This is a genomic window from Bifidobacterium catulorum (assembly GCF_003129925.1).
Classification (GTDB): Bacteria; Actinomycetota; Actinomycetes; order Actinomycetales; family Bifidobacteriaceae; genus Galliscardovia; species Galliscardovia catulorum.
In genome coordinates this window covers 57,672-115,342 of the sequence record NZ_QFFN01000001.1, presented here as the reverse complement: position 1 = coordinate 115,342, position 57,671 = coordinate 57,672, and the positions used below count along the sequence as shown (strand labels likewise).

The following is a 57,671-nucleotide window of genomic DNA, read 5'->3' as shown; positions in this document are numbered from 1 at the left end:
AGAACAGCGCGTTGGCACCGTAGATGATCATGCCGTACGAGCCGGCCGCGTAGATCGCGAAGCAGACGAGGAAGGTGCCCGCGAACTCGGCGAGCGTGCGGATGACCGGGGACGGGCTCAACGCATACGGATGGCATGTCCGTTCCGGAATCGTTTGTGTCTCTGACATTATCGTCCTTCTGATTGGTTCTTGCAGTAGTTGGTCCTTGCAAACGTCTCACATAGTACCAGTCGTTCAGGCGTCCGGTTAGAATAACAACGTTATGATTCGCTGGGAATCCTCAGAGAGCGCAGCGGTCATATTCCAATTGAATATCAATCACCATCAATCGATACAGTCAACGATCAGTTGAGTACTAGTTATATGAAAGGCCACGTTGGGAGAACGATGCCAGAGCAGCATTCAACCATGAACACAGAAGACAACACCGCCTCCGAGGGAATCCGTCTGCAGAAGATACTTGCGCAGGCCGGTTACGGCTCACGCCGCAAGTGCGAGGAGATCATCACCGAAGGACGTGTCGAGGTCGACGGGGAGCTGGTGACCACGTTGGGCACCCGCGTCGATCCGAAGAGCCAGAAGATCCTGGTCGACGGTTCACGCGTCCACATCAACGACCATCACGTGACGCTTGCGCTGAACAAGCCCAAGCGTGTGCTGTCCACCATGAGCGATCCGAAGGGGCGCTGGACGCTCCGCGACATCATCGGCGACAAATACGAGCGCGTGTTCCACATGGGCCGTCTGGATTACGATTCGGAGGGCCTCATCCTCATGACAGACGACGGCGAACTGTCGCAGCACGTCATGCATCCCAAGTACGAGGTGGCGAAGACGTACATCGCCACGGTGGAGGGTCGTCTCGGCGGCAACGTGTGCCGTCGTCTCGTACGGACCGGCGTCAAGCTGGACGACGGCTGGGTGAAGCTCGACAAATGCTCGATCCTTGACCAGAACCGTGAATATACGATGGTGCGCGTGGTCCTGCATTCCGGCCGCAACCGCATCGTCCGCCGCATCTTCGGCTCCATCGGGTTCCCCGTGAAGCGTCTTGTGCGCACGCAGATTGGACCGATCAAGCTGGGCGAGCTCAAGCCGGGCTCATACCGTGTGCTGTCCCCGGTCGAGGTGAAGTCGCTGGAGAAGGAGGTCGGACTGTGATCCGAGTCGCCATTGACGGTCCCGCCGGCGTCGGCAAGTCGTCGACGTCGAAGGCCCTGGCCACGTATTTCGGTTTCGCCTATCTCGACACCGGCGCGATGTACCGCGCTGCCACATGGTGGTGCCTCAACCAGGGGATCGATCTCGATGCGGAGCAACCCGACGCCGACCGCATCGTCGACACCGTCGGACGGTTCTTCACCGAGGATCATTTCGACATCTCCGTCGATCCTGAGCATCCCGACGTGACGTCGGACGGTGAAAGCATCGGCGAGGCCATCCGTTCCCGCGAGGTCTCGTCGCATGTGTCCGTCGTGTCGTCCATCATGCCGGTGAGGAATCTGCTCATAGCCGCCCAGCGTGCCTACATCGCGCGCGAGGCGGACGGGAATTCGTTCTCTCGCGGGGCGGGAATCGTCGCGGAGGGACGTGACACCACCACCGTCGTGGAACCGGATGCCGAGGTGCGTATTCTGCTCACCGCCCGCGAGGACGTGCGTCAGGCGCGACGCACCGGCCAGAGCAACACCTCGCAGGTGGGCGCAGACAACGTGGCCGCCCGCGACAAGGCCGATTCCAAGGTGACGAGCTTCATGTCGGCGGCCGAGGGCGTAACTACGGTCGACAATTCCGATATGGACTTCTCCGAGACCCTCGACGTGCTGATCCGCATGGTCGAGGACGCCATGGAAACACAGGCCTACGAACAGTATGCGGCCAACCTCACCGAGTACGATCTCGACGCCGAGGACAAGCGTCTCGTGGACGGCGCCTTCGATACGCCGCAGAATGAATCGCAATCCAGGGCCGTTGGCGTGCTGGCCGTGGTGGGCCGGCCCAACGTGGGCAAATCCACGCTGGTGAACCGCATCCTCGGCCGACGCGCCGCCGTCGTCGAGGACACGCCGGGTGTCACCCGTGACCGTGTGAGCTATGACGCCGAATGGGCGGGAACCGATTTCAAGCTGGTCGACACCGGTGGATGGGAAGCCGATGTGGAAGGCATCGAGTCGTCCATCGCCAACCAGGCCGAGATAGCCGTGCAGCTCGCTGACGCCGTGGTGCTTGTGGTGGACGGTACGGTGGGGCTCACCGCCAGCGACGAACGCATCGTGAAGATGCTGCGTCAGTCCGGCAAGCCCGTCACGCTCGCCGTGAACAAGATCGACTCGCAGGCCGACGAATATCAGGCGGCCGAATTCTGGAAGCTCGGACTCGGCGAACCGTTCTCCATCTCCGCCATGCATGGCCGCGGCATCGGCGACCTGCTGGACGAGTCGTTGGACAAGCTCAGGAAGGCGGAGAAGACATCCGGTCTGCTTACGCCGACCGATCTGCGACGTATCGCCTTGGTGGGCCGGCCCAACGTGGGGAAGTCGTCGCTGCTGAACCAGATGGCGGGGGAGACCCGTGCCGTGGTCAACGATCTGGCCGGCACGACGCGCGACCCCGTGGACGAGGTGGTGACCATCGACGGGGAGGACTGGCTGTTCATCGATACGGCCGGCATCAAACGCCGTCTGCACAAGCTGTCCGGCGCCGAATACTATTCCTCTTTGCGCACTCAGGCTGCATTGGAGCGTTCGGAGCTGGCACTGGTCCTGTTCGACGTGTCCCAGCCCATCGCCGACCAGGATCTCAAGGTCATGAGTCAGGCGGTGGATGCTGGACGTGCCATCGTGCTGGTGTTCAACAAGTGGGATCTGCTTGACGATTTCGGCCGCCAGCGCATCGAACGTCTGTGGGCCACGGAGTTCAACCGGGTCACATGGGCCCAGCGAGTGAACCTCTCCGCGAAGACCGGCTGGCACACCAACCGTCTTGCGGGCGCGATGCGGTCCGCTCTGGCGTCCTGGGACAAGCGCATTCCCACCGGCAAGCTCAACGCCTTCCTCGGCCAGATCCAGGCGGCGCATCCGCATCCGTTGCGTGGCGGCAAACAGCCGCGTATCCTGTTCGCCACCCAGGCGTCGAATCGTCCACCGCGGTTCGTTATCTTCGCCACCGGGTTCCTTGAGCACGGCTACCGTCGTTTCATCGAACGCAGTCTGCGGGAGGAGTTCGGTTTCGAGGGAACACCGATCCAGATTTCGGTGAACATCCGAGAGAAGAAGCGGCGCAAGTAGGCGTCGCCCGTACGGCCTCCGGCTTGGAGGCGGGTTGATTGCCGCGGTGGCCGGTATCATGTTGATGCCGGCCACCGCTGTATGCGTCATATCCGGGCTGCTCCATATGATGAGTTCAGGAATGGTCCCCGGCATCGAAATCAAACGATCGAAAAGATACCTTCTGGGCGATTCCATTGTGGCCGGTGATGCGCCGTGGTGGTGTCATCGCTGCCGTTGCCGTCATGCCAGATGCGGCGGCGTCAGATAAGACACGCCGTAGAGCGTATTAATTTTGACAGGACTGGCTTAGATAGGTATATTATCTACTCGTTGCGCAAGCGACATCGGACCATAGCGCAGCTTGGTAGCGCACTTGACTGGGGGTCAAGGGGTCGCGGGTTCAAATCCCGCTGGTCCGACCAGAAAGCCCGGAATTTCAACGATTCCGGGCTTTTTCGTTATCGTCCGAACCCCCTCTTTTGGCCCTCCAGACACGATTCAGACACGATTTTCGGACACGACCAGACACGACGACCACGCGACACGCCTCAAATCAAGCCATTTTCAAGCGGTCGCCCGGCGACTTTCCCGGCTCTTCCAAGGCGACTTTTCACAACTTCTCCATAAAACGGCCCCGCTCTCCTATGATGGAGGACGGGGCCGTTTTCTTGTTTTTCACCGTGCCCGGTCACGTAGCAATGGCACGATGTCGCGCAGTGTGACATACCCGTGTGGGTCGGGCGTGAGGCGTTTTTGGTGGATCCATGTGCGGATGGTCGCGGCGGGCAGTCGTATGCCGGCCTTCGCGCATTGGTCGCTCAGCTGCTTGGGCGTACCCTTCCTGTCCGACTTGGCGAGCCGGTCGAGCAGCCGGTCGGGCACGTAGGTGCGGTTCACCTCGGCGCCGCAGGAGCGGCATGCGCCCATGTGGGCGCGTGGTTCGCCCCAGACGACGCCGTTCGTGCAGAACGGGCATGCGCCGAACGCCACCCGCGTCTGTGGCGGATCCACGGCGCGGTTGACCTTGCCGGCCATGTCAACGACGTCGCGCCACCATAAGCGGGCGTCCGGCGCGGCGAGCAGCGGCCGGTCGTCTTTGAGGATGCCGCGTGCGAGCTCCGGTATGCCGGCGGTGCGTCGGACTGCGGGCGGGCAGCCGCATTGCAGCGCCGCGAGCCGCACCAGCTGCTCCGCCCGGCAGTGCAGTTCCCACGCCTGCTCGTGCAGCAGCAACGGCGCGTGCGCCGACCTGCCGCGTATGCCGGTGTGGTCGTTTTCGCCGGTGCCGGCCTGCCGGTTGGCGATCAGCAGCAGCGCGGGCGTGTCCACCATGATCGAGGCGAGCGCTTCACGGAACCGTCTGGCGCAGGGAGCGCACACGTTGAGCTCTCCCGTATGGTTGCCGTCCCTGTTCGCACAGTACCGGGTCATGGTCGTGCCGCCTTCACGCCGTGATGCTGGTGGAGCTGCTGCCGGTCGTCGGTGTTCCAGCCGCATGAGCACCACCAGCGGAATCCCATGCCGGAGTATTCGGTGATGATCCGGTGTTGTTCACGCATGGTCGGCCTCCATCTTGTCGGCGTAGCGGACATGTTCCTGCATGAGGCCCAGCGACGTGTAGTCGTGGCCGCACGAGCAGATGAACACCGTGCCCTGTTTGGCGGTGTCCACGAGACGGTGCGTCATCGACGGTCGCGCGGGCCGGGGCGACTGGTATACGGCTACGGGCATGAGGGTGGCTTTCTCTTCTAGATGGGCGAGGAACTGTTGGGGGCTGCGGGTCTTGTAGCCGCAGGTGCATTCGCGCGTGGTGCCGGCCGCGGTGCCGAACCCGCTGACGGCCGCCGGCTGGCGCAGGAACTGGATGGCGGCCGGGTACGCGCGGCGTAGCCGGTGGTGCGTGGTCTCGGGAATATGGACGGCGCGGGAGTGGGGTCGGGTGTGGCGTTTGGGGTGGATGATGCTCATAATGGTCGTCTCCAGAGTTCGGTGAACAGTCGGACGTCCTCGTCCGACAAATGGATGCCGGGATCCCAGCGCGGGGCCGGTTGCCGTCTGACTGGTGTGAATGGTTTGAGGCTGATGGGCGTGCGGTGGCATTCATGGACGGCGAGGTATTGGCCGTCCGGGCTGATCTCCTCACCGGCGTCATCGGCGTCGCCCAAGCCGTCTACACGCTCGTCAACCAAGCGTTCAGCGGCAAGCTGAGCAAGGATCATGTCGCGGATTGATCGTTTTGCTGCCGGCACTCGTCGCCTTTTGTGGCGTCGGGTGCCGGCTTTTCTTGTATTTCCCGGAAACATCCCGTTTGGCCCGTAATATGGAATCCTAAGGAGGTTCCGTAGTGGCAGCACAGGTCAAGTCGAAACAGCGGGTCGAAGAGCACGGCGAGGTGTTCACCAACGAGCGTGAGGTCAACGCCATGCTGGACATGGTCAAGCAGGAGACCGAACGCATCGACAGCCGCTTCCTCGAACCCGCGTGCGGTGACGGCAACTTCCTGTCCGAAGTGCTGCGACGCAAGCTCGCCGTAGTCACCGAACGCTACGGCAAAAGCCAGCTCGAATACGAGCGGTACACGTTCGTGGCGGTCTCGTCGATTTACGGCGTGGACATCCTGCAGGACAACGTGGAGGAATGCCGCGAGCGCCTGTACGGCATCGTCAAGGACACGTACGAGCAGCAGTTCAAGGACGATTGCCGCCCCGAGGTGCTTGACTCGATTCGCTACCTGTTGTCGAAGAACATCCTGTGCGGCGACGCCCTGACGTTGACGACGAGCGACGGGAAGCCGATCGTGTTCCCCGAATGGTCGCTGGTGATGGGCAGCAAGGTCAAGCGCCGCGACTTCACGTTCGCCGCGTTGCTGAACGTCTCGACTGACATGCCAACGCTTGATATGGCGGCAGATGAAATCGATTTGGATGAAATGGGTAAGAGGATCCCGAAACCCATCAAGGAGTATCCGATGACGAGTTTCTTGGAGGTGGCCAAGTATGAGTAGCCAACTGAATTTCGGAAACAAGTCCTACAACCCGGACGTGTTGTCATGTCTGGCGAACCTGTCCAACGACGAGGTGTTCACTCCGCCGGAACTCGCCAACAAGGTGTTGGATCTGCTGCCTGAGGAGATCTGGTCGGATAGTTCGGTCACGTTCCTTGACCCGTTCACCAAGACCGGTGTGTTCCTGCGGGAGATTACAAGGCGTCTGCTGATCGGTTTGGAACCGGAGTTCCCGGACTTGCAGGATCGTATCAACCACATCCTGAACTATCAGGTGTGGGGTATCGCCATCACCGAACTGACCGCGCTGCTGTCCCGCCGAACCCTGTACTGCTCGAAGAAAGCCAACGGCAAGTACTCCATCGACTCGTTGTTCGACGATCCGGACGGCCACATCCGCTACAAGGCCATCGAACACACGTGGGACGGCAAGAACTGCGTGTACTGCGGGGCCAGCAAACAGCAGTATGACCGTGGCAGTGCGCTCGAAAGCTATACCTACGAATTTATCCACACGTACCATCCAGAGAGGATCTTCAAGAACATGCAGTTCGATGTCATCGTCGGCAATCCGCCCTACCAGCTCAGCGACGGTGGCTATGGCAAGAGCGCGGCTCCCGTCTATCAGAAGTTCGTGGAGCAGGCCGAGAAGATGAATCCCCGGTACATCACGATGATTATCCCGTCCCGCTGGTTCGGTGGCGGCAAGGGGCTGAACGATTTCCGCGCCTCCATGCTCTCTGATAAGAGGCTTCGTCGTATCGTCGATTTCGAGAACGCCAACGAATGCTTCCCCGGAGTGGATCTCGCCGGCGGCGTCTGCTACTTCCTCTGGGATCGCGACAATCCCGGACAGTGCGCCGTTACCAGTGTCATCAACGGCGAGAAGTATCGAAGCGTGCGAGATCTCGACGAGTTCAGCATCTTCGTCCGCAATAGCCGTGCCGTCCCGATCATCCGCAAGGTGCTCGCCAAGCATGAGCCGACGATGAACACTCAGGTGTCCAGCCGTAAGCCATTCGGTCTCGCGACCAATGTGCGCCCGCGTGAGAAAGGCGACATTATCCTTCATTGGCAAAAGGGTGAGGGCAAATTCCCCAGCACTGAAGTCACTAATGGTCGTCAATGGATCAACAAATACAAAGTCATTGCTGCTTATTCGGCTTACGATCATGCTGGCAGCCCGGACAAGAACGGCATGCGCAAGGTTTTCACTAAGATTCACGTGTTGCCGCCAAAAGTTGTCTGCAATGAGACTTATTTGGTTATCGGAGCCTTCGATACTGAAGAAGAGGCGCAACACTTGAAAGGGTACATGGAGACGAGGTTCTTCCGGTTCCTTGTATCTCAGTTCATGTTCTCACAGCACATTACTCGTGACGCTTATGCCTTCGTGCCCATTCAGGACTGCAAAGAGGAATGGACTGATGAGAAGCTGTACAAGAAGTATGGCATCACCCAAGAAGAGCAGGACTTCATCGCCAGCTGCATTCGTCCGATGAACGGAGCCGACAATGCCTGACAACTTCTTCCCGGAGCGTCCGGATCTCACTCCGACCATCTATGCATACTCTATCGCCGCTGACACTCATAAAGGACTGCTGAAGGTCGGCTATACGGATCGCGAGGCCGAAACCCGTGTCAAGGAGCAGGTGGGGACTTCCCATGTCAGTTATCGCATCGTCCTTGAAGAAAGCGCGATGCGTGATGACGGCTCGGCCTTCGACGACCACGCGGTGCATAAGCTGCTGTCGCAGCAGTTCGTCTGCGAATTTGGTGAGTGGTTCCGTTGCTCGGTCAAGGACGTGAAGAACGCCATCGAGGCGGTGCGCGAGCGTCGTGGATCCATCACCCAGCGCACGCAGAGCTTCGGCATGCGTCCGGAGCAGCAGCGTGCCGTGAGGAAGACGCAGGAGTACTTCGCGCAGTTCAAGAAGGACAATCCCGGCGAGGCGCCGCGTTTCCTGTGGAATGCGAAGATGCGTTTCGGCAAGACGTTCACCAGCTATGAGTTCGCCAAGGCGCAGGGCTATCAGCGTGTGCTGGTGCTGACGTTCAAGCCTGCCGTGGAGAACTCGTGGCGTGAGGACTTGGAATCGCATAAGGACTTCGAGGGGTGGCAGTTCATCTCCCGCGAGACGGCGCAGAACGGCGGCTTGGACTACGAGCACGCCGACAAGAATCGCCCGATCGTGTGCTTCGGCTCGTTCCAGGATTACTTGGGCAAGAACGAGGCCGGCGGCATCAAGGCACAGAACGAGTGGGTGCACGAGATCAATTGGGATCTCGTCATCTTCGACGAATACCATTTCGGCGCATGGCGCGACAGCGCGAGGGAGCTGTTCGAGCAGGAGGACAAGCGCGAACAGAACGACAACATGAACTCGGTCGCCCAGCTGATCGACGAGAGCTTCGAGCAGGGTGACACCGATTTCCTGCCGATCACCACGGGCGCGTACCTGTTCCTGTCGGGCACGCCGTTCCGCGCCATCGCCAACGGCGAGTTCATCGAGGAGCAGATCTTCAACTGGACGTATTCCGACGAACAACGGGCCAAGGAACGCTGGAAGCCGGCTCAGGGGAAGAACCCGTACGAGTCGCTGCCGCGCATGGTGCTGATGACGTATCAGATGCCCGATCAGATCCGCGAGATCGCATCCGGCGGCGAGTTCGACGAGTTCGACCTGAACGAATTTTTCGCCGCGAAGGGCGACGGCGCCCAGGCCGAGTTCAAGCATCCGAGCGAGGTGCAGAAGTGGCTTGACCTGCTGCGTGGAGGGTTCGCCGAGACCACGGTGGACATGCTGAAGATGGGTGCATCCAAACCTCCTATGCCGTACTCCGATAAGCGTTTGATGAGCATTCTGACGCACACGTTCTGGTTCCTGCCTTCGGTCGCGTCCTGCTATGCGATGGCGAACACACTCAGGCAGCGGCAGAACGTGTTCTACCACGATTACACGGTGAACGTGTGCGCGGGCGCGGAGGCCGGCATCGGTCTGGATGCGCTCGGCCCTGTACGCAGGTCTATGGCTGATCCGCTGGAGTCGAAGACCATCACCCTGTCGTGCGGCAAGTTGACCACGGACGTGACCGTCAAGCCGTGGACGGGCATCCTCATGCTACGTAACCTCAAGAGCCCGGAAACGTATTTCCAAGCGGCGTTCCGCGTGCAGTCGCCGTGGACGATCGACAACCCGGACGGTCTGCATCCCAACGAGACGCTGATCCTGAAACGCGAGTGCTACGTGTTCGACTTCGCGCCTACCCGAGCATTGCGGCAGATCGCGGACTACAGCTGCTCGCTGCATCCCGACGAGACGATCTCGCCGGAACAGAGCGTGGGCGAGTTCATCCACTTCCTGCCAGTGCTCGCCTACGACGGCAGCAGCATGAAGCGCGTCAACGCAACCGACGTACTCGACTGGGCCGCCTCAGGCACCTCGGCCACGCTGCTCGCCAAGCGCTGGGAGAGCGCGCTGCTCGTGAACGTCGACGACCTGACCCTGCGCAAGCTGATGAACAACCAGCGGGCCATGGACGCGCTGATGAGCATTGAGGGCTTCCGCAAGCTTAATGACGATCTGGAGAAGATCATCAACAAGTCCGAGCAAATCAAGGAGATGAAGAGCAAGGACGAGAAGCCTTCCAAGGAGGAGAAGAAAGAGCTGCGCGACGCGGAGAAGGAGACCAAGAGCCTTCGCAAGCAGGTGCAGGAGAAGCTCATCAAGTTCGCCACGCGCATCCCGATCTTCATGTATCTGACGGACTACCGCGAGCAGACCTTGAGGGACGTCATTACCAAGCTGGAGCCGGAACTGTTCAAGAAGGTCACCGGTCTGACCAAGGACGATTTCGAGCTGCTGCTCAGCCTCAACGTGTTCAACAGCGCCCGCATGAACGACGCCGTATACAAGTTCAAGCGCTACGAGGACGACAGCCTCACCTACACCGGTCTCAACAAGCACGAGAACGACGCGCAGGTTGGTCTGTTCGACACCGCCATCCCGGCGCAAGAGTTCGAGGAGATGTGATGAATCTGGGAACTTTCTTCTCCGATGTCGCATCTTGGTTCGGTAATTTGTCGGATGGACTTAAAACGGCTTTGATTGCTGCCGGAGTTTCCCTGATTGGTAATGTCGGACAATGGTGCATCGCCTCAGGTAATAGCAAGATAGCAAAACGAGCTGAGGAAAGGGCGGATAACGCAGAGGAACGCGCTAATGCAGCCGAGGACCGCGCTGCTGCCGCTGAGCGGCGTGAGGCTGAAGCAATTCGCAACAAAGAACTCTCTGACTTCGCCATGTTCTTCAAGTCATATACGGTTCTGGCAACAGAGGTATTCAATACAAACTTGCGGATTGGTGAGTATCTTGCGAAACAGCTCTCATATATGGATGCTTATGCGGAAGAAAAGGTTCCCTTTGACCAGCATTTTGTCGATGCTGTTTCTAGATTGAATGGGCCTGTTGAAACAATCAAAAACAGCTCTGCTGAAGCAGGACATAATCTTACGCAAAAACGGGATACTGGTCTTATCATGTATCGAATGTTTTCGAAAGAAATATGCGGAGTCTATAATTCCGCTAATTTCTTCCCTAATGAGGTGCCAGCTCATTTTGATTTCTTTGGCGCCGCAAGTGTCTCGCCATATGTGAAAGATTTCCTTACGGACTATGATGGTAATATTTGGCACGATGTTCTTGAACAAAGAACTGATAAACAAAACTGGGATAAATCCGAATTGCTTTGGAAGAATTTCATACAGGAGAATTTCAGTATTGAAGACATCGAAGTTGTAAGAGTTAAAGGCGAATTGGCAGAGCAATTTCATGCGTCGATAGCAGCATTGAGAGATTGCATAAAAGAGAAGGATTAGGATTGGTAAATAGAGATAATGATAGGCAGCTATATATCGGGGCTGTAGAGCCGTTCCGTGACGAGCTGTTGCATCAGGACAAGCCGCAGGCATTGAAGGTGCTCGAAGAGGCCGCCGAAGTGGTGGAGGCGTTCAAGGACTGGAACAAGCATGGACAGACCTCCGAACAGCGTCATGACCTGATTGACGAGTGCGCCGACGTAATCCAGGCCACGGTCAATCTCATGGCCGCAATGGAGTTCACCGACGAGGAGATCCGTCAGGCCATCGAAGACTGCCGTGCAAGGAACGACGCACGTGGTCGCATGACCCCACGTGTCGATGACTGAGGTAGCTGACTCACTGTTCCTCAGTCATCTGGTCGCTACAGCCGCTTGACGGCGCTCGTCATCGTGTCTGTGGCTCAGACACGATTCAGACACGATGACCCCTGAGAACAGCGAAATCGACGGCAATCAACGAATCTCGTGAGGGTCGCGAAAACGGCATCATTACAACGAAAACGAGACTAACGAAGCTCGCGTGAATCAGCGAAGCGACCTCTCGAACTGACAAGGGGTCGCAGGTTCAAATCCCGCTGGTCCGACCAGAAAGCCCGGAATTTCAACGATTCCGGGCTTCATTGTTTTTGCTTGAATCGTGTCTGGACACGATTGGACACAATGAAATACGCAACCTCGGACCGAAACTGCTCCCGGACGATGGACAAGTACCCGGTTCGACAAGACTTGCCATGATCAGAGGAGCGTAATGGCCATGTCTTGGCTCGTTCTCATTCTTTCCGGCATATGCGAATCCGTGTGGGCGATCGCGCTTGACCGTTCCGAGGGATTCTCCAGAATCATTCCCACGGTGGTGTTCGCAATCGGGCTTGCTGCCAGTATGGGAGGGCTCGCGTTCGCGATGAAGCACATTCCCATCGGCACATCGTATGCGATATGGGTCGGCATCGGGGCGGCGATCACCGCGGTATACGGTATGGTCAGTGGCGAGGAGACCGTCTCTCTGATGCGTGTCCTACTCATCGGCGGATTGGTGGCCTGCGTCATCGGGCTGAAGCTTATCGATTAACGAAGGTGGCAGCGAGTAGGAAAGCCACTGGCCACTGTTAATCCAAGGAAGTATGAAAAAATCCCCGGGGTTTCATGATGTTTCGCATGAGTGACGTTCCGGGGCATTCGCCAGTAGTATAACCTTCATGAGTTCTGAAAGTCAACCCGTCACACTCGCCGACCTGCAACGATGGTTCTCGACCGAGCGCATGAGCACGTACGTGTGCTCTGCTCAGACGACCGATTGTGACGTGATCGACCTGTACGTGTGGAACGGACGGATCTCCAAGGCGTTGCTCGAAGATGTCGCTCATGTGGAGGTGCTGCTGCGCAACTTCATGTCAAAGCGCCTCGCCAGGGCTTGCGAGCACGAGGACTGGTACAGGGACGATGCAAGGTTCCGATTCAACTCGTCCAAGACAAAACGGTTCGAAACCTCGGTTACGGAGATCGAGCGGCAGGTACGGCATTCAGGCAAACCGGTCACGTCGGGACGCGTAATCGCCGACATGTCGCTCGGTTCATGGTGTTTCCTGCTCTCCTCCAGACTGGAACAGACCGTGTGGAGGGCTTTGCGGGATCCGGCGAACGGCGGCATGCCGAACTACCCATCGCGCAAGCGTGCCGTGTTCGAAAGTCACGTCAAGACGATGCGCGACCTGCGCAACCGGCTGTCGCACCAGGAGCATCTGGTGCTCGACAACCTCGCGGACGAGAACCGATATCTCGACGGGCAGTGCGCGAATCTCGATTGGATCGCCCGCGTCATCGACCCGAAAGCCGCCGATTGGATTCGCAGCCAGTCAAGAGTGACGGCGTTTCGTGCAAGACGCCCATAGTTATGGTTTCTCCAGAGCCTCGACTGCATTTTGGCCGGGAACACTGCTGTCTGTGCAATTCGATTTTTTTTGCGACACACCGACATTCCTCCCTCCCGCATGCAACAAGGATGCCCGTGGATTCGATACGTTGTTACTCAGTCTTTTACTGCAACCCCACTGGGTCGTGGCTCGCGGTCGTGTCTGTGACTCAGACACGCTTCAGACACGATGGCCCCCGAGAACAGCGAAATCAGCGGCAATCAACGAACCTCGACAAAAGTCCAGAAACGGCGTAAAATCAAAGAAAACGAAGGTAACGAAGCTTTCGGAACCCAGCGAATCGACCCCTCCAACTAACAATGACTTATGCTGTTTGTGAGTCAAGAGAGTCGGACTGAATAGAATAGTCCATACTGCCCGACGAGGTCCAGATCCAGCAAGAACCGTAACCCTCGCACACGTCCGCTGATTGGACGCCGAGTCCGCTCACGACGACATGCTGTCGATTGCGAACGGGACGGACTGAGGGCTTTCCCTTCATTCGCGCCCGTCATTCGCTTGACGCGGAAGGTCATTCTCCAGATAATCCCGCAGCACTGCCGCATGGTTGACGATGGGGTCTTTGGCCGCGTACAACAAGGTGGCGGCATCGTGCTGCGAGCAAACACGCTCCAATTCATCGACCGCTTCCGCGTTGACGTCCAACTCGCGCCTGTATTGTTCGGCGAATTCATCGAACCGTTCCGGATCATGGCCGAACCATCGGCGCAACTCAGGCGATGGCGCGATGGACTTCATCCAAAGATCCAACGCCGCCCGTTCCTTGCTTACGCCACGCGGCCACAGCCGGTCGACCAGAATCCGATAGCCATCCTGCGGGGACGGCTCGTCGTAGATTCGTTTGATGCTGATGTTGTCCATGGACTTTATGGTGCCAGCCTTCAATAGACACAGTCAATGAACATGCCGCATAATGAATCCGTATTCACACTTCTGGACAAGGTCGCGATTGTTAGGTGTACAAGTTGTTTGTGGCCCACTGCCGATTGGAGACACGGTTCCGTAATCCGAACTTGGGCAACGAGAAAGGTCGCGTGGAGAACGTGGAAAACGGTGGATAATGAAGATCGATGACAAGAGGGAAAGCCCCATTGGCTGAAGGACCGAAGGCGGCGCGAAGGTGTTCGACATCACCAAAGCCGCGGCCACCTACATCGTCGAGGCCAAGGAGGGCGTGTTCGCCGTCGTCGCTTCCGCCACAGGACACCTGAAGTGGCGTCAGCTCGGTCGCGCCTTGGGATTGCATCAGCTCCATCTGGCATCACCGGAACTGGTCAAGGAGCGCACTGGCTACGACGTCGGCGCGGTCGGTCCGCTGTTCCTCAACGGCATGCGCATGTTCTTCGACAACCAGCTTCTGGAGCACGACATGGTGTACTGCGGTACGGAGGATGCGTACCACACGCTCGCCATCGCACCAGAACTCATTGTCCGTGCAACGACAGCGCCGGCTACTTTGACATCGCCTGCTACTTTGACAGCGACGAATACCTGAAGTAGGCAACCACACCGTCGAATAGACCGCGAATGGCCTTTGGCCAGTATGTCCAATAATGCCAATGCTCGATGTCGCGATGAATGCCAATAGATCCGGGTCTCTGAGACGGCCGGGCGAGTAGCCTGTAGAAGGAGCCGAAGGATCGGATCCAGGGATGGATGGAAAGGATGATTCGCGATGATCGTTGACGGACGCATCGATGACGGCACGCCGTTCGACTGGGGGAGGGCGTCGGCCGATTACGCGAGATACCGCGACATCTACCCGGCGGCGTTCTACAAGATGATCCTCGACCGCGGCCTGTGCCGGGATGGTCAGCATGTGCTCGATCTGGGCACAGGCACCGGGGTGCTGCCGCGCAACATGGCCCGCTATGGCGCCACATGGGTCGGCACCGACATCTCCGCCGAACAGATCGGACAGGCCAGGCGCCTGTCAGCCGGCATGGATGGCATCGAATACCGGGTGTCCTCGGCTGAGGACGTCGATTTCCCTGGCGCCTCGTTCGACGTGGTCACCGCATGCCAGTGCTTCTGGTATTTCGACCATGAGGCCGTGTGCAATAGGCTGCATCGTCTGCTCAGGCCGGATGGCCGGTTCCTCGTTCTGGTCATGGAGTGGCTGCCGTTCGAGGACGAGATCGCCGGCGCGAGCGAACGACTCGTGCTTAAGTACAGCCCGCATTGGGGCGGTGCGGGGGAGCGGATGCATCCGCTCGACGTGCCGGCCTGTTACTCGGCATCCGGTTTCGAACTCGTCCATCATGAGGAGCGAAAGCTGAAGGTGCCGTTCACCAGGGAGGGATGGAACGGGCGGATGAAGGCATGCCGTGGCATCGGCGCATCGCTCGCCCCGGAGCATGTCGCCGCATGGGAGCGCGAGCATATGGCAATGCTTGAACGCATCGCCCCGGAACGGTTCGACGTGCTGCACTACGCCGCCATGGCGGAGCTGAAGCGAATCTGATCCCGACGTGAATTCCCGTTTCTCCCCGAAACTTGCCCAAAAGCATCGGGGGGAGGAAAGCCATCGTCTTATACAATGTGATGATGTGTCCAAAGAAAGGGAAACCTGTGTCCAAAGATCCGTTTGAACTGTCCGCGGCGAAGATGCGCGAACATGGCATGAGTGAAATAGCAATCTCGCAATTCGAACGTTTGTACCGCACCTGGCAGCAGGACGATCATTCCGAATGGATTCGCGAGGAGGACGTCGAGCCGCTCACCGACATCCCCGCAGTCCGTGACATCCACCACAACATCGACCATGGCAAGGCCCTTGAGGCGTTCAGTAAAACGGCTTTCCTCAAACTCAACGGCGGTCTCGGCACGTCGATGGGACTGGCCGGAGCCAAGTCGCTGCTGCCCGTACGCCGTCACAAGGCCAAGCGCATGCGTTTCCTCGATATCATCCTTGGGCAAATCGTCACCGCCCGCGCCCGCGAAGGCGTGACGTTGCCGTTGACGCTGATGAACTCCTTCCGCACATCGAAGGAGTCGATGTCGGTCCTCCGTCACAACCGCAGGTTCCATCAGAAGGACATCCCCACGGAGATCATCCAGCATGTGGAACCGAAGATCGACATCGCCACCGGCGCTCCGGTCAGCTTCCCCGCCGACCCCAATCTCGAATGGTGCCCGCCGGGGCACGGCGACGTGTTCGCCACGCTGTGGGAGTCCGGCCTGCTGGATCAGCTGCTCGACAACGGCATCGAATACCTGTTCATCTCCAACTCCGACAACCTCGGTGCGCGGCCCTCGACCACGCTTGCCGGCGCCTTCGCACAGTCGGGCGCCCCGTTCATGGTGGAGGTCGCGCACAAGACCGCCGCGGACCGCAAGGGCGGTCACATCGTACGCGACCGCAGAACCGGGCGTCTCTCGCTGCGTGAGATGAGCCAGGTGCATCCGGATGACAAGGCCGACGCCACCAACATCGCCAAGCACCCGTATTTCAACACCAACAACATCTGGGTGCGCGTGCGTGACCTGCGTGACAAGCTGGCGCAGACCGGAGGAGTGCTGGACCTCCCGGTGATCCGCAACCGCAAGACCGTCGATCCTACCGATTCGACCACGACCAAGGTCCTGCAGCTGGAGACGGCGATGGGCGCGGCGATCTCCCTGTTCGACGGTGCCGCATGCATCGAGGTGGACCGGCCGCGGTTCCTGCCGGTGAAGACCACCAACGACCTGTTCATCATGCGCTCCGACAGATTCCATCTGACGGACACCTATGAAATGGAGGACGGTAACTACATCTTCCCGGTCGTCGACCTCGATCCGCGCTACTACAAGAACATCGCCGATTTCGACGAGCGCTTCCCCTACGGCGTCCCCTCGCTGGCCGCCGCGAACTCCTTCACCGTGAAGGGCGACTGGACGTTCGGCCAGAATGTGAAATGCTTCGCGGACGCGATTCTTGAGGACAAGGACACGCCGTCATATGTGCCGAACGGCGAATTCATCGGACCGCAGGGAGTCGAACCGGATGACTGGCTGTGAACCCCATGGGCGAGAAATCGCCCATCAGGATAATTTTTCGTAAATTGGGTGGTTTTACGGAGAATTACCCGTAAAATGTCAAGAGGCGTGCGAACGCCAACAATCAAATAACTACGTTAACGAGACGTGAGGACAGATGGCTGAGGGATCTTCAAACGGAAGGCGCCGTTTTTCCGATAAATGGGGAAAGCATGAACTTGATGTACTGGCCGTGCTTTCATCGGCTTTCCCCCAATGGCTCACCTCCCGTCAGATCGCGCAGCGTGTGAAGGCCTATGCGGATTCGTATGGAGAACTCGCCGATCAGGCGGCGAAGGCCGCGTTCGCCAAGCAGTTCCAGCGCGACCGCGCCAAGCTCGCCGCCATGGGCATCGCCATAGAGTCGCGTCAGCCCGAATACTCCTCCAAGTCGGAGGGGCAGGATTTCGCCTCCTACCGTCTGCAGTTGGGCGACGAACCGCGAATTCGCATGCGCTTCCAGCAGGAGGATCTGCCGGTGCTCGCCGCGGCCAACTATCTGGCGCAGTCGATCGCCCTGTCGTCCGCCTCGCAGAGGCTGGAATCGCGGGAGGCCGCGAAGGTGTCCCGCACGGCTCCCCGTGTGCCCCAGATGCCGGTGCCGGGCCTCGGCTTGGATTCCATCGCCCCCGGACTGGGCACGCAGACGATTCCCGACACGCTGGTCAAGGTCATCGACTCACGGCGTTTCGCGGCCACCGTAGACGTGGACGGCGAACACATCAATGTGGCCTACACGGATTCCGACGATCTGGCCATGTTCGTACTAGAACATCCCGGTTCGTCCATCATCAGCCCGCAGGAGGCGGTCGACGCCTTCAGCCGCCGTCTTCACGCCGCAACGCGGTTCGGCTCCGCCGACCGTCCCGAGGAGGCGTTCAAGGCGCATGAGGATCTTTCCACCCCGGCCGATCATCATTCCGACGTGGAGGACGCCAAAGGCAAGTCCAAGGGACGTAAGGCGCTGAGTGCATCCTTCCAGACCGGCTCCGAAGTGGATCGCCGTCTGCGGCTCATGCTGTTCCTCTCCGCGCATATCGGCGAGGAGTTCCCCATGGCCGATCTGGCGGAGCGGTTCATCGGACATGCGGAGACCGAGGACGAACTCAGAAAATCCGTGGCCGTCATCCGCAAGGACATCGGCACGCTCACCACCGTCTCCGATGACGGAGAGATGGCCGGAAGCCAGTTCTTCGACATCGATTGGTCGCTGTTGGAAGCCGAAGGCATCATCAGCGCCACGAATTCGTTGGGATTGGAGCGTCTCGCCGGCATTTCGCCACAATACCTGAGCCTGCTCACCGCATCGGTGAGCTATCTGGCGCATTCGCCCCTGCTGCCGGCGCAATCACGCAGGCAGGCGCGGTCGCTGTGCTCGCGTCTGCGTGAACATACCGAGCCGGGGGAGACCCCATGGCTCAGTCTCACCGGATACGAGCTCGAACCGCCGAGCTTCCAGGCCGTGGACAGCGCCATCCATTCGAAGTCCCTGCTCCACATCGAATACACCGATGGTGCCGGCAGGACCCGTGAGAAGACCGTGGCCCCGGCGAAGATATTCGTCGACGAAGGCGTGTATTACGCCGCCATCTGGAACGGTATGGCCGCAAAGAAGGCAGGCGGGGGCAATCACAGCGATTGGCAGGTGCTTCGACTCGCCCGCATCGGTCGCGCGGAAATCATCGAATCCGACGCCCCGGTGGAGATTCCCGACGTTCCCGTATCGCAGCTGCGCCAATGGAGCCTGGATAACGGCACCGAATCATCGTTCGTCACCGACAAGCCCGGCCTTCCGTTCATCGATTTGCTGCCGGATGCGCGTGTGGAACCGTGTGGCACCGGTGAGCTGGTGCATCTGACGGTGTCTTCAGACTCGTGGTTCGTGGCGTTCTGCATCGCGCATGCGCGCCATATCGTCGCCGTGTCCCCGGGAACCCTGCGTTCCATGATCATGGCCAGGGCTCAACGTGAACTCAGTCTGGAGAACAAGGCCGCATCACGCGCCTTCAACCCACAGGCCGCGGGCATGCTCGTGCCGTAGCCGCCGAAACCAACGTCTTCGGTCCTATTTTCGGAAGGAGTGCCATGCCGATTTGGATATGGGTGATTCTGGTGGTGTTCCTCATCGCCATGACGGTCGCCGGATTGGCGTATGCGATCAGGCACGCATTGTCGGCGTGGCGTACCGTTGCCGATACAGGAGGTCGAATCGCTGAGGTGATGTCCCGTCTGGAGGCCACGCGGCAGCCCTCCCGAAAGTCGGAACAGCCGTCGTTCGTCCAGCCTCTGTCCATGGTCGCCGGACGGTATGCCGATGCGCACGCCGAAATCATCAGACATCAGGAACGGAAACGGGATCGTCATGTGCTCATCTGGAAGCGATGGAAATCGTTCAATGACTGATCCGGCCGTTCCGCCTTCACGCGGGAACATCGTAGTCGTCACCAATCCGGCGTCGGACAGGGGACGAGGCAGGTCCACAGGCCGTCAAGCCCTCGATTACCTGATTCGACGTTGCCCGCAGTACGGGCTTGACGTCATCGACGTCACCGGTGCCACACGGCGGGAATCATTGGACAATGCGCGTCGACAAATCGCCCGTGCGGACGCGCTGGTCGTGGTCGGGGGAGACGGCATGGTCTCGCTTGGCGTCAACGCCGTCGCGGACTGCGACATCCCCCTCGGAATCGTGGCATGCGGCTCCGGCAACGATTTCGCGAGAGGACTCGGGCTGCCCGTCGGGCATCTCGAAACCAGCATCGAGGCCATACTCGCCTCGTTACGCTACCGGTCCGCCATCAACCTTGATCTGGGGCACGTGGAATCCGCCGATGACGGCGGCGAGCGCGTCAACGTCTTCTTCGCCGGCATGCTCAACTGTTCGATCGATGCGGCAATCAATGACAGGGCCAACCACTCCGCGCTGCCGTTCGGAGGATTGCGCTATCTGGATGCGGGAATACGCGAGGCGCTGCACGTCAAGGAATACGGATTCCACGTCGACGTCACCTATGACGACGGCAACGTCGACGACTATGAACTGACGACGCCTCTGCTGGCCATCGCCAACGCGAGATTCATCGGCAGCGGCATCGAGGCATCCCCGAATTCCAGACTGGACGATGGCATGCTGGAAATGCTGTGGGCCAAATGGAAGCCTTCGGCCCCGCAGGCTTTGCATGTGCTGGCACAGGCCTATCGGGGCAGGCACCTCGGCAATCCCCTGATCGGCTATCGCCGAATCTCCGCCGTGACCATCTCCGCCAGCGGCCAGGGAGCCGAACCGCCATTGCTGATGTCGGACGGCGAGATCATAGGCAGGGTCCCGGTACGTGTGGACGCGCATCATAAGGCGTTGAAACTGCTGATTCCACCAGCCGTGCTACGGCAGTGGCGTCACGCATCACATGACGGCAGATCAGGGGAGTGGTGAGCAGAACATGGCACGAAGGCATCATCGGAATCGGAACGACGACCGTCGGGACGATGACAGCGTCTCCGACGAAGAGCAGATGAGCCCCGCGGCACGATACCGGGCGTTCCGGGACCGTAGGCGCAGATCATCCAGCGTCGCCCAACGATTCGCCGAAACGTTGGAATTCCCTCTCGACGATTTCCAACGCAAGGCCATCGACGCGCTGGAATCCGGGGACAACGTCATCGTGGCCGCGCCGACCGGTGCCGGCAAGACCGTGGTCGCCGACTTCGCCGTGTATCTTGCTCAGGACCGCAACGTCAAGGCGTTCTACACGACGCCCATCAAGGCGTTGAGCAATCAGAAGTATCATGACCTCGTAGAACTGTACGGCGCGGACAACGTCGGCCTGCTGACCGGAGACACGTCGATCAACTCCGAAGCTGACATCGTGGTCATGACCACGGAAGTACTGCGCAACATGTTGTACGAACATTCCTCGACGCTGACCGCACTGCGTTACGTGGTCCTCGACGAGGTCCACTATCTAGCCGACCGGTTCCGCGGCCCCGTATGGGAGGAGGTCATCATCCATCTGCCGGAGCGAGTTCGCGTCGTCGGATTATCGGCCACGGTGTCCAACGTGGAGGACTTCTCCGCATGGATAGAGTCCGCCAGGGGCCATACCGCCCTGGTGGTGTCCGAGCGAAGGCCCGTGCCGTTACGGCAGCACGTCATGGTTCAGGCGGATGAGCATCATGAGCCGGAGATCTACGACCTCTACCGTTCGGAGAACAGCACACAGCTCAATCCGGATCTGGTCGCACGGATCGGCGACCTCGACCGACGCGCGGAGCGCCGAACGGGCCACCGGGGGGAGCGTCAGAATCGTCGTCGCGGAAAGGACGACGCTCGACGCCGTGTCCAGCGATACACGCCCAAACGGTGGGCCGTGGTGGACGAGCTCAACTACTATGACCTGCTCCCGGGCATCTACTTCATCTTCTCTCGCACGGGATGCGACATGGCCGTGCAGCAGTGCATCAACGCCGGGCTGGAACTCACCACCGCCGAAGAGGCGCAGCGCATCCGCCGCATCGTCGACGAGATGGTCGAGGGTCAGCTGACGAAGGACGAGATGAAGACGCTGCATTTCTCCCAGTTCCGATTCGCGCTCGAAGAAGGTTTCGCCCCGCACCATGCCGGCATGATCGCCTTGTTCCGCCAGATCGTGGAACGCCTGTTCACCGAAAGCCTGGTCAAGATGGTATTCGCCACCGAAACGCTCGCCCTGGGCATCAACATGCCGGCCCGATGCGTGGTGGTGGAGAAGCTGGAGAAATTCGACGGAACCGGGCATGTGCCGCTGACGCCGGGGGAGTTCACCCAGCTCACCGGACGTGCCGGCAGGCGGGGTATCGACACCATCGGCCACGCCGTGGTGGTCGATCACCGCGACTTCCAGCTGCAGACCGCGGCATCCCTGTCTTCGAAACGCGTGTATCCGCTGCATTCCAGTTTCCGTCCGACCTTCAACATGGCGGTGAACCTGCTCAATTCCAGCGACTACCGCACCGCCCGCGTGACACTCGACCACTCGTTCGCCCAGTGGGAGGCCAATGAGTCGGCCGAGACGCTGGAATCCCAGATCATAACACTGAACAACGCGTTGAACGGTTATGAGAAGGCGTTCCAATGCGATCAGGGGGATTTCAAGGAATTCCTGACCAATCGTCTCCGGCTGACCGAATTGGAACGAGGCGCGCGACGCGAGCTCAAGCATCGTGGCTTCGGTTCCGAGGCGGAACGCAAGCAGGCCTTCCGCCGGCTCGACGAGGACATCGCCGAGCTGCGAAGGTTGGACCGTGAGCATCCGTGCCGGTCATGCGCCGACCTCGCCCAGCACATGAAGTGGGGGCATCGGTGGATGCGTGAATCCAAGGAGCTTGAGCGCATACGGCATCGTTACGATTCCCGCACCGGCTCAGTGGCCCGGCGGTTCGACACCATATGCATGATCCTCGAAGATCTGGGATATCTGCAGGCCGTGCGTGGGCCGGACCGTCGGCCCGATGCCCGCGACGACGCCATGACGCGCCCGGACGACTATACGCTGACGCGACGGGGGCAGCTGCTGCGTCGCCTGTACAGCGAGCAGGATCTGGTTCTCGCGCAGTGCCTGGCCGCGGGACTGTTCGACGGGCTCAAACCCGAGGAGCTTGCGGCGGCGCTCAGCGCGTTCGTCTATGAATCACGCCGAGGCTCGGCGGGGGAGCCGCGACGATATCCCGGAGGCCCCAACGGACGACTGGCCTCCACGGCTCAGGAGATTCGACGCATGTGGTCGGCCATCGGCGCCACATGCGAGGACATGGGTCTCGACGCGCCGAACCAGTTGGACTTCGGCATGGTGGATATCGCCTACGAATGGGCCAGGGGAGAGGCCTTGTCCAAGGTCCTCGACGACACCGATATGACCGGCGGCGATTTCGTCCGTTCCTGCAAACGTCTTGCGGACATCCTCGGCCAGGTCGCCCAGGTCGGGCCGTATCTTCCGACGGACGGCTTCGACACGGCCGAAACCGCGCGCATCGCCGCGTCGATGATCAACCGCGGCATCGTGGCGTATTCCGGCGTCGACTGATGGCCCGGAGCGGATCGGGGAATAATTGCAAGGTCGTTACTGTTTTGTAGCGTGGATACGGTTATTGAATACGAGGAGGAACACTCATGGCTGAACGCTCGCTGCGTGGTATGAGCATCGGGGCGAAGTCGCTGGAATCGGACGACAATGTCGATTTCGCCGCGCGTAACGATGTGGCGTATATCTGCCCTAAGGGCCACAGGACCATCCTGCCTCTTGCGGAAGGCGCCGAAATCCCCGAGGAATGGGAATGCCGCTGCGGTCAGACCGCCCACAGGGAGGGTTCCAACGATGAGGGTTCCAACGAAATCGCCAAACCCACGCGCACCCATTGGGACATGCTTCTGGAACGCCGCACCGAGGACGAGCTCAAGGAGCTGCTCGACAAGCGGCTGAAGATGCACCGTGAGGGTTGGATTCCCGACTACGAGTAGACGCTGACGATGCCCGGCCTGTCTCGACGGCCGGGCATCGTCATGCCGAGCCCATGGCCTGGACGTCGGCATGACGACATCCCGTCGTGCATTGCCAATGGCCAATGGATGACGGCGGCCATCAGACATCACTGGAACAACCATCAGACAACGCAACAGGGGAGAGACGCATGATAGACCATCCCGCAAAAGTCGTACTGCTCGATCTGGACGGTACGCTCACCCAGTCCCATCCCGGCATCTTCGCCTCGGTGGCCAAGGCGTTCGAAGCATTGGGAAGGCCGGTTCCCGACGATGAGGAGCTTCACCGCTTCATCGGCCCGTCCATCATGGATTCGTTCCGGCGCAACGGCATCCACGACGGCGCCGAAATGGACGAGGCCGTGAAGGTGTATCGACACTATTACTCCGACGTCGCCGCGTTCGACGATCCCAACAATCCCGGACACAAGGTTCCCGGCCGTCTGTTCAATTCGGTGTACCCCGGCATTCCCGAGCAGATGGCGAAGCTGCGTGAGGCCGGATACTATCTGGCCGTCGCCACATGCAAGCCCGAACCGCAGGCCGTCGTCGTCTGCGAGCATTTCCACATCACCGGGATGGTCAACGGCGTGTTCGGCGCCAGCATGGACACGTCACGACTGAACAAGGACCAGGTCATCCGTTACTGCTTTGAGCATATCGGATACGACGAATCCGCCGGCGACCGTGCAGTCATGATCGGCGACCGCTGGACCGACATGGACGGTGCGCGCGAAACCGGTATCGGCGCCATCGGATGCCGTTGGGGCTATGCGGAGCCCGACGAGCTTGAGGAACACGGCGCATCGTTGATGGTCGACACCGTCGACAAGCTCGCCGAAGCCGTGGACGAGTACTTCGGCAGGTGAACTGCCGGCCGTGACGCATCGCCACGGTCTTGCGGACAGCGTTCCGACCGCGACGGGGAGATGACGTCGCGGTCGGAACGTTTTGTTATATGAGCGGTATTTAAATAGCCGATAATATACGTTATGTCAGATTTATTCACCTTATATAAGAAAGTACTGTATCGACTGACGTCATGCCGTCCATCTGACATACATTATGCCGTCCACCATCTCCCGTCCTCCATGGTCGTCGGACGCTACGGTCGTCCCACCCATGGTGTGAACGCCCGACGAAAACCCTCTGCCGCCGAGCGCGTATCGGCATACGGTGATCCGATGCCGATGAGTCGCTTCATGCAATCGCATTGGTCGGAGGATATTTTCAGGTCGTCGTACCAAGGTGTGCGTCCCCCGCCGCCATCCCGTGTCAATCGCGGGCACGAATACATAAGATAAATCATCACATTCGCGAAACAAGCGAGATCCAAATCGAATTGCCCCTGACGCATCGCATGTGCATCGGCATCCGCGTAGCGGGCCAGGCCGAAATCCACCAGCGACACGCGATCGCCGTCGTCAAGGACGTTCGCAGGGCTTATGTCGCCATGGACCACGCTTCGTGAGTGGATGTACACGAGTATGTCGAGCAACTGTGTTCCTATGCGCTGAATGTCTTGCTCCGTGAACGACCTGCCCTCGTCGAACAACCATTGCCCGAGCGTTCTGCCGTCCTTGTATTCGAGGACGAAATAATACCCGCTCGCATCATTGACCACACCCAGCAGTTCCGGTATGGCGGGATGATTCAACCCGGACAGGATGACCGCCTCATGATGGTTCCGCCCGTCATTGCGTTTCCACATGCGCCTGCGGAAACGCTTCAGGACCACGCGGTCTCCCCGCGCGTCCACCGCTTCGAAACATACGCCGTAACGTCCGCCGCCGATGCGGGATGTCACGGCGTATTCGCCGACGCGCCTGCCGGCCACGGGTTCGAACAACCCGAACGGCACGCCAAGGCCTAATCGCCCAAGATCCACCGAATGTCAGCGCCCGGCCGGCGATCCGCAGTCCATGCAGAACTTGGCACCCGGATTCAGCGGCTTGCCGCAGCTCGGGCAGAACGAGGCGTTCGATCCCATCTTGGAACCGCAGTTGAGGCAGAACTTGGCGCCCGCCGGCACGACGGAACCGCATTTCGGGCAGTGCGCTCCCCCGGCCACATGCGACTGCTGCGGCGGCATCTGCTGCGGATACGACTGCTGGGGGTAATGCTGCTGGGGATACTGCTGTGTGGGATACCCCTGCTGCGCGTAGGCGGCGTATCCCCTGTCCGAGCTGGAGAAGCTGCCGAACATGCCGAACAGCCCCTTCTTCTTGTAGTACCGCCTCCCCTGATAACGGTTCGGATAGCGCCTGCTGCTACTCGAACGGGAGAAGAAACCACTCATCTGTGCATACCTCTTTCCTGCCCTATCCCATTTCCATATAACGGTCCGGGCCCATATCCCGTAATTGTAATGCAGGGGACCATCACGCCGTAACGGATGGTTCGTTTTCCGTTCCCCGCGTATTCAGCGAAGCCTCCTGCAGATAGGATCTCCCATCGTTCGGATTCCTGTAGGCGACATATGCCCTGGTGGCTATTTCCAGTATCTCCGCGGTCTTGCTTTCCGGCGCGGATACGATGACCTGGAAACCAAGTCTCGGCAGAACCGCCAACGCACGCTGCGTGTATCGGCCGTCCGCTTTGATGAGCGCCTCGTCGAGGAACAGCGTGGTGTAGGTGGGCCGTCCGGAGACGTCTCCCCCGAGCAGATAGATAAGGGCCGCGCCGTATACGAACGAGGTGAGCTCCTGCAACGCACCGCCGGATTTGCCTCCCGTGGAGGTGATGCGCTCGTCCGGTGCGTCGACGTGATGCACGGTGGCGTAGAACGATGAGCGGCATCGTGGATCGAGGTTGCGGGCGCCATAGCTCTTGATGCCGTTCGCGTCGCGTATCTGGCCGAGTTCCTGACGGAGCATCATCACCATTCCGTCGCATGACGCGAACGTTCTGCGCGCGGCGTCAAGAGCGGCCGTGGCGTCCGTATCCGGTCGCCACGACTGCAACGAAGCGATGATACGGCGCAGCCGCATGCCAAAGGACCGTTCCGGGGCTCGGACATCGGCTCCTATGGAGAGGCTGCCGTGTCTGGGACCGAACCGCTGGTTCTTGAGCATGGCGTTGATGCGTCCTAGCTGGTCGTCGATGTCGCGCGCGTCGGTGTCGATAGCGCGGTTGATTTGGGTGAAGTCCATGAGCAGCTTGTCGAGGCAGTTCGCGTATTCCTCGGTGGTCGCCGCGGATGCCGTCAGCCGTTCAAGGTCATGAAGCTCGTCGAGGTAGAAACGGTAGTCGTCCACGCTTGCGTTGAGCGCATCGTCATCCCGCGCATAGTATTCGAGATACGCTGACATGGCGGATTCGACGGCGGCACGACGGATATCCGCCGTGGACTCAAGACCGTTGATGAGTCTGCTCATCGAATCATGGATATGTTCGAGAGCACGCCGCTCGAACGTGGCGCCCGGTCCCCCGTTCGCCCCGACGATGATGTGTGGCCTGTCCGAGGGGTCGACGACGCCGGCGAAATTGTCCTCATAGGCCTTGTTCAGGACCGTGAGGACCTGCGCAGAGAACGATGCGGGGCTGGCGTCGGCGTCGAAGTCGCGCGAGTCAAGCCACCGTTTCGACGCGTCCACCGTTCTCTGTAGGGCCTCGATGTCGGATCGCATACGGTACAGTCGCCGGTTCGTCTCGTCATATCTGCTTTCCAGTTCGGTTTTTTCCGCGGAGAGCCGTTCCAGTTCCGGAATATGCCGTGCTTGTTCGATATCGGATTCGATGGAGGCGACATGTCGTTCGGCGGTAACGACATCGATGCTGCTCCACGTCGTGTAGGCGAGGGCCTCCGCCAAGGCATGGTACGCGGATAGCCGTTCGATGCGGGATCTCGCGGCATGATACCGATCGTCCACCGCGGCGAGACGCGCCTTGGCCTTCTCCATCCCATCCCGCAGCCGTTGCAGATAGGACTCGTTGACGAAACCGATCACGGGCGTCACTCCCCTGGTCCCATGCTGACCGCGCGACCCGGATTTGATCTGGCCGTCCATCTGGATCTGCCGTGTATCACGGTCGGCATCATCGATCACGTCGACGCAGCGTGCATCCAGCCTCTCGGAGGCGGTTTGCTGCCTGAGCCAGCCGACGAAAGGCGAGTCTTCCCGGTACCTGAGTTTTTCGGACATCCAGCCCGGCGAATAATCGGTGCCATAGTCGCGTTCCGTATCCACGAAACGCCAGGTACGACGCATCATGCGCCGGGGGTCGATGGCGCTGACCTTCTCCGCGAACCCCTGCTCGTGCCGCTTGTCGACGAGAATTGTCTGCGCCATCGACCCGTATACCACGTTCATGGCGTCGCGCCATTGTTCGCTGCCCTCCCGTACGTCCATGAGCTCGGCCACATAGGGCAGCTCGTCCACGTCCAGTCCGGTGGCCCTGGCGATCAGAGCACGGGCCTCGTCCATCTGCTGGGTGATGCGGGTGCGATGGATGCTTTGCCGTTCGTAGTCCCTTTGCAGCTGGGCGAGCTCATGGTCCGCCTTCGCGCGCGCCGCCACCGCGTCGTCTCGTGACCGTTCGCTCTCGGCGACATCGTCCGCATATGCCGAATCGGCGGAGACGATGGCATCGCGGCGCATCCCCCATTCGTCCTCGCCATCGGGCATCGTCTCGCCCGCCTCGTCGAAAAGACGTTCCATCCGCCGTCTGCGTTCCCGCACCTCCGCCGCATCGTGTCTGGCCTGTCCGAGTCGGGTCTCCAGACGCGCAAGATCGGCACCGTCCGTGTTGTCCATCAGCGCGCTGACGTCCACGACGCGCTGGCGCAGATCATCGGCCTGCCGTTTGATTCCCTGAAGATCCCTCCGCTTGTCGATGATCCGCCTCTCGTCGAGCGGAAGCCGTTCGGAGACCTCCACGGCCATGCGGGACCTGGCCCATGAATCCAACGCCTTGGACCCGCTATCGGTCGCGGGGTTGGCGGCGTCGTAGTCTTTGACCTCCCGTCGCGCCTGCTCGTAGGCGTCATAGGCGTCGCGCACATCGCGCAGACGCGCCACACGTTTGGCCTTCTCCTCCATGCTGCGGAAGTTGGCATCGTAACGGTCGTAATCCTCCACGGCGGCCTTGGCCAATTCGATGGCCTCGGGTACGCCGAGCACGCCCTGTTTGAAGATGTCGTCGAGCCGGGACGGCGCGTCCGCCGATTGGATCTTGTATAGCAGCCGGCACGCCGACTCATCCAGTCCCATGGCCTGCCAGATATGCGCGTGGAACGCATCCGCGTTCGAGAACTGGATGCTGCCCGGATACGTGGCCCTCAGCATGGCCGCGGTGAAGGGGGAGTCCCGGAAACGGTCCATGAGGCGGGGGTCGATCACACGGTTCCAGACCGCGTATTGGCGACGCACGTCGGCGCGTCCGTCGCCCGGCGCCAGATACAAGAATTTCGCGCATGACAGCACCTCTCCCCCGGTCCTGTTCATATAGGTGTCGACGATGGCGCCCCAGACCGGCCGGGGCATCCCATCGTCGCCTCGGCCTCGGAGATATATCGGTTCGTCACCGGATTCGGTGTTTTCCACGCCCAGCATGCCCCGAAGGTACGTATAGTCGTTGCGTTCGGAACGTCCGGTGTTCGAGGCCTTGTTATACGGGGTCCCCGTGGGATACAGCAATGATATCTGCGCATCCACCAACGTGGATTTGCCGGATTCGCTGGCCCCGGCCAGCAGCGTCACCGGCATGGAGTCGTCCGTCGACGGACGGAATTCATGGTATCCGTCGTATGAGCCCCAGTTGACGATCTGCCGGCTTTCCAGCATCCAACGGTCGGCGATGATCTTCATGCCGTCGTTCATAGCTCCTCCTTGGGGGAATCAGCTTCGTTCCCGGAATCCTTCGATGCGGTTTCGTCGTCATCGACGGCCGTCCCCATCCAGTCCTCGGCCAGTCCGCGATCGAGGACGACCGGCACGAGCGGCGTTATCGTATACATGCCGTCGTCATCGTCATGGCGCATGAGATAGCCGTATGTGGCCATGGCGGACACCGTCGCCGACACCTTTCTCAGGACGCCCTCCTCATCGTTGCGTGAGGCGAGGTATCCCGCTCCGGTGGTCAACGCGTTGCGAATCTCCTCGAATCCAACAATCCACTGCTTCGGATCCGTCCTCGTATTCTCGTATTCGAGCACGCGAATACGCAGGTACGCCAACGTGGAGGCCTCCTCGCGGGTGAGGCTGGCACGGGTCTTCAACGCCCTGATGGGCGCATCGTCATCGCTTACCGGCGTCGCATACATGACCCGGTACCGTTCGTTGACCACCAGTTCCAGCATGTCGTTGTTCAACGAGCGCACGACATCGTCACGGTTGTCGAGCACGAGGTCGTACAGGTCTCCGGCGATGTACCGGTCCCGTTTGAGCGCTATGGCGGCGGTCCGCGCACCGGCGTCCATGTCCCCGGTGTCCCCATCGAACAGGGCGTGGGGGTTCGCCTCCGTCGTAGTATGCTCTTCGCTCATGCCCGTTCCTCCTCCATGATCTTTTCCAAATCCCTCATCGTTGCCGTCAGCGGACGGGTCCGCCACGGTCGTTCCGTGCCGTCGGATGCCACGCAGTTCCAGGTCACGTATCGTCCATCCTCCACCGGCAATGCGCCGAGGAATCCTATCAGCTCGCTTTCCCGTCGCTCCCCGCTGGGCAGGAGGTTGAAGCTTGCGGCCATATCGACGTCATCCCCACGCATCACGGGTGCCTGCAGTATCAGCTCCAGCATGTGGCGCAGCCGTGGACCGCCGGAATCCACCATGGCCTTCAGATCCGGCACGGGAGCACCGCCGGCCGGTCCTTCGTCATCCGACAGTTCCGGGGGAACGACATGCCGCAACGGACGGGCCGGCCGCAGAGGCAGCCGCCCGAGCCGAACGGTCGATACCTCGGTCCGGTACGGGGTGTCTTCATCATCGGGATGGCGCCTTGCGTCGTCGTTCACCGCGGCGAACAGACGATTCAGCGTTCCCAGCATCGTCCGGTATCGCATATCGGTCCGCTGCCGGACCAGACGGCTGATCGCCTCATCGGAAAGCCTCATCTGCCTTCGGACATCCTCGATGCCTTCGTATATGCGCGCCAGCTCCGATCTGATCTGGTTGAGCAGCACGCCCGACTCCCCCGCCAGATATGGCGTTTTCGCGATGTCTCGTATGGCGTCGTCAATCTGTTTGCGCCCCTCTTCGGTGACGATGACCTGGAACGCATCGTTGAACCGCCGTCCGCTGTCGGATTCATGGAACGACCTGCGGTAGTCGTCGTGATACATGGAGAGGATGTCCTCCACCGACATGGACCCCGATTGCATGCGTCGGCGAAGGACGTCCCCGTTGTCACGCTCGGACAGCGCAAGCTCCTTGAGATCGACGGGCACCCCCCGCAGCGTGTTGTGCAGCACTCCGATGACATCCTCCACCTGCCGTTCGGACAATGTCTCCGAGGATTCCCCCTGCCGTATCCGTTCGATCTCATGCCGACGGTCCTCGATCTCCCGTTCAAGCAGGCCGATGCGTTTCCGTGGATCGGCGGTGAGCATCATACGGGCGTGCTCCACCTCCATGATTATACTGTTGGCCTGCGCCCCGGACAGCGTGCGGGAATCGTCCTCCAATCTGGAAAGGGCATCGATGGCACGATGAGCCCTCGCGGTGAGACGGTAAAGGAACCGGTGCGAGACGACATCCAATGAATTGGCAAGCCAGGCATAGTCGCCGTCGCCTTCGCGACTGAGCTCGGCCAGCATCTGATGTGCGGCGTCCGATGGCGTGGACCCGTCCCGAAGCGCGTATTCTCCGGCCCCGGCCAATTCCCTGATGCCTTGGGCAAGACGGTCTTCAAGCATCTCCCTGGGCAGTTCCTCGGTCAATGGTTGGAACGCGGAGCGCAGCAGCGCCACATACAGCATCGAATTCTGCCGCAGCAGCAGACGAAGAACACCGGTCTCATAGACCGATCTCAGCCGTTCCAGTTCCTGCCGCGCACCGCCCACGACCAACCTCTTTCATACGTCACATCGCATCATCGACCAACTCATGGACTACGCCATTGTACAATTCCCGGACGGGCCGCCATCCGAGAGATTCCTCGATGGTTTCGCCCTGCCGGAGGTTCTGGCATGTCCCCTTATCGAAGCGTCTTGTCTTCCGAAGACCTTCCGTAGAACAAACGTTCCATCACAAGACGGCATTTGCGCATGACTCCCAGCAGCTCGTTCTCGAACTGCTGACCACGATGCGACGGCTCCCGCAGCACCGCGGCGATACCACCCAGCGAATAGGTGTCGTCGGGCAGGACATCCGCCCGGTTCGCCCTGCCCGACCACAGATAGTTCGCATTTCGCGCGTTCGTGGCCATCACCCAGGCCTGACGCAGGATAGCCGCGTCCTCATGGCTGATTTCGCCGATCTTCTCCAATGCGTCGAGGGCCGGCATCGTGGAGACGCACCGGAGATCCGGATTGTCATGGGACTTCTGCAGCTGCAGCAGTTGCACGGTCCATTCCACGTCGGACAGTCCTCCCTTGCCGAGCTTGAGATGCCGTTCCCGCCGCACCCCCCGGGGCAGGCGCTCCGCCTCGACGCGAGCCTTGAGACGGCGAATGTCCATGATCTCCGCCTCGGAAAGCGGTCTGTCGGGGTAACGCAGGGGGTTCGCGATCAGGGTGAGGAAATCATGGGCGAGATGCTCGTCGCCGGCGGCGTATCGCGCCCGGAGCAGGGCCTGATGCTCCCACGTGCTGGCCCACGACGAATAGTATTCGCGGCAGGATTCGTACGAGCGTACGAGCGGACCGTTCTTCCCCTCCGGTCGCAGATCGAGATCGAGGTCGATCCTGTTCTCCATCGACACGGGTCCCATGAGGATCCTGCGCAGATCGTCCACGACGGCTTTGGCGAATGAGGAGGCGTCCTGATCGGCGATGTCTCCGCTCGGACGGTAGATGATGATCACGTCGGCGTCGGAACTGAAGTTCACCTCGCGACCGCCATACCGTCCCATGCCTATGACGGCGAGCCTTACGGGAGACTCCTTCAGAGACCGTTCACGGCACTGGTGGGCCATCGACCATTCGAGCGCGCTGTCGATTACGGCATCATATACGGTGGTCATCGCCTCAAGGCAGTCCCCGTCCTCGATGACGCCGCTCATCCATCCCAGTCCTATGCGTTCAATCTCATGACGGCGCAACGATCTGAGCAATGTGGCGAAATCGTTGACCCTGTCGGGGAACCTCATCAACGCGGCGTGGCATTGTATGTCGAGACTCTGACGCGAACGGGGTTGCATCTCCTCGTCATGTCCCAGCCATGTGACCGATTCCATGGATTTGTTCATGGCATCACCAAGATACCGGGAGTTGGAGAGGATGTGGCACAGACGCTGGCCTGCGGACGAGGAGTCACGGAGGAATCCCAGATAATCGCTCCCCTGCCCGAAGTTCTCCTCAAGCTTGCGCCATGTCAGCAGCCCCATGTCCGGGTTCTGCCCGTCGCCAAGCCACTGCAGCACGGCCGGAAGGATGATGCGGTTGATCTTCGCCGATCTGCTGATGCCTTCGGTTAGGGCCTGCACATGACGCATGGCACTTTCCGGATCTCCGAATCCGATGGACGAGAACCGCTCCTTGGTGGCCTGCGGGCTCAGACTGATTTCCCCCTCCCCCAGTGTCGCGATGTTCGGCAGCATGGGACGGAAATAGATGTCGAGGTGCAGCTGCCGCACCTCACGTCTGGTGGCGTCGAACCGTTCGATGAGTTCCTCCGGATGCATGCCCAATGCGCGTGAGAGGCGGCGGAGCTCCGGATTGTCGTTGACCGCGGCCTTGTCGAGTTGGCGTTGGGTCTCGATGCCGCCCTCGTTGCCTTTGCCAAGGTCCGGGAACAGGTGGGTACGCTTCAGGGACCACATCTGCTGCCGGTGTTCAAGCACCCGTTCGAAACCATAATCGGCGGATAGCTTCACCGCCTGCTTGCGTGACACATAGCCGCCGGCGGCCAGCGCCTGCAGGGAGTCCAATGTGGATGCGGTGCGCAGGGATTCATCGGTGCGACCATGCACCAGCTGCAGCATCTGCACGGTGAATTCCACATCGCGAAGGCCACCGCGGCCAAGCTTGATCTCCCGGTCCTTCTGCGCTTTGGGAATCAGGTCCTCCACACGCTTGCGCATCTGCTGGCAGTCATAGACGAAGTTCTCCCGTTTCGACGCGCTCCATACCAGGGGGCGGGTGCGGTCGTGGTACTCCCGTCCGAGCGCGGGGTCCCCCGCTACGGGCCTGGCCTTCAGCAACGCCTGGAACTCCCAGCTCTCGGCCCATTTGTCGTAGTAGCCCAGATGCGATTCGAGTGTGCGCACCAGCGGGCCGTCCTTGCCTTCCGGACGAAGTCCGCCGTCGATCTGCCACAACGTGGGCTCGGCCACTCCCATGACCACCGACTGGCAGAACTTCTGCAGGGTGACGCCGAGTCTGGTGCCTATCCGTATAAGACGCTCGTGGCCGATCTCGTCGTCGTTGGGCTCGACCACATAGATCAGGTCGACATCGGAGACGTAGTTCAGCTCCCGTGCGCCGAGCTTGCCCATGCCGATGATGGAGAAACGGCATCGTTCGCTTTCGGGGACCTCGTGCCGGGCAATGGCTAGTGCGCCTTCGAGCGCCGCATCCGCCAGGTCAGAAAGGCTTCGGCTGACGCCTGGCTGTATGGTCAGCGGATCGTCGGCGGTGACGTCCCAAGCCATGATCGCCGCCAGCTGTTCCCTGTAGCATCGGCGCAGTTCGGTGACGGAGTCCGCGGTGTCCCCGTCGGCGACCGGGACTGCGGACTCCGGATCGGCGCCGATGCGTTTCAGCACAGCGGCGCGACGCTGGTCACGGTTCCATAGATGGGATTCATATCCTTCGCCGGTGACCGCCCTGACCAGTGCCGGGCGGGAAAGCATGAGCCTGCCGATTTCGTCGGAGGCGCCGAGGACCGCCACAAGACGGGGGAATCCGTCCAGGCCCGGGAACAGGGACTCCAGGGGACGCCCTTCCTCATGGACCTTCTTCGTCAGCTCGGATACATGCCGCAATGCGGTGTCCGGGTCGTTGCTTTTGGACAGCGCCTCAAGCAGCTCGGAGCGATAGTATCCCGTGACCCCGAACGATGAAAGGGAGTCGAACAGTTCCTGGGCCGTTTCAAGATTGGCCATACCGGCGCGTATGAGTTCGCGCAGCGTCACGCGAGAGGTTGCCTTGTCCATTCTTTTCATTGTAACAGGCGGGATGCGCCGGAACGGGTCAGTCCTCCTGGAACAGCGGCTTGACGTTGCTCCAGATGCGGCGGGTCGTTCCGGGATGGTTCATCGTGTAGAGGTGCACGCCGTCCACGCCTTGCGCCACGAGGTCGTTGATCTGCTGCGAGGCGTAGATGATGCCCGCGCGACGCAGCGATTCGCGGTCGCTCCCCCATTTTTCCAGCATGGCGTCCAGCCGTCGGGGAATGACCGTGGCGTTCTTCTTCGCCATGTTGCGCACGGATTTCGCGCTGGTGACCGGCATGATTCCCGCCTCGATCGGAACGGTGATGCCCGCGGCCCGGGCCTTGTCCACGAACCGGAGAAAGTCGTCGTTGTCGTAGAACAACTGGGATATGAGGTTCGTGGCGCCGGCGTCCACCTTGATCTTCAGGTTGTGGATGTCCTCATCCAGCGAGGGGCATTCGATATGGCCTTCGGGGTAGCATGCGCCGAAGATCTTCAGATTGGGTCGACGGTCGCGGATATAGGAGACGAGGTCGCTGGCGTGCCTGAATGCGCCGGCCTCCCTCTGTCCCTCGATGACATCGCCCCTGAGCGCGAGCACGCCGAACACCCCTGCGGCGTCGAACATGTCGAGGGCCTGATCCACGACCTCTTCGTCGGAATACAACGCCGTGAGATGCGCGACCGTCGGGATGCCGTATTCGGATCGAACGGTGTTGGCTATGCGCGCGGTCGCCGTACGGTCCGAATGGGTCCCATGGCCATAGGTCACGGAGATGAAATCGGGGTTCACGCCTTCGAGTCCGTCAAGGGTGTCATAGATGGTTCCCACCGGAGCGTTGCGTTTCGGAGGAAACACCTCAAGGGAAAACTGCGGGGTATGCATGTCGCATTCCTTCCTATGCTGGATTTCTCAACGATGCCTTCTCGTGACCGGCGGCATCGCAACGGCGATCGTAGCGTTCATCATGATGGGGCGGAACGACGATGGGGTGAAGACGCATATGGTTTTCACCCCATCGTCGTTCCGCCCCGCGACCCCACGGCGGTGCACGCCGGGAAGGACGGTGAACTACTTGGCGAGCTCGGCGCGGACCTTCCGGGTGGCGGCGACCATGTGCTCAAGGCTCGGCCAGGTTTCGGCGTTGCCGCGGGTCTTCAGGCCGCAGTCGGGATTGATCCAGACCTTGTTCACATCCATCTTCTTCAGGATCTCGTGGATGCGGTCCACGATCTCCTCCTCGGACGGGATGCGGGGGCTGTGGATGTCGTAGACACCGGGGCCCGCTTCGGTCTCGAAGTTGGCGTCGTGGATGGCGTCGAGCACCACGAGGTCGCCACGGGACGCCTCGAAGGAGATCACGTCGGCGTCCATGGCGTCGATGTCGCGGATGATGTCGTTGAACTCCGAATAGCACATGTGGGTGTGGATTTGCGTGCCGGGCTTGACGGCGGAATGCACCAGACGGAAGGCCGGAACGGCCCAATCGAGATACTTCACGTGCCAATCGGAACGACGCACCGGAAGCTTCTCGCGCAGCGCCGCCTCGTCGATCTGGATGACCTTGATACCGGCGGCCTCAAGGTCAAGAACCTCGTCGCGGATGGCGAGGGCGAGCTGGGTGGTCTGCTCCTCGTGGGTGATGTCCTCGCGGGGCCAGGACCAGTTGAGGATGGTCACCGGGCCCGTGAGCATACCCTTGACGACGTGGTCGGTCCTGGACTGCGCGTAGGAGCTCCATTCCACGGTGATCGGATTGGCCCGGGACACGTCGCCCCACACGATCGGGGGCTTGACGCAACGGGTGCCATAGGACTGCACCCAGGCATTCTTGGTGAACAGGAACCCGTTGAGGTTCTGTCCGAAGTATTCGACCATGTCGTTGCGTTCGAATTCGCCGTGGACGAGCACGTCGAGGCCGATTTCCTCCTGCTTCTTCAGCACCTCGTCGATCTGCTCGGCGATGAACCTGTCGTAGTCGGCCTTGCCGATCTCGCCCTTGCGGAACTTGGCACGGGTGGAACGGACCTCACGGGTCTGGGGGAAGGAGCCGATGGTCGTGGTCGGCAGTTCGGGCAGGCCGAGCTCCTTCTTCTGGATGGCCTGACGCTCGGCGCGGGCGGGCTGGCGAACATATTCGTCGTCGGTGAGCTTGGCCACACGGTCATGAACCGCCGGGTCGGGGACGACGCGGGTGCCGTCGAACAGACGCTGGTTTGCGGCGAGACCGGGATCCGAGGCGCGGGCCGCGTCGTCCAGCACGGCGAGTTTCGCGACCTCCTTGAGCTCGTCGAGCTTTTCGACGGCGAAGGCGAAGTGCCTGAGCACATCGGCGTCGAGCTTGTCCTCGCCTTCGGTGCTGAACGGTACGTGGAGCAGGGAGTCGGCGGTGGAGACCGCCACATGCGACGCCTTGGTCCTCACCGCATCGAGCAGGCCGAGGCTCACGGCGTAGTTGTTGCGCCAGATGTTCCGGCCGTTGATCACGCCCGCGAAGATGGTGACGTTCTCGGGCACGCCGTTCTCCTCGATCGCGGCGAGGTTCTCGTCCCTGCCTTCGATGAGGTCGAGGCCGATGCCGTCGAAGCCAAGCTCCGTGGCCGTCTTGTAGGTGTCGGCGATGTGGCCGAAGTAGGTCTGCAGCAGCACCTTGACGTCGCCCTTGGCGGCGAGGATGGTGCGGTACAGCGTGGCGAACAGGTCGAGGTCGCCGTCCTCCTTGTCGAGTACCAGATACGGTTCGTCGAACTGCACCCAGTGGGCGCCGAGTTCGTTGAACCGGTCCAGCAGCTCGGCGTACGCCTTGGCGGCGTCGGCGACGAGCTGATCGGTGATTTCGAGGTCGGCGCCCTCGGCGCCGCGGGCGAGCTTGAGGAAGGTGTAGGGACCGATGATGACGGGCTTGGTGACGATGCCGAGGGACTTGGCCTCGGAGAACTCGTCGAACGGCTTGGTGCCGGTCAGGGCGAGCCTGGTGTCGGCCGTGATCTCGGGAACGAGATAATGATAGTTCGTGGTGAACCACTTCTTCATCGGCTGGGCGGTCACATCGCCCTTGTCGCCCTGATATCCGCGGGCGATGGCGAACAACGTATCCTCGGCGTCGAGGCCAAGGTCCCTGTAGCGCTGCGGTACGGCGTTGAACAGAATGGCGGTGTCGAGCATCTGGTCGTAGTAGCTGAAATCGTTGCTCGGGATCAGATCGATTCCGGCTTCCTGCTGAAGCTTCCAGTGCTTGGCGCGCAGTTCGGCCGCGGTACGCTTGACCTCCTCGATGCCGTTCTTGCCCTTCCAGTAGCCCTCGATGACCTTCTTCAGCTCACGGTTGCCGCCGATGCGCGGGAAACCGATGACAGAGGTGAGTTCACTCATACATGCTCCATTTTTTTGCGTGTCAAAACCGCAAAAAGAGTAGCAAATTTCATCGGGGAACGTGGTATATGCCGAGGTTGCATGTCGTCATAAACGCTGCTTATCACTGGAATTTCAACGTTCCATCGATGATTCACATATTGGAATTCAGGAATCAGGAGCAGTCCTTGGGACTGAGGACCGCAATGAGCCTGCCGTCCCGCATGCCCCATTTCCCGAACGGTTTGTCGCTTCCCATGATGACGACCGAAGCCGGTGACATGCCCAGTCCGAGGATGTTCAGCATGGCCTGGTCGGATTTCGGCGACGCCAGCCATTGGCTCGCCACGGACACGGTGGGGTCGTGGCCGACGATCATCAGACGGCGTGTCTTGCCCTTGACATGCGTCATCTCGTCGAGCAGGGCCTGCATGCCGCCGGAGTACAGGCTCTGACGGTATTCCACCGTCGGCCTGTCGCCGAAGTACTTGAGCATACGTTCCAGCGTCTGGCGGGTGCGCACCGCACCGGAGCACCTGATCTGGTCGGGCACGAGTCCGACCGCCGCGAGCCCCTTGCCCACGGTTCCGGCCTGCCTGCGCCCCTTGTCGGAGAGCTCGCGGTCGATGTCGCCACCGGACGAGCCGGCCTCCGCCTTGGCATGACGCATGATGACGAGCAGATATTCATACGAGTTCGCCTTCTTGGCGACCTTGTTCAGGTTGACCCCCATTGTCCGGCCTTTCCGATGGACAGCTGCATTGTCCACCGGAATACATTCTTACCGTGTACCGGGGATATTCGCCACCTGGCCGGTCAGATCCCTGAGCACCTTGCGCAGCTTCCGGTCGGAGATGTCCCGCAGCTCCAGCTCCTCAAGACGGGAACGCTGCTCCTCCGGAGTCATGTCGTCGATGTCGGTATAGGTGTCCTTCGTGCCCCGTGGCCTCTTGTGCAGCGCCTCCACCCCCGGCGCCATAGCTCGCGCGGTGACGAGGAACCCGGTATGGCCGATCATGTCATGGTTGGGACGCACCGCCAATCCCTGCGCCTTCCATCCCCGCTCCAGGGTCTCCGAGATCTCAGGCTCCGTCCAGCGTCCCGTCTCGCGCATGGATTCCGCCACACGGCTCATCTGCGTCGTGGTGGTCACATAGCAGGTGATGACACCACCTGGCGCGATGACGCGGGACGCCTGCTCCAGACGATTCCAAGGATCGAGCATGTCGAGGAATATGCGGTCGAACAGGCCTGCCTCGAACGTGGCCGCCACGGAGTCGAAGTCCCCCGTCATGAGGTTCCACCATTCGGGACGCGCCCCGAAGCATACGGTTGCGTTCGCCTCGCAGACGCGGGCGAACTCCGGGCGCATCTCGATGGTCGTGAGCGATCCCTCCTCGCCCACGGCATCCAACAGATGCAGGCTCATGGCGCCGCTGCCGCCGCCGGATTCGAGCACCCGCATGCCGCGACGGATGTCGCATGCCTCGATCACCTGGGCTATGTCCTTGGGATACATGATCTGGGCACCGCGCGGCATGGAGAGGATGAAGTCCTGCAACCGGGGCCGCAGCACCGTGTACTGCCATCCCCCGATCCGACGGGTGCCTTTCCATGGCTTGCGGGGATTGCTCCGATACGCCTCGGCGGCGCTTGGGGAGACGTCTTCGCCGGTCACGGTGGTGACCACGGAGCCCTCGACAAGGCCGATGATCTCGTCATGGCGGATCACGCCACGCTCGGTCTGGGTCTCCTCTCCGGGTACAAGCTGGATTGTAATCTTCTTGCCTTTGCGGTCGGTGAGCTGGACCTTCTCCCCGGGCCCCAACGGTCCGCGTCGTACCATGAGCGCTCCTTGTTCCATATTCGATGTCGCCTGCATGCCAACGCCGGTTCAGTATACCGATTGCCGGCCGTGACGCAAAACGCCATGCGCAAACGGATGGCGGTCAGAGGGCGAACGCCTGCCACCGTCCACCCTCGTGTCTCACGTCGAGAGGAAGTCCGAAGACCTCCGACACCCGTTCGGCGGTCAGACCATGTTCGAGGTCGCCGGTGTAGATGATGGTGCCGGGCGCGGGGTTCCCGCCCCGCGCTTTTACGGCGTGCGCGATCCTCTCGCCGCCTGAGCGCCTTCCCATGACGGCGATGTGGTCGAAGCCAGCGGGAATCTCCTCAAGGCGGTGCGTGACCAGCACCACGGCCCGAGCGGAGTCCTCTGTCCCGAGGTCGCCAAGCGCCTTGACCACGAGTTCGCGGCCTCCCAGGTCCAGTCCCGTGGTGGGTTCGTCGAGGATGGCGAGCTCGGGGTCGGCCATGAGCGCACGACAGATGAGCACCCGTGTGCGCTCGCCTTCCGACAGCTTCCACATCTGCTTGCCTTCGAGATACCCCACGCCGAACCGGCGCAGCAGTCCCCTGGCCTTGTCCGTCTCCTCATCGGTGTAGGAGTCGCGCCAGCGTCCGGTCGTTGCGGTCAGCGCCGTGACCACCACGTCGAGCGGATCCTCGTCGGCGGGGAACGCTCGGGAAAGCTCGGCGGACGACAGGCCTATTTTCTGCCGGTACGAGAACACATCCACCTTGCCCAGCCGGTTGCCGAGGATGTCCACGGTGCCTTCGCTGGGGTGCATGCGCGTGGCCATCATGGCGATGAGCGTGGATTTGCCGATGCCGTTCGGGCCGAAGAGGATCCACTTCTCCCCGCGGCGAACGGTCAGGTTGACGTCGGTGAGAATCACCCGGCCCTGCCGGCGGAATTCCACATCGGTCAGCTTCAGTGCGATGTCGTCGGTCATGATGCGTCCGGTCCTTTCATTCGTTTCGGGGAGGAAAACCGACGCCGCCCCACGCCGGGAAACGGCTTGGGACGGCGTGTCGGTCAGCTTCGGACCGGATGTCAGCCGTTGAGGACGGCGTCATAGACCTTGATGGTCTCGTCCGCGATGGTCTCCCAGCTGAACACGTCACGGGCGCGGGCGTAGCCGGCTTCGCCCATCTTCCTGGCGAGATCGGGGTCTCGCATGATCCTGTTGATGGCGTCCGCCATGTCGTGGACGAACTTCTCGGGATTCGTGGGGGTGCCGGTGCCGTCGTGCAACTGGTCGATGGGCACGAGGTATCCGGTCTCTCCGTCGACGACCACCTCGGGTATGCCTCCGGTGGCGCTGGCCACGACGGGCAGTCCGCAGGCCATGGCCTCAAGGTTCACGATGCCGAGCGGCTCGTAGATGCTGGGGCAGATGAACGCGTCGCATCCGTGTTCGAGGGCGCTCAGCTCGTTCTTGGGCAGCATCTCCTCGATCCAGATGATGTTGCCGCGCTTCTCGTCGAGCTCGGCGAAGGCGTTCTTCACCTCGGCGGCGATCTCCGGGGTGTCCGGGGCGCCGGCGCACAGCACCACCTGCACGTCCTCGTCGACGAAATGCAGCGCCTGCAGCAGATACGGCAGACCCTTCTGACGGGTGATGCGGCCGACGAACAGCAGCGTGGGCTTGCTGCGGTCGATGTGGTAGCGTTCGAACACATCCCAGCTCGGATCGTCGTCGGCCGGCGTGGCGAACTCGCTCATGGTGATGCCGTTGTAGACCACGTGGACCTTGTCGGGATCGACGTTCGGGTATGCGGCGAGAATGTCTTTCCTCATGCCGCCGGAGACGGCGATGATGGCGTCGGCATGCTCGTAGGCGTCACGTTCTGCCCAGGAGCTGAGGTTGTAGCCGCCGCCAAGCTGTTCGCGCTTCCACGGGCGGAAAGGTTCGAGGCTGTGCGCGGTGATGACCAGCGGGATCTCATGCAGCTGCTGGGCGAGGCGGCCGGCGAGGCACGAGTACCAGGTGTGCGCATGGACGAGGTCCGCGTCCACGTCATTGGCTATCTGCAGATCGACGCCGAACGTCTTCAGGGCCGGATTGGCGTCGGCAAGCTCGGCCGGCACATCATAGCCGACCACGGTGAGACTGCCCTTGGGGTCGGTTCCGGGAATGGTGGGGACCTCATCGGCCTTGCGCGGCCCGTCGAACGCGCGGACGGTCACGTCGATGCGTTCCGCGAGGACCTTGGAAAGCTGTTCCGCATGGACTCCTGCCCCTCCGTAGATGTGCGGGGGAAATTCGCGGGTGAGGATGTCGACTTTCATAGGCGTCTCCTTCTATGCTCTGATTGCGACCACTTCCCAGTATAAAAAAGAACCGCCGATATGGACGGTTCTCATGGTTGCCGTGTCGTGCCGGTCAGGCGACGATCATGCAGCCGTCATACGGCCGTGCCGTACTCGTCGACGTTGGGATTGTCCTTCGGATCGCCCGATACGAAGAACAGGCTCAGCACCCCCACCGCGAACACCGCGGAGACGACGATGACAGACCACGTCGGCATATTGGGAATCCACATGACCACGAAGAACGCCATGGCGGAGAGCACGATCAGCAGCCAGCAGAAGAACCTCACCCACCCGCGTGCGGTATGGGGCATGCGTATCCCGCCCGGTTGCCTCGCCGACGAGGACGTCGACTGGACAGGCAGGTCGATCGTAGCCGAAGGCCTCCACTCCCCCGGTTGCCCGTCCTGAAGACGGATCGACCGCTCCTGCAATGCATATTCGTCGACCAGCCCCTCACGGGACTTGGCCTGGTATCGCGACGGCTGCTGACGGGAGGAACCCCTGCGGTTCCGCCTGGCGTTTGCACGGCGTTCGGCACGGTTGGACATGTAATCACTCCTGTTGTGATGGGATTGGCTGCGCTCCACTTTACTCCATGGACGCCGCAAGGGCGGGAACACTCCGCCGTCCTGCCGCCATCAGTGCTTTTCGTAGTATTCAATCGCGTCGGTGATGCCACCGCCGAACACGGACCGTCCGTGCTGGATCACTATGCCCTTCTCGCAGAATTCCCTGGCCATGTTCGTCGAATGCGTGACGAACAGCACGGTGACGTTCTCCTTGTCCATGATGCCGCGGACGCGCTCGCGGCATTTTTTGGCGAATTTGCGGTCGCCCACCGACAACGCCTCGTCCACCACGAGGATGTCGGGACGGATCGATGACGCGAACGCGAATCCGAGTCGCGCCCTCATGCCGCTGGAATACGTGCGCATGGGCTGGTCGATGTACCTGCCCAATTCGGAGAACTCCACGATCTCGGGAATCAGCACGGCGGACTCCTCCTTCGACAGCCCCCACAGCTGGCATCGCATGTCGATGTTCTCCATGCCGGTGAGCTTCATGTCGAAACCGGCGGACAGCTCCAGCAGGGCCGATACGCGTCCATGCACCTCCACGGTTCCCGATGTCGGGAAGCATACGCCGGTGATCATCTTCAGCGCCGTGGATTTTCCGGCGCCGTTGTCTCCCAGCAACGCCAGTGACTCCCCGCGTCCGACGGTGAAGCTCAGGTCGTCGCTCGCGTTGACGGTGTCGCAATGGATGCCGGGGAAGAACGTGGCGACGAGTCTCTGCTTATCGTTGCGAAACAGTTTGTAGGTCTTGCGCACGTGCTCGAATCGCACGGCGATGGGATTCGCCGCGTCCTCGTCGCGGATGATGACGGCGTCGCCGATACGGGTCTCATTGGCGTCAGATGACATCGGGGACCTCCATATACAGACGGTGATGGTTGTGCAGGGCGAGCAGGGCGAACATCAGCAGTACGCAGACGAACGGGAGGAACGAATAGGGGTCGGACCAGAACCAGCGGTCGTAGACGAAACAGTCCCGCACGGCCTCTACACTCCAGCTGACCGGATTGAACGCCATGACCAGTCTCGCCCACTGGGGCCATTTCCCGATTTCGAAAAGAATGCCGGAAACCCAGAAAAACGGGGTGGACAACGTCTTGAGCAGGTTGGCGAAATCCTTGGATATGGCGCTTAACGGCGACAGCATCATGGACCATGCCGTCCAGAACAGGAACATGAGCGCCAGCACCAGCGGCAGCTGCACCAGATGGACGCCCAGCGGAATCCGCAGCATCAGGCATACGATGATGGTGAACAGCATCATGCATCCGAGCACGATGAGCAACGACAGCGAATAGAAAGTGGATATGAGCGACAGGGGGAACTTGAGTCTGTTCACCAGATATGGGTATCGGTGATAGATATCACTGCCCGATGTGATGATGTCGCTCATGTAGAACCATGGGAAGACGCCGCACGCCAGCCAGAGCAGGAACGGCTTGCCGTTGACGTCCGACGCACTTCGGATGCCGAAGGACAGGGCGAACCAGAATACAAGGATGTATACCGCCGGCTTGGCGAACAGCCATATCTTGCCGAGTGCGGCCCCCCTATAGGTGCGCACCAGATCGATTTTGGCCAAAGACCAGACCTGATGACGCCAGTGCCAGTTCTCACCGAGTATTTGCCGTAATGTCGAAAACATAGACCTCAACCAAAAATTTGCGATTGCCGAGCACGTCATACGTGGCGTTGCTCAGGACAGATGGGCCACCAGCCTGTCATACATCTCCTCAAGCCCCACCCGGGGCCTCCAGCCGAGCTTCTCGATACGCGAGACGTCGAGCGGCAGATGATGCTCCGGCGGATAGGGTGCGTCAGGGTCCACATCGACGACGACACGTGCCGCCCCGCCCGAGAACCTGGCCATGACCATGTCGGCCATATCCCGGATGGATGAATACGTCGCGGGATTCGCCACATTGTACGCCAGTCCGGCTTCGCCCCGCAGGAGCAGGGTGAGGATGGCCGATACCGCATCCGACGTATAGACATACATACGGGTGCTTGCCCCGGTGGTCTTCATGACGAAATCCCGGCCGTCCATCGCGGCCCGTGACAGTGCGGCGAACAGACGGACATCGTCATGGGGAATCCCGGGGCCGAACGTCTGTGCCAGGCGCGCGATGGTGACGGGCACATCGTATTCGTCGTGATATGCGACGCAAAGGTTCTCCGCGGCCCGCTTGCCTTCCGAATAGCAGCTGCGCACCGAACACGGGTCGACGTATCCCACGCTCTCCTCGGAAAGAGGGCTTCCCGCTCCCGGTGACGTGTTCCCCATGCCGTATACCTCCATGCTGGATATGTAGACGAACGACGAGGACCTCTTTTTCCGAGCGTGGTTCAACAGCGCTTTCGTTCCGTTCACGATGGCGTCGAATGTCTCGACCGGATGGCTCATGAAGAACGAGGACGTCGTGGGGCAGGCCGGATGGATGACGTAGTCGGCGGGGATGCCCAACGATTCCACGTCATCCAGCCCGCCCTCATGCACGATGAGTCCGTCCTTGGGGCCGTAGCCGGCGAGCGTGGATTCGGCCTTGGCGGCGTCGCGGACGAGTGCATGGACGGTGATTCCGGCATCGTATGCGCGGTTGCGCTCCAGCAGCGTGCGGGCGCACAGGGACCCGACCAGTCCGGTGGCGCCCGTGATGAGCACGTGCCTGCCGGCGAGGGCGCCCCAATCGATGTCGAGGCCGCGGGCGAGGTCCGAGTATTCCTTGCGAAGGTCGTACATGTGACTGCTCCTGATCATTTATGCATGGCGTACGTGGCGCGATCGTCGTATCGAGGGCCTAGATGCCGAAGATCTGCGAGTTCTCCTGCTCATCCATGATGGCCCTCATGATGTAGTAGTCGGCGGGCGTGGTAATCTTGATGTTCGCCGTGGAACCGTCCACCTTGTACAGGTCGTGCCCGTAGTAGGACATCATGGACGCCGAATCGATGAAGTCCAGCCTGTTCTCGTCCAGCGCGCGCTGATGGGCCTTTTTCAGGTCGCCGAGCACGAAGCATTGCGGGGCACGGGCCAACTGGCAATGGTGCCGGTCGATGATGCCGGTGATCCTGCCGCTTTCGCTCTGCACCACGGTTTCCGTGGCGGGCACGACGGTGACGGCGCTGCCGTGTTGTTTCACGCAGCGGATGCAGTCGGTTATCGTGCTCTCGTCTATCAGCGGCCGGACGCCGTCATGCACGATGACGGTCGAATCATCCGGGAACAGACGGCTGGCTTCGAAGATCCCGTTGCGGATCGATTCCTGGCCGGAACACCCCCCTGGCACGATGGAGACCACTTTGCTCAGGCTGAATTTTTCTACGTATTTTTTCAGCGCCTCGATCCAATCCCGAAGGCAGACCACGACGATAGCATCGATGTCGGGATGCTCGTCGAATTTCTCGAGCGTGTAGATGATGATCGGTTTGCCATGCATCAGCAGGAACTGCTTCGGCTTGGTTTTCGAGTTCATCCTCGAACCGGTTCCACCAGCGAAAATAACAGCGAGGTTCATAGTCCCTCTCATAAACAACTCAACAACCTCGGAGGACTCTGACTCCGTGACAGTTTCGTAGTTTAACCACCGGACATGACGAATTCATCTTTTGTTCACCATATTTTCCTGAAATCCGACGCCGTCATACGAGGGCATGGAGGCCGGTGACCGATCAGGACGCCGCCTGAGGACGCCGTCCTTCCATCAACGGCCGCTGAATGATCTTCGACAACCGGTTGAGCGGTACGGACAACATCAGCGCCGCCAGGACGACGACCATCTCGTATTGCGGGAAGGCCGCCGAATGCCCCGTCACGTTCAGCACCTTCCGGACCAGAACATGCAGCAGATACAGTTCGAGCGAATATCTTCCGAACCATCCGAGTATGCGGCAAACGGCATCGTGGATTCCACGCAGCCCGTTGGACGGGGAGGCCTCCAACCGGGAGAGCAGCACGATGCCGCATATGCAGCCGAGGAAATCGAGCAGGGCGCGCAGCAGCACCTGGACGACTGGAGTGGTCGCCATCCGCAACGGGTACAGCAGCAGAACGACGATCGCCAGACCCGCAAGAACGCCTTTCATGGAAAGTCGCCGACGCTCGTACGACAGCTTTCCCACGAGGCAGCCGACGATGAAGCTGGGCACACGGTTGACGGCTATGTCCACGTTGTCGTACAGGCCGGGATCGTACTGGTCGAGCATCATGACAAGCTGCATGCACAGACCGCACATCAGCAATGTCCGCAACCATGCGGAGACATGGTCGCACGCTCCGTCAAGGGCGGAGAACACGTGGGGGAACATCGCGTAGCAAACCAGACTGATGAGAACGTACCAGAACCATTTCACATCATCGGTGAAGAAGGTGACGAATGTGATATCCCCGAGGAGCCTCGGTACGCCGGCATCATCGCGAACGAGATCGAGCCACGCCCAACCGGGCAACGCGACCATCAGATACGGCACAAGCACCCTGGCCAGTCTCCTGCGATAGAAGACCGCCGCATCCGGCAGACGCTTCCACGAGTAGTACAGGCCCAGACCAGACAGCACGAGGATTACATCCACCCCGGAACTGCCGATGTAGCTGTAGAAGATCCGGGCGGGACCGTCGAATCGTTCCCCCTGCAGATCGGCGAGATCCTCCGTGTAATGGAACGTCATGATGAGCAGTATCGAAACGCCCATCAGCACCTCGCGATACCGGGACAGCAGTTCGTAGGATGCGATGTCCCGACCCGTATGCCGTCCTCTGCGGCCGCCGCTCACCTCATTCACGGTTTCCGTCACTCGCTCACGCATCCGTGCGATCGTCATCGGCGGACCTGCGCACGCCGGGAACGTCCCTGCCGTAGATGATGGCGTCGATGGCGCGGTCGCTGGCGAGCATTCCCCGCTCGGCAGCGCGGTCGATGGAGGACGGATGAGGAGTGACGGACTCGTATCTGCGGTGCGCGAGCACGTCGATGAACTCGTCGAACGTGTCGCATACCACTCCGGGAGCCAGTTCGTCGACGGAACGCTGCACTCCACGGATGAGCGAATATGCGGTCTTGTCGGGCACGAAGAACACCACGGGCTTGCGCAGCAGCAGATAGTCGTAGAAGCATGATGAGTAGTCCGTCACCAACACATCCGATATGAAGAACAGCTTGGTCAGGCTCTCGTCGGACAGATCGAAGATGCGATCGCCATATTCCTCGGGAATATCGGGACGCTTCCTGATGAAGTGATGCATCTCGAAGACGAAATACGAATCCGTCTCCTCGCACATGCGATACAGCCTCTCCATGTCGATCTCGTCATACGGATAGTATGCGGTGCGTTGCCCGGTCCCGCGGAATGTGGGCGCGAACACGATGACGCGTCCCCGCCCGGCCCAGGGATACCGTTCGATCATCTCATCGCGGTACCGTTTTTCCACGTTCTCGTCGAGGAAATGGTCAAGACGGGGCATGCCCGTAGCCAGCAACGCATCCTCCTCGATGCCGAACACCTCGGAATAGATGCGTCGCAGATGCCCGTTGCCCACCAGGGCATACGTGTATTGCCGATGCGCGGAATTATACGGATCCGGTGAGCCTTTGAGCCCGAACCGGGCGTAGCCGACCGATTTGAACCCCACGCCGGCGTGCCAGATCTGGGTGAGCACGCACTCCCTGCCGGGCTTGATGAAATTGAACACGGGCGTGTAATCGTCGATGAAGATATAATGCGCCCGGGCAATGGCGAGCAGATCCATCATCCATGGCAGAATCCGCTGCTTCCCGGAAAACACATTCCGATAACGACACCGGATGTCGAAGCGCGAGTCCATGCCGCGCTCGATCATTCGACGATGCAGCGCCTCCATGTTCTCGGTCGGCCCCTCACCATTCTGCTTGAAGAAGAGGATGCGATCGCGTTTGCGCGGAACAAGCTTCGTCATCATAGAATACGCCTTGACGAAGATGTCCTTCTGCCGCTGGCGTTTGCTGTTCTGACGACGCCGGGGAGTGGGATTGTGCTGGTAGAACAACATGTCGAGCACCAGATACACCGTGCCGTCCGTACCGGTCTTCGGCACGAACACCCCTGTGTACGCATAATGGTTCTTGCCATAGCGAAAAACACGGTCGCAGTTGTCCAGATGAGACAGCACCGCCGGATCGTAATGCACGTTATGGGCATCATAGGGATGCTTCGCCACGTATTTCGCGCCAAACCGCTCCAGACGCTCCTCGATGAGGAGATCATCCTTGCGCAACGCCTTGGGCAGATGCCGACGCACGTCCCGCTCCATGCGCGCACGAAGATACGGCTTGGCCTCCAGCAGCGTCGCAGTGTCCGCAAGCAGGGATTCGTCGATGCGCTCGCAGATGATCCACTCCCCCGAATGCATCACTTCCCTACCCCCGCCGAGCACCACATTGAGCCTGGCGAGATAGCGTCCATCGCATTGTTCGATTTCGAAGGGTATGAATCTGCGTGACTTCACACGGTACAGCCACAGCCTATCCTCTTCGGACGCACTATACGATATCTCAAGATAGCTAGACTTCCAACGGATTCCGTGGACAACAATGGCCATATCCTTCTTCTCCTTGAAACTACGTAATTTCCTCTGTAGAGAGTATATAATGAAAGTCTGCCGATGATGCCACACCGCGGTCTAGGAGAAGAGATACCAATGAAGCGATACCTCGTCGAGGTCTTCCGATGCTGCCTGCTATTCGCGTATCGTCTGTTCCTTCTCCTCCCCAAACACCGTCGCATAATATGCCTCAGTCGCGAAAGCAACCACCCCCCTGTTGATTTCCGCCTTATCCAACGCTACATGGCAATCAATAATCCCGATTATCGCGTGAAGATTCTCGCCAAACGGCTGGATGATCCGGTGACCTACTGCATCCACATGATTCGCCAGCTGTATTACATCGCCACCAGTCGGGCCGTCGTGCTCGACACCTACGCCATCATCGTCAGCATGCTCGCCGGGCAGATCAGGATTCCCGTGATCCAGATGTGGCACGCCCTGGGCAATATGAAGAAATTCGGGTACACGGCATTGGACGACAATGAAGGAAGAGGCGCACAAACCGCCACACTGATGCGCATGCATCAGGGATATTCCTCGGTGCTCATCTCCTCGAAATCGTTCATCGACGACTACGCGGCAGGCTTCGGCATCGACAAGTCACGCATCATCGAGGCGCCGCTGCCGCGAACCGATTTGCTGACCAGTCCCGCCTATCGGAATTCGCAGCGCGCTCGGATCATACGGCTCTTCCCGGAACTCGGACGGAAGAAGAACATCGTCTACTGCCCGACCTTCCGCAGACGTCCGCCTTCCAATCAGGCGGCGGCCGCGAAATCGCTCGTCGAGGCCATCGATTTCGAACGGTACAATCTCATCATCAAGAAGCATCCGCTCGACACCCTGCATTTCGACGATCCTCGCGTATTCCAGACATATCCGTCACGCATGGACATGCTGTTCATCGCCGATTACGTGATCAGCGATTACTCCACGGTAATCTACGAGGCCGGGCTATTGGATGTTCCCGTGTTCCTGTATGGCTACGACTGGGAGGAGTACTCCCGGCGACGGAGCCTCTACATCGACCCCCGGCATGATGTGCCCACCTTGTTCACCGGTGATGCGCATAGGCTGTTCGAGGCCATCGACCACGACGAATTCGACCGTGATGCCTTCAGCGCGTTCATACGACGGAACGTGGCTTTACCCCGGGACGCATCATGCACGCAGCAGGTCGTCGAACACATCCTTGGCATGATTCACGCGACTCGGTAGGCATACGGCATCCACTACATCAGTCTCCCTGGAAGAAGCGGAACAGTAAAAGGGTGTCCCTCCAATGGAGGAACACCCTTGATATGGATATTGTTTGCAGTCTGACCGTCTAGACGCGGGGCAGGGCCATCGGCCGCTGGGATGCGACGATGGGCGCGGGCAGTTCGGTGCTGCCGGTGAGGTATTTGTCGACGGCAGCCGCGCAGCTTCGGCCCTCGGAAATGGCCCAGACGACGAGCGACTGGCCGCGACCGGCGTCGCCGCAGGCGAAGACGCCGTCCTGACTGGTGGCGAAGGAGTCGTTGCGGGCGACATTGCCGCGCCTGTCAAGATCGACGGGCAGCTGGTCGACGAGCGTGTCGGTCTCCGGGTGGAGGAATCCGACGGAGATGAGCACCAGATCGGCGGGGATGATGCGCTCGGTGCCGGGCTGGCGGGTGAACGGACCGTTCTCGCCGGGGGCGACCTTCACGATCTTCAGACCGGTGACATGGCCCTTCTCGTCGGACACGAAGCCTTCGGTCTGAACCCCGTCGATCTCATGGATGTTCTCAGGCAATGTGGTGCCCTCGAATTCCACGGAATCGGTGTCGTAGATATAGGTGCCGCCCTCCTCCATCGAGGAGGTCTTCTGGTACAGGCGGGCGAAGGTCGGCCACGGCTGGTTCGCCGGACGTTCCGTGGGCTCCTGAGACATGATCTGCAGCACGGTGACGGACTTCGCGCCCTGACGGATGGACGTGCCGAGGCAGTCGGAACCGGTGTCGCCGCCGCCGATGACCACGACATGCTTGTCCTTCGCGGTGATGTCGTTGATCGGCTTCTTGCCCCATACGCGACGGGTGGCGTCGGGCAGGAAGTCCATGGCGAAGTGGATGCCGTCGAGCTCTCGCCCGGGAAGCTTCATGTCGCGCGGCACGGTGGAGCCGATGGCGACGACCACGGCATCGTAGCGGGAACGCAGTTCATCCCACGAAATGTCCTTGCCGATCTCCACGTTCGTGTGGAAGACGGTGCCTTCGGCCTCCATCTGCTCCACACGGCGGTCAAGCAGCGACTTGTCGAGTTTGAAGTTGGGGATGCCGTAGCGCATGAGTCCGCCGATGGCGTCATGGCGCTCATAGACGACCACGGTGTGTCCGGCGCGCGTGAGCTGCTGGGCGCAGGCGAGGCCGGAGGGGCCGGACCCGACGACTGCGACCGTCTGGTCGGTGAGGCGCTGGGGCGGCTGCGGCTTGACGTAGTCGAGATTCCATGCCTGATCGATGATGGTCTGCTCGTCGAGCTTGATCATCGTCGGCGGCTGATGAATGCCGAGCACGCAGGCGGCCTCGCACAGTGCGGGGCAGATGCGGCCGGTGACCTCCGGGAAATTGTTGGTCATCGACAGTTTGTTGTACGCGTCCTCCCACTGGCCCTGACGGACCAGATCGTTGAATTCGGGGATGACGTTGCCCAACGGGCAACCGGTCATGCAGAACGGCGTGCCACAATCCATGCATCGTGCCGCCTGTTCCTGGGTCCACGGCTGCAGACCGGTTTCGGCATGAACGTCGAACCAGTCCCTGATGCGCTCCTCCACCGGCCGCTCGGCGAGTTCACGACGGGACCGGACCTTCAGAAATCCTCTAGGATCGCCCATGTTCAGCGCACCCCTTCCATAACCTGCTCGTAGACCTTCTCCCAGGCCCCCGGAGCGTTGAAATCAACATTGTTCTCTTCCGCCTGCCGCATCGCACGGGTCATGGCGACGTACTGCGTGGGTACGACGTGCGTGAACCGCTTGATCGAATCGGACCAATGGTCAAGCAGCTCCTTGGCGATGTCCGAATCGGTCTCCTCGGCGTGCTTCTTGACCAGTGCGTGAACGGTCTCGGCCTCGCCGCCCTCCAGGGGAAGGAACTTGAGTGCGCCGCTCTTCACCGCGGAGGGGTTGACCTTCGCCATGTCGAGGTCGAGCACATAGGCGTTGCCTCCGGAGAAACCGGCACCGAAGTTGCGCCCTGTGGGTCCGAGCACCACGACGATGCCGCCGGTCATGTATTCACAACCGTGGTCGCCCACGCCTTCGACGACGAACGTCGCACCGCCGTTGCGCACGGCGAATCGCTCGCCCGCCCGGCCGGCCACGAACATCTCTCCGGAGGTGGCGCCGAATCCGGTGACGTTGCCTGCAATGACGTTCGTATGCGGATCGAAGGTGACGCCCTCCTCGGCACGCACGATGATGCGGCCGCCCGACAGCCCCTTGCCGGCGTAGTCATTGACCTCGCCGTAGATGCGCATGGTCTCGCCACGCGGAATGAACGCGCCGATGGACTGGCCTCCGGAACCATGCAGGGTCATATCGATGGTGTCATCGGGCAGGCCTTCGGCCTCGTAGCGCCTGGTGATCTCGTAGCCGAGCATGGTGCCGACGGTACGGTTGACGTTGCGAATCGGCAGTTCGATGCGTACGGGCTCCTTGTGCTCAAGCGCGGGTCCGGCGAGCTCGATGAGCTTGTTGTCCAGGGCCTTTTCGAGCTCATGGTTCTGCTTGGTGGTGTTGTGCAGAATCGTGCCGGGGGTCGGGCCTGCCTGCATGAGCACGTTGCTCAGATCGATGCCGTCGGACTTCCAGCGCTTGATGGCTTCGTCCTGGTCGAGGCACTCGACGTGGCCCACGGCCTCCTCAAGCGTGCGGAACCCGAGCTGGGCGAGGATCTCGCGCACCTCCTCGGCGATGAACATGAAGAAGTTCACCACATGCTCGGGCTTACCTCGGAACCGGGCGCGCAGTTCCGGATCCTGCGTGGCGATGCCCTGAGGGCAGGTGTTCTTCTGGCATGCTCGCATCATGACGCAGCCTTCGACGATCAGCGCGGCGGTGGCGAAACCGAATTCCTCGGCGCCAAGCAGCGCGGCGATGACGACGTCGCGGCCGGTCTTGAGCTCGCCGTCGCACTGTACGACGATTCGGGAACGCAGTCCGTTGAGGATCAGCGTCTGCTGCGTTTCGGAAAGGCCGATCTCCCACGGGGTTCCGGCGTGCTTGATGGCATTGAGCGGTGCCGCTCCCGTGCCGCCGTCGAAGCCGGAGATGAGGACGACGTCCGCATGGCACTTGGCCACGCCGGCGGCGATGGTGCCCACGCCGAACTCGGAGACGAGCTTGACATGGATGCGGGCCTTCGGGTTCGCCATCTTCGCATCGTTGATGAGTTGCTTGAGATCCTCGATGGAGTAGATGTCGTGGTGCGGCGGCGGGGAGATGAGCTCCACACCGGGCGTGGCGTGACGGACCTTGGCGATCCACGGCGGAACCTTCGCGCCGGGCAGATGGCCGCCTTCGCCGGGCTTGGCGCCTTGTGCGAGCTTGATCTGCAGATCGGTGGCATGCACGAGATAGTCGCTGGTCACACCGAAGCGCGCCGAAGCGATCTGCTTGATGCGGCTGTACCGCTGCGGATCGTTGATGCGGTCGTCGGATTCGCCGCCCTCACCGGAGTTGGAGCGCGCGCCGATGCGGTTCATGGCGATGGCGAGCGTCTCATGGGCCTCCTGCGAGATGGAGCCGTAGCTCATGGCGCCGGTGGAGAACCGCTTGACGATTTCGCTGGCCGGCTCTACCTCGGAGATGTCGATGGGCTTGCGCTTGTCGTTGAACTTCATGAGGCCGCGCAACGTCATCAGACGGTTGGATGTGTCGTTGATATGGTCGGTGTACTTCTTGAACAGCTTGTAATCGCCGCGCTGGGTCGACTGCTGCAGCAGGAAGATGGCCTCCGGATCGTTGAGGTGGTCCTCACCGGTGCGCCGCCACTTGTATTCGCCGCCGGTACGCAGGTTGCGGTGCGGCGTGGCGGTCCATTGGTTCGGATAGGCGACGCGGTGCCTGATGGCGACCTCCTCGGCCAGTTCGTCGAGACCGACGCCGCCGACGCGGGACGTGGTGCCGGTGAAGTACTTGTCGATGACGTCCTCGCTCAGGCCGATGGCCTCGAACAGCTGGGCGCCGCGGTAGCTCATGATGGTGGACACGCCCATCTTGCTCATGATCTTCAGCACGCCGGTGGAGAGCGCCTTGATGAGGTTCTTCACGGCCTTGGCTGGTTCGACGTTCACGTATCCGCGGTTGGAGAGGTCCTCCACGGATTCGAGCGCCAGATACGGATTCACGCAGGCGGCGCCATAGGCGATCAGCAGGGCGACGTGGTGAATCTCGCGCACGTCACCGGCCTCGACGGCCATGGAGACCTGGGTGCGGGTGTGCTGGCGCAGCAGGTGATGCTGCACGGCGCTGGTGAGCAGCAGGGACGGAATCGGACCCCAGGTGGGGTTGGAGTCACGATCGGAGAGCACGAGGAAGTTCTTGCCTGCGGCGATGGCCTCATCGATTTCGGCGAAGATCTCCTCAAGCCGTTCCTCAAGCGCCTTGCCGCCGCCGGCGACCTGATACAGTCCCTTGACGACGAACGGCTTGTAGTAGCCGCCCAGGATCGGGGCGCGGTCGAGACGCTTGAGCTGGGCCATCTCATCGCTGTCGATGACGGGCAGCGGGATGAGCACCTTCTTGGCATGCAGTTCGCTGTCTTCCAGAAGGTTCGGTTCGGGGCCGATGGCGGATTCAAGGCAGGTGACGATTTCCTCACGCTCCCAGTCGAGCGGCGGGTTGGTCACCTGCGCGAATTTCTGCGTGAAGTAGTCGAAGAGCATGCGCGAACGCTTGGAAAGCACGGGCAGTGGCACGTCGTTGCCCATGGAGCCCAACGGCTCCTTGCCGGTGTTGGCCATCGGCGTGAGCAGGAGCTTGAGGTCCTCCTCGGTGTAGCCGAAGGCGCGCTGACGGCGCTGTACGGACTGCCCGGAGTGGCGCACGTGCTCGCGGGCGGGAAGCTGGTTGAGCTCGATGGAGTTACCTTCGACCCACTGACGGTAGGGGTGCAGGGACGCGAGGGTCTTCTTGATCTCCTCATCGGGGACGATGCGTCCTTCGGCGGTGTCGACGAGGAACATCTTGCCCGGCTCCAGACGCCCCTTCTCGACGATGTGGTCCTGGGGGATTTCATTAAGCACGCCGGTCTCGGACGCGAGCACCACGTAGCCGTCATCGGTTACCTGCCAGCGACCGGGGCGGAAGCCGTTGCGGTCGAGCAGGGCACCCACCTGGGCGCCGTCGGTAAACACGATGTCGGCCGGTCCATCCCACGGTTCGATGAGTGTGTTGTTGTATTCGTAGAAGGCCTTGACGTCGGGGTCGAGCGCATCGTTCTTCTCCCATGCCGGCGGCAGCATCATGGAGATGGCGTGGGGCAGGGAGCGTCCGGCGAGATGCAGCAGTTCGAGGCATTCATCGAAGGTGCCGGAGTCGGAGTAGCCGGGCGTGTTGATGGGCAGCAGCGGCTTGAACTCGCCAAGCAGCTCGGAGCTCAGACGCCCCTCTCGGGCGGAGAGCCAGTTGCGGTTGCCCTGAATGGTGTTGATCTCGCCGTTGTGGGCGATCAGGCGGAACGGCTGGGCCAGAGGCCAGCTGGGGAACGTATTGGTGGAGAAACGGGAGTGCACGATGGCCACACGCGCCTTCATGCTCGGATCGGAGAGATCGGTGAAGAAGGGCTTGAGCTGCATGGTGGTGAGCATGCCCTTGTACGTGATGGTGCGGGAGGACAGCGAGGCGAAGTAGACGCCGACCTCGTGCTCCACCCGCTTGCGCACGCGGAACGCCTTGCGCTCCAGTTCGATGCCGCCGAGTCCGGCGTCGTCGGCGTCTGCGAAGACCAGCGTTTTGAAGGCCGGCATGGAGGCCAGCGCCTGCAGCCCGAGCCCGTTCGGATTGGTGGGGACCACACGCCAGGCCAGAACCTCAAGCCCTTCCTCCTCCACGATCTCGGCGATGGCCTGTTCCTGCTGCGCGCCTGCGGCGATGTCGCGGTCGAGGAACGCGATGCCGGCCACGTAATGGCCTTCCTCGGGAAGTTCGGCGTCGATGGTGTTGCGCATGAACTCGTCGGGCATGGACATGAGGATGCCGGCGCCGTCGCCGGTGTTCTCCTCGGCGCCGACGGCTCCTCGATGGTCGAGGTTGATGAGCACCTCGATGGCGTCGTCGACGATTTTGCGTTCGGGAACCTTGTTGAGGGTGGTGACCATACCGACGCCGCAGGCGTCATGCTCCGAGGTAGGGTCATACATCCCCTCGGGAGTATGTATCGTCAGATCAAGCGGAGCGTGTAATGTCACCGAAATCACCTCTGGTCTAGGGCAGGTCTCCCCTGCGTTGTGTTTGCCTTGACAGAATACAGCCACAATGTATCTTAGATGCAATCATGCCCATATATCACAATTGCCAAAAGTTTTAAAGACTTTTCTTTTCTAAGGCTCACAGGTGTTCCATATAATGAGACTTCTTTCGTTGTGCCTGTGGTTTCCACCACTATGGAAGTGCTTCTCGTCCTCTGTTTTTCCTCGCTTGGACCTCCATCCCGGATATGCGACGTCCCGCATCGCCATATGGTACGAAAATGGAAGACACGCGGCGACACGCCCGGGTTTTTCAGCAATCGCAAAATCGGCAGACAGGATTTCTCGTTGCCGTGGATACCATGTCCACGGCCGAAGGGCCCTCGCCGACATCGGGTGCGATCCCGATGCGATCCGCATCGAAGGCGCCCGATACGCGACCACACAGGGGGGCGCTTACCGAGATGAACGCAGGCATGCTGGCGAGCTAAGGCCCGTCCGCCGGGTTGTGCTCAAGGACTCCCCCAACAGGGCGCCGGCACGGATGTCAGGAGCTGGATCACAGGCCGAGGCCGTCGACCCACTTGGCGAGTCTGGCCTCGCTTTCGTTTGCGCCCACGCGGCGGCCCGGCACCCAATGGGCGGCGGGCGCGGAATCGTGCAGCTGCACGCCGTCGGCGCCTCGCGTGC

At 60.9% G+C, this 57,671-nt stretch carries 46 protein-coding genes, 1 tRNA gene, 2 pseudogenes and 1 riboswitch (2 of these 50 cut by a window edge); of the genes and pseudogenes, 22 read left to right on the top strand and 27 right to left on the bottom strand.

The window, feature by feature from the left end; genetic code table 11:
* Window positions 1-169, bottom strand: the 5' end (the start) of a protein-coding gene (locus DF200_RS00450) for an MIP/aquaporin family protein (protein ID WP_109136339.1). 911 nt of this gene lie to the left of the window's left edge; only the first 169 of its 1,080 coding nucleotides appear in the window; it begins with the start codon at window positions 167-169; its stop codon lies off the left edge, out of view.
* Window positions 170-409: 240 nt separating this feature from the next.
* Here DF200_RS00450 and DF200_RS00445 point away from each other — a divergent pair, with 240 nt between their 5' ends.
* The 3 genes from DF200_RS00445 to DF200_RS00435 all read left to right on the top strand — a co-directional run bounded on the left by DF200_RS00445 (window position 410) and on the right by DF200_RS00435 (window position 3,692).
* The gene (locus DF200_RS00445) at window positions 410-1,162 is read left to right on the top strand and encodes a pseudouridine synthase (protein ID WP_338323266.1); all 753 of its coding nucleotides are present in this window, start codon (window positions 410-412) and stop codon (window positions 1,160-1,162) included.
* Window positions 1,159-3,288: a bifunctional cytidylate kinase/GTPase Der gene (gene der / locus DF200_RS00440; protein ID WP_109136337.1), complete on the top strand. Its 2,130-nt coding sequence runs from the start codon at window positions 1,159-1,161 to the stop codon at window positions 3,286-3,288. The genes DF200_RS00445 and der overlap by 4 nt, the downstream gene beginning before the upstream one ends.
* A gap of 327 nt (window positions 3,289-3,615) precedes the next feature.
* Window positions 3,616-3,692, top strand: a tRNA-Pro gene (locus DF200_RS00435).
* Window positions 3,693-3,945: 253 nt separating this feature from the next.
* On the opposite strand, the gene DF200_RS11045 is transcribed toward DF200_RS00435, so the two are convergent.
* From DF200_RS11045 to DF200_RS00425, 3 genes are read right to left on the bottom strand one after another with little or no spacing between them, the layout of a single operon-like run.
* A complete protein-coding gene (locus DF200_RS11045) occupies window positions 3,946-4,701 on the bottom strand; it encodes a hypothetical protein (protein WP_241520055.1) in 756 nt (251 codons plus the stop codon).
* Window positions 4,698-4,829, bottom strand: a complete 132-nt coding sequence (locus DF200_RS11205; protein WP_277724765.1) for a hypothetical protein — start codon at window positions 4,827-4,829, stop codon at window positions 4,698-4,700. The genes DF200_RS11045 and DF200_RS11205 overlap by 4 nt, the downstream gene beginning before the upstream one ends.
* Window positions 4,822-5,238, bottom strand: a complete 417-nt coding sequence (locus DF200_RS00425; RefSeq protein ID WP_109136336.1) for a hypothetical protein — start codon at window positions 5,236-5,238, stop codon at window positions 4,822-4,824. Before DF200_RS00425 ends, DF200_RS11205 begins: the two co-directional genes overlap by 8 nt.
* Before the next feature lie 125 nt (window positions 5,239-5,363).
* Here DF200_RS00425 and DF200_RS10740 point away from each other — a divergent pair, with 125 nt between their 5' ends.
* The 8 genes from DF200_RS10740 (at window position 5,364) to DF200_RS00390 (ending at window position 13,044) form a co-directional block, all read left to right on the top strand.
* Complete coding sequence (locus DF200_RS10740; protein WP_158275732.1) at window positions 5,364-5,501, top strand: hypothetical protein; 138 nt, start codon at window positions 5,364-5,366, stop codon at window positions 5,499-5,501.
* Between the two features lie 113 nt (window positions 5,502-5,614).
* On the top strand, window positions 5,615-6,274 hold the full coding sequence (locus tag DF200_RS00420) for a restriction endonuclease subunit M (protein WP_109136335.1): 660 nt from the start codon (window positions 5,615-5,617) through the stop codon (window positions 6,272-6,274).
* Window positions 6,267-7,796 (top strand): Eco57I restriction-modification methylase domain-containing protein, encoded by a 1,530-nt coding sequence (locus tag DF200_RS00415; protein WP_109136334.1) that lies wholly within the window; start codon window positions 6,267-6,269, stop codon window positions 7,794-7,796. Before DF200_RS00420 ends, DF200_RS00415 begins: the two co-directional genes overlap by 8 nt.
* Window positions 7,789-10,308 carry a GIY-YIG nuclease family protein gene (locus DF200_RS00410; protein WP_109136333.1) on the top strand — a complete coding sequence of 840 codons (2,520 nt, stop codon included), beginning with the start codon at window positions 7,789-7,791 and terminating at the stop codon, window positions 10,306-10,308. The genes DF200_RS00415 and DF200_RS00410 overlap by 8 nt, the downstream gene beginning before the upstream one ends.
* Window positions 10,308-11,153, top strand: a complete 846-nt coding sequence (locus DF200_RS10610; RefSeq protein WP_146191967.1) for a hypothetical protein — start codon at window positions 10,308-10,310, stop codon at window positions 11,151-11,153. The genes DF200_RS00410 and DF200_RS10610 overlap by 1 nt, the downstream gene beginning before the upstream one ends.
* Before the next feature lie 2 nt (window positions 11,154-11,155).
* Complete coding sequence (locus tag DF200_RS00400) at window positions 11,156-11,482, top strand: pyrophosphohydrolase domain-containing protein (RefSeq protein ID WP_146191966.1); 327 nt, start codon at window positions 11,156-11,158, stop codon at window positions 11,480-11,482.
* Window positions 11,483-11,827: 345 nt separating this feature from the next.
* A riboswitch (guanidine-III (ykkC-III) riboswitch) is annotated at window positions 11,828-11,889 on the top strand.
* Between the two features lie 20 nt (window positions 11,890-11,909).
* Window positions 11,910-12,224, top strand: a complete 315-nt coding sequence (locus DF200_RS00395) for a DMT family transporter (protein ID WP_109136466.1) — start codon at window positions 11,910-11,912, stop codon at window positions 12,222-12,224.
* A 127-nt stretch (window positions 12,225-12,351) separates the two neighbouring features.
* Window positions 12,352-13,044, top strand: a complete 693-nt coding sequence (locus DF200_RS00390; RefSeq protein ID WP_109136330.1) for an Abi family protein — start codon at window positions 12,352-12,354, stop codon at window positions 13,042-13,044.
* 519 nt (window positions 13,045-13,563) lie between these two features.
* On the opposite strand, the gene DF200_RS00385 is transcribed toward DF200_RS00390, so the two are convergent.
* Complete coding sequence (locus DF200_RS00385) at window positions 13,564-13,947, bottom strand: DUF488 domain-containing protein (protein ID WP_109136329.1); 384 nt, start codon at window positions 13,945-13,947, stop codon at window positions 13,564-13,566.
* A gap of 259 nt (window positions 13,948-14,206) precedes the next feature.
* Here DF200_RS00385 and DF200_RS00380 point away from each other — a divergent pair, with 259 nt between their 5' ends.
* From DF200_RS00380 to DF200_RS00345, 10 genes and pseudogenes are all read left to right on the top strand, one after another.
* Window positions 14,207-14,581, top strand: coding sequence for an aminoacyl-tRNA deacylase (locus DF200_RS00380; protein WP_109136328.1), 375 nt, complete (start codon window positions 14,207-14,209; stop codon window positions 14,579-14,581).
* Window positions 14,582-14,761: 180 nt separating this feature from the next.
* Window positions 14,762-15,550: a class I SAM-dependent methyltransferase gene (locus tag DF200_RS00375; protein ID WP_109136327.1), complete on the top strand. Its 789-nt coding sequence runs from the start codon at window positions 14,762-14,764 to the stop codon at window positions 15,548-15,550.
* 80 nt (window positions 15,551-15,630) lie between these two features.
* On the top strand, window positions 15,631-17,088 hold the full coding sequence (locus DF200_RS00370) for a UTP--glucose-1-phosphate uridylyltransferase (protein ID WP_109136326.1): 1,458 nt from the start codon (window positions 15,631-15,633) through the stop codon (window positions 17,086-17,088).
* A gap of 136 nt (window positions 17,089-17,224) precedes the next feature.
* Window positions 17,225-17,957: pseudogene (locus DF200_RS11335) on the top strand (helix-turn-helix transcriptional regulator); the annotation flags it as partial.
* 116 nt (window positions 17,958-18,073) lie between these two features.
* A pseudogene (locus DF200_RS11330) lies at window positions 18,074-19,147 on the top strand (helix-turn-helix transcriptional regulator); the annotation flags it as partial.
* A 44-nt stretch (window positions 19,148-19,191) separates the two neighbouring features.
* A complete protein-coding gene (locus DF200_RS10735; protein WP_158275731.1) occupies window positions 19,192-19,509 on the top strand; it encodes a hypothetical protein in 318 nt (105 codons plus the stop codon).
* Window positions 19,502-20,539 (top strand): diacylglycerol/lipid kinase family protein, encoded by a 1,038-nt coding sequence (locus DF200_RS00360; protein ID WP_158275730.1) that lies wholly within the window; start codon window positions 19,502-19,504, stop codon window positions 20,537-20,539. Before DF200_RS10735 ends, DF200_RS00360 begins: the two co-directional genes overlap by 8 nt.
* A 7-nt stretch (window positions 20,540-20,546) precedes the next feature.
* Window positions 20,547-23,165 carry a DEAD/DEAH box helicase gene (locus tag DF200_RS00355; RefSeq protein ID WP_109136323.1) on the top strand — a complete coding sequence of 873 codons (2,619 nt, stop codon included), beginning with the start codon at window positions 20,547-20,549 and terminating at the stop codon, window positions 23,163-23,165.
* A gap of 86 nt (window positions 23,166-23,251) precedes the next feature.
* Window positions 23,252-23,599: an RNA polymerase-binding protein RbpA gene (locus DF200_RS00350; protein WP_109136322.1), complete on the top strand. Its 348-nt coding sequence runs from the start codon at window positions 23,252-23,254 to the stop codon at window positions 23,597-23,599.
* 170 nt (window positions 23,600-23,769) lie between these two features.
* A complete protein-coding gene (locus tag DF200_RS00345) occupies window positions 23,770-24,489 on the top strand; it encodes an HAD hydrolase-like protein (RefSeq protein ID WP_109136321.1) in 720 nt (239 codons plus the stop codon).
* Between the two features lie 236 nt (window positions 24,490-24,725).
* On the opposite strand, the gene DF200_RS00340 is transcribed toward DF200_RS00345, so the two are convergent.
* The 19 genes from DF200_RS00340 to DF200_RS00250 all read right to left on the bottom strand — a co-directional run bounded on the left by DF200_RS00340 (window position 24,726) and on the right by DF200_RS00250 (window position 49,538).
* The gene (locus tag DF200_RS00340; RefSeq protein WP_158275729.1) at window positions 24,726-25,481 is read right to left on the bottom strand and encodes a serine/threonine protein kinase; all 756 of its coding nucleotides are present in this window, start codon (window positions 25,479-25,481) and stop codon (window positions 24,726-24,728) included.
* 33 nt (window positions 25,482-25,514) lie between these two features.
* A complete protein-coding gene (locus DF200_RS00335; RefSeq protein WP_109136319.1) occupies window positions 25,515-25,919 on the bottom strand; it encodes a zinc ribbon domain-containing protein in 405 nt (134 codons plus the stop codon).
* An 82-nt stretch (window positions 25,920-26,001) separates the two neighbouring features.
* Complete coding sequence (locus tag DF200_RS00330; RefSeq protein WP_109136318.1) at window positions 26,002-29,442, bottom strand: ATP-binding protein; 3,441 nt, start codon at window positions 29,440-29,442, stop codon at window positions 26,002-26,004.
* Window positions 29,439-30,107, bottom strand: a complete 669-nt coding sequence (locus DF200_RS00325; RefSeq protein ID WP_109136317.1) for a DUF4194 domain-containing protein — start codon at window positions 30,105-30,107, stop codon at window positions 29,439-29,441. Before DF200_RS00325 ends, DF200_RS00330 begins: the two co-directional genes overlap by 4 nt.
* A complete protein-coding gene (locus DF200_RS00320) occupies window positions 30,104-31,624 on the bottom strand; it encodes a DUF3375 family protein (protein WP_109136465.1) in 1,521 nt (506 codons plus the stop codon). The genes DF200_RS00325 and DF200_RS00320 overlap by 4 nt, the downstream gene beginning before the upstream one ends.
* Window positions 31,625-31,758: 134 nt before the next feature.
* The gene (locus DF200_RS00315; RefSeq protein ID WP_109136316.1) at window positions 31,759-34,878 is read right to left on the bottom strand and encodes a bifunctional [glutamine synthetase] adenylyltransferase/[glutamine synthetase]-adenylyl-L-tyrosine phosphorylase; all 3,120 of its coding nucleotides are present in this window, start codon (window positions 34,876-34,878) and stop codon (window positions 31,759-31,761) included.
* Between the two features lie 37 nt (window positions 34,879-34,915).
* Window positions 34,916-35,764, bottom strand: a complete 849-nt coding sequence (gene metF / locus DF200_RS00310) for a methylenetetrahydrofolate reductase [NAD(P)H] (protein ID WP_109136315.1) — start codon at window positions 35,762-35,764, stop codon at window positions 34,916-34,918.
* Window positions 35,765-35,950: 186 nt separating this feature from the next.
* Window positions 35,951-38,251 carry a 5-methyltetrahydropteroyltriglutamate--homocysteine S-methyltransferase gene (gene metE, locus DF200_RS00305; RefSeq protein ID WP_109136314.1) on the bottom strand — a complete coding sequence of 767 codons (2,301 nt, stop codon included), beginning with the start codon at window positions 38,249-38,251 and terminating at the stop codon, window positions 35,951-35,953.
* Window positions 38,252-38,405: 154 nt separating this feature from the next.
* On the bottom strand, window positions 38,406-38,963 hold the full coding sequence (locus tag DF200_RS00300) for a SixA phosphatase family protein (protein ID WP_109136313.1): 558 nt from the start codon (window positions 38,961-38,963) through the stop codon (window positions 38,406-38,408).
* 48 nt (window positions 38,964-39,011) lie between these two features.
* On the bottom strand, window positions 39,012-40,076 hold the full coding sequence (locus tag DF200_RS00295) for a tRNA (adenine-N1)-methyltransferase (RefSeq protein WP_109136312.1): 1,065 nt from the start codon (window positions 40,074-40,076) through the stop codon (window positions 39,012-39,014).
* A 103-nt stretch (window positions 40,077-40,179) separates the two neighbouring features.
* On the bottom strand, window positions 40,180-41,028 hold the full coding sequence (locus tag DF200_RS00290; protein ID WP_109136311.1) for an ABC transporter ATP-binding protein: 849 nt from the start codon (window positions 41,026-41,028) through the stop codon (window positions 40,180-40,182).
* Window positions 41,029-41,129: 101 nt separating this feature from the next.
* Window positions 41,130-42,368, bottom strand: coding sequence for a glycogen synthase (gene glgA, locus DF200_RS00285; RefSeq protein ID WP_109136310.1), 1,239 nt, complete (start codon window positions 42,366-42,368; stop codon window positions 41,130-41,132).
* Window positions 42,369-42,484: 116 nt separating this feature from the next.
* Window positions 42,485-42,940 (bottom strand): hypothetical protein, encoded by a 456-nt coding sequence (locus DF200_RS00280; protein WP_109136309.1) that lies wholly within the window; start codon window positions 42,938-42,940, stop codon window positions 42,485-42,487.
* A gap of 90 nt (window positions 42,941-43,030) precedes the next feature.
* The gene (locus DF200_RS00275) at window positions 43,031-43,816 is read right to left on the bottom strand and encodes an ABC transporter ATP-binding protein (RefSeq protein ID WP_109136308.1); all 786 of its coding nucleotides are present in this window, start codon (window positions 43,814-43,816) and stop codon (window positions 43,031-43,033) included.
* Window positions 43,806-44,549, bottom strand: a complete 744-nt coding sequence (locus DF200_RS00270) for an ABC transporter permease (protein ID WP_241520054.1) — start codon at window positions 44,547-44,549, stop codon at window positions 43,806-43,808. Before DF200_RS00270 ends, DF200_RS00275 begins: the two co-directional genes overlap by 11 nt.
* Before the next feature lie 114 nt (window positions 44,550-44,663).
* Entirely contained in the window at window positions 44,664-45,707 is a 1,044-nt protein-coding gene (locus DF200_RS00265) for an NAD-dependent epimerase/dehydratase family protein (RefSeq protein WP_109136306.1), read from the bottom strand.
* A 58-nt stretch (window positions 45,708-45,765) separates the two neighbouring features.
* Window positions 45,766-46,482 carry a 2-C-methyl-D-erythritol 4-phosphate cytidylyltransferase gene (gene ispD, locus DF200_RS00260; RefSeq protein WP_109136305.1) on the bottom strand — a complete coding sequence of 239 codons (717 nt, stop codon included), beginning with the start codon at window positions 46,480-46,482 and terminating at the stop codon, window positions 45,766-45,768.
* A gap of 154 nt (window positions 46,483-46,636) precedes the next feature.
* Entirely contained in the window at window positions 46,637-47,785 is a 1,149-nt protein-coding gene (locus DF200_RS00255; protein ID WP_109136304.1) for an acyltransferase family protein, read from the bottom strand.
* Complete coding sequence (locus DF200_RS00250) at window positions 47,763-49,538, bottom strand: CDP-glycerol glycerophosphotransferase family protein (RefSeq protein WP_109136303.1); 1,776 nt, start codon at window positions 49,536-49,538, stop codon at window positions 47,763-47,765. The genes DF200_RS00255 and DF200_RS00250 overlap by 23 nt, the downstream gene beginning before the upstream one ends.
* 63 nt (window positions 49,539-49,601) lie before the next feature.
* On the opposite strand from DF200_RS00250, the gene DF200_RS00245 reads away from it, so the two are divergent.
* Entirely contained in the window at window positions 49,602-50,762 is a 1,161-nt protein-coding gene (locus DF200_RS00245; protein ID WP_338323265.1) for a CDP-glycerol glycerophosphotransferase family protein, read from the top strand.
* A 109-nt stretch (window positions 50,763-50,871) separates the two neighbouring features.
* On the opposite strand, the gene DF200_RS00240 is transcribed toward DF200_RS00245, so the two are convergent.
* From DF200_RS00240 to DF200_RS00230, 3 genes are all read right to left on the bottom strand, one after another.
* On the bottom strand, window positions 50,872-52,404 hold the full coding sequence (locus tag DF200_RS00240; protein ID WP_109136301.1) for a glutamate synthase subunit beta: 1,533 nt from the start codon (window positions 52,402-52,404) through the stop codon (window positions 50,872-50,874).
* A gap of 2 nt (window positions 52,405-52,406) precedes the next feature.
* The gene (gene gltB, locus DF200_RS00235) at window positions 52,407-56,981 is read right to left on the bottom strand and encodes a glutamate synthase large subunit (protein WP_109136464.1); all 4,575 of its coding nucleotides are present in this window, start codon (window positions 56,979-56,981) and stop codon (window positions 52,407-52,409) included.
* Between the two features lie 559 nt (window positions 56,982-57,540).
* Window positions 57,541-57,671, bottom strand: the 3' portion of a protein-coding gene (locus tag DF200_RS00230; protein ID WP_109136300.1) for a flavodoxin. The gene runs 349 nt beyond the window's last position; 131 of the gene's 480 nt are visible here — the last part of the coding sequence; its start codon lies beyond the right edge, outside the window; it ends in the stop codon at window positions 57,541-57,543.

Excerpts from the sequence above, each read along its gene's own strand:
- DF200_RS00445 (WP_338323266.1), top strand. The coding sequence starts at position 410 with ATGAACACAGAAGACAACACCGCCTCCGAGGGAATCCGTCTGCAGAAG.
- DF200_RS11045 (WP_241520055.1), bottom strand. The coding sequence starts at position 4,701 with ATGACCCGGTACTGTGCGAACAGGGACGGCAACCATACGGGAGAGCTC.
- DF200_RS11205 (WP_277724765.1), bottom strand. The coding sequence starts at position 4,829 with ATGCGTGAACAACACCGGATCATCACCGAATACTCCGGCATGGGATTC.
- DF200_RS00425 (WP_109136336.1), bottom strand. The coding sequence starts at position 5,238 with ATGAGCATCATCCACCCCAAACGCCACACCCGACCCCACTCCCGCGCC.
- DF200_RS00415 (WP_109136334.1), top strand. The coding sequence starts at position 6,267 with ATGAGTAGCCAACTGAATTTCGGAAACAAGTCCTACAACCCGGACGTG.
- DF200_RS00410 (WP_109136333.1), top strand. The coding sequence starts at position 7,789 with ATGCCTGACAACTTCTTCCCGGAGCGTCCGGATCTCACTCCGACCATC.
- DF200_RS10610 (WP_146191967.1), top strand. The coding sequence starts at position 10,308 with ATGAATCTGGGAACTTTCTTCTCCGATGTCGCATCTTGGTTCGGTAAT.
- DF200_RS00395 (WP_109136466.1), top strand. The coding sequence starts at position 11,910 with ATGTCTTGGCTCGTTCTCATTCTTTCCGGCATATGCGAATCCGTGTGG.
- DF200_RS00390 (WP_109136330.1), top strand. The coding sequence starts at position 12,352 with ATGAGTTCTGAAAGTCAACCCGTCACACTCGCCGACCTGCAACGATGG.
- DF200_RS00385 (WP_109136329.1), bottom strand. The coding sequence starts at position 13,947 with ATGGACAACATCAGCATCAAACGAATCTACGACGAGCCGTCCCCGCAG.
- DF200_RS00375 (WP_109136327.1), top strand. The coding sequence starts at position 14,762 with ATGATCGTTGACGGACGCATCGATGACGGCACGCCGTTCGACTGGGGG.
- DF200_RS00370 (WP_109136326.1), top strand. The coding sequence starts at position 15,631 with ATGATGTGTCCAAAGAAAGGGAAACCTGTGTCCAAAGATCCGTTTGAA.
- DF200_RS10735 (WP_158275731.1), top strand. The coding sequence starts at position 19,192 with ATGCCGATTTGGATATGGGTGATTCTGGTGGTGTTCCTCATCGCCATG.
- DF200_RS00360 (WP_158275730.1), top strand. The coding sequence starts at position 19,502 with ATGACTGATCCGGCCGTTCCGCCTTCACGCGGGAACATCGTAGTCGTC.
- DF200_RS00355 (WP_109136323.1), top strand. The coding sequence starts at position 20,547 with ATGGCACGAAGGCATCATCGGAATCGGAACGACGACCGTCGGGACGAT.
- DF200_RS00350 (WP_109136322.1), top strand. The coding sequence starts at position 23,252 with ATGGCTGAACGCTCGCTGCGTGGTATGAGCATCGGGGCGAAGTCGCTG.
- DF200_RS00345 (WP_109136321.1), top strand. The coding sequence starts at position 23,770 with ATGATAGACCATCCCGCAAAAGTCGTACTGCTCGATCTGGACGGTACG.
- DF200_RS00335 (WP_109136319.1), bottom strand. The coding sequence starts at position 25,919 with ATGAGTGGTTTCTTCTCCCGTTCGAGTAGCAGCAGGCGCTATCCGAAC.
- DF200_RS00330 (WP_109136318.1), bottom strand. The coding sequence starts at position 29,442 with ATGAACGACGGCATGAAGATCATCGCCGACCGTTGGATGCTGGAAAGC.
- DF200_RS00325 (WP_109136317.1), bottom strand. The coding sequence starts at position 30,107 with ATGAGCGAAGAGCATACTACGACGGAGGCGAACCCCCACGCCCTGTTC.
- DF200_RS00315 (WP_109136316.1), bottom strand. The coding sequence starts at position 34,878 with ATGGACAAGGCAACCTCTCGCGTGACGCTGCGCGAACTCATACGCGCC.
- metF (WP_109136315.1), bottom strand. The coding sequence starts at position 35,764 with ATGCATACCCCGCAGTTTTCCCTTGAGGTGTTTCCTCCGAAACGCAAC.
- metE (WP_109136314.1), bottom strand. The coding sequence starts at position 38,251 with ATGAGTGAACTCACCTCTGTCATCGGTTTCCCGCGCATCGGCGGCAAC.
- DF200_RS00300 (WP_109136313.1), bottom strand. The coding sequence starts at position 38,963 with ATGGGGGTCAACCTGAACAAGGTCGCCAAGAAGGCGAACTCGTATGAA.
- DF200_RS00295 (WP_109136312.1), bottom strand. The coding sequence starts at position 40,076 with ATGGTACGACGCGGACCGTTGGGGCCCGGGGAGAAGGTCCAGCTCACC.
- DF200_RS00290 (WP_109136311.1), bottom strand. The coding sequence starts at position 41,028 with ATGACCGACGACATCGCACTGAAGCTGACCGATGTGGAATTCCGCCGG.
- glgA (WP_109136310.1), bottom strand. The coding sequence starts at position 42,368 with ATGAAAGTCGACATCCTCACCCGCGAATTTCCCCCGCACATCTACGGA.
- DF200_RS00280 (WP_109136309.1), bottom strand. The coding sequence starts at position 42,940 with ATGTCCAACCGTGCCGAACGCCGTGCAAACGCCAGGCGGAACCGCAGG.
- DF200_RS00275 (WP_109136308.1), bottom strand. The coding sequence starts at position 43,816 with ATGTCATCTGACGCCAATGAGACCCGTATCGGCGACGCCGTCATCATC.
- DF200_RS00265 (WP_109136306.1), bottom strand. The coding sequence starts at position 45,707 with ATGTACGACCTTCGCAAGGAATACTCGGACCTCGCCCGCGGCCTCGAC.
- ispD (WP_109136305.1), bottom strand. The coding sequence starts at position 46,482 with ATGAACCTCGCTGTTATTTTCGCTGGTGGAACCGGTTCGAGGATGAAC.
- DF200_RS00255 (WP_109136304.1), bottom strand. The coding sequence starts at position 47,785 with ATGACGATCGCACGGATGCGTGAGCGAGTGACGGAAACCGTGAATGAG.
- DF200_RS00250 (WP_109136303.1), bottom strand. The coding sequence starts at position 49,538 with ATGGCCATTGTTGTCCACGGAATCCGTTGGAAGTCTAGCTATCTTGAG.
- DF200_RS00245 (WP_338323265.1), top strand. The coding sequence starts at position 49,602 with ATGATGCCACACCGCGGTCTAGGAGAAGAGATACCAATGAAGCGATAC.
- DF200_RS00240 (WP_109136301.1), bottom strand. The coding sequence starts at position 52,404 with ATGGGCGATCCTAGAGGATTTCTGAAGGTCCGGTCCCGTCGTGAACTC.